A 53,940-nucleotide genomic window follows, 5' to 3' on the forward strand; every position below is an offset into this window, starting at 1 on the left:
GAAAGAGCTTGCCATGTTGTCAGCTACGCGCTGCAATTCGGCTTAACTTGAGCGTTAGGCCGCTAGGAAAGTCTCCGGCAGTTCGGAGTTTCAGTTCCATCGTCGGCCTCCGCCACTCCATCGGTGAGGTCCGCGACCTCTTCGCTGGGGTCCGCCAGCCCGTCATTGGAGCATTCCACCGCATCGCTGGCGTTTGCGACCGCGTCGTTGGTGTCGGTGAAGCCAACCGAACGGGGCCAGGTCAACTTCCATGGAAAACCCGGCGTTTTGCGGGATTGACGCCGCCGCATTGACGCCGCCGCGCCTGCGTGCCCCAATGCGGTGGCCGGACGTGGGATCCGGCAGGGTCGGCCAGGCTTTGGGGAGCCTGCGCCACGGACCATCGAACGTCGGGGAGAAACCACATGATCGGGATTCGCTTCGCTTGTCTGCGCAGCCTGTGCTGCGCATCGCTGCTCGCGCTGGCTCTGCCGGCCATGGCGCTACAGGACTCCGGCAACGCCGGGCAGGAGCCGGCCGGAGGGGATGAGGCCCGGGCCACGACCCTGGACGCGGTCACCGTGACCGGCACCCGCATCAAGCGCACCGAGGTGGCGGCGGCGCTGCCGGTCATGGTGCTGCAGAGGGAAGAGATCGATGCGCAGGGCATCACCTCCGCCGAGCAGTTGCTGCAGTTCCTCAACGTCGCCAGCAACAGCGCAGACAGCCTGGCCGCCAATAGCGGCATCGCGCCGCCCGACACCCGCGGCAACAACGGTGTGTCCGGGGCCAACCTGCGCGGGCAGGGCTCGGATGCGACGCTGGTGCTGCTCAACGGGCGCCGCGTCGCCACCCACGGGCTTGCCGGCCAGGTGGTGGACCTGAACTCGATTCCGTTCGCCGCGATCGAGCGCGTCGAGGTGCTGCGCGACGGCGCGTCCGCCGTCTACGGAACCGACGCCATCGGCGGCGTCATCAACTTCATCACCCGCACCGAATTCCAGGGCCTGTCGGTGACCGCCGGCGCCGACGTCACGCAGGAGGGCGGCGGCGACATCTACCGCGCCAGCGTGTTCGGTGGCTTCGGCGACCTCGACAGCGATCGCTGGAACGTGTGGGGCGCGCTGAGCGTCAAGGAGAACAAGATCCTGCGCGGCGTCGACCGTGACTTCGCCAACAGCTTCCAGCCCGATCGCGGCCTGTCGCCGGACACGCGCGGCCCGCCGTTCGCCACCGTGTTCAACCAGACCGGCGGCATCATCATCGGCAGCCTGGTCGATCCTGAGGACGGGGAATCGCGCACCGCGGTCAACCTCCTCGACCTGCCGGGCGGGCCCGGCTGCGAGGCCGGCGGCGACCTGATGGGGCCGTACGACCACCAGATCTGGAGCTCCAGCGGTTCGAAGTACGCGTGCGCGTGGGATTACGGCCGGGCGCGCGTGATCCAGCAGCCGGTCGAGTCGACGCAGGTCATCGGCCGCGCCACGTTCCAGATGGCCGACGAGCATCGGGCCTACCTCGAGTTCATGGGGTCGCGCGTCGAGTCCAGGCGCCAGTTCGAGGCGCAGCAGTTTTCTTCCTCGACGACGGTTTCGGCGTCGTCGCTCGATCCGAGCACCTGGTATCCGCTCAACAGCCTGACGCAGGACACCTACGACATGGTGTACGACGGGCTGGCCGCCTACTTCGGCGAGGACAACCTGGCCTACGGCAATCCCATCGCCTACCGCTGGCGCTGCATCGCGTGCGGCCCGCGCGAGATCGAGACCACGACCAAGGCCACGCGCCTGCTGCTCGGCTTCGAGGGCGTGATCGGCAGCTGGGATTACAGCGCCGGCCTGTCGCGCGCGGTGAGCAGGGCGGAGTCCGTGCTGGCCGGCGGCTATTACTTCACGCCGCAGCTGAAGCAGATCCTCGGCAGCGGCCTGCTCAATCCGTTCCTGCTTGCGGGGCAGGAGCAGAGCGCGGAGGCCCTGGCTGCCCTGCAGGCGGCGTCGGCGAGCGGCGTGCAGCTGTACGGCGGCGAGAGCACCAGCACGATCTTCGATGCGAGCTTCTCCGGCGGCCTGGGCTTCGAACTGCCCGGCGGTGAAGTGCAGGCGGCGGTCGGCGTGGACCTGCGCCGCGAGGAGTACGAGTTCACCGGCCCGGAGGAAGCCGCGCTGGGCAACGCATGGGTCTTCGGCGCGCCGGGCGACTCGCAGAACTACCTGCCCAAGGTCAGCCGTGACGTCAAGGCGGCATTCGCCGAGATCTACCTGCCGGTCTTCGATTCGCTGGAGGTGACCATCGCCGGCCGCCACGACCGCTACGACGGCTTCGGCGGCACGACCAACCCGAAGTATTCGTTCAAGTACCAGCCCGCCGACTGGCTCGCGTTCCGCGGCGCCTACAGCACCGGGTTCAAGGTGCCGTCGTTCGCGCAGCTGTTCCGCGACTCTGCCGAGACGCAGTACACGAACCTGGACCTTGCGGATCCGGCCACTTGCCCTGGCGGCATCTACAACCCGCAGGTCGCCGGCTGCGACGTGCAGATCCAGCCCGACATCCTGATCGGCGGCAACCCCGCGCTCGAGCCGGAGGAATCGAAGCAGAAGAGCTTCGGCGTCGTCATCGCGCCGACGGCGAACTTCAACGTCAGCATCGACTGGTGGGAGATCGAGCGGCTCAACACCATCCGCAGCGGCTTCGACCTGGACGACATGCGGGCCGACTACGACCGGTATGCGGCCAACTTCATCCGCGATGCGAACGGCGACATCCTGCTGATCGACCAGCGATTCATCAATACCGGCGGCAGCCTGACGCGTGGCATCGAGCTGGACGCCAACCTCACCGGTGAGCTGTGGGGCGGCAACTACCACCTCAATCTCAATGGCAGCTATCTCGATACCTACCGGAAGAAGGACTTCAACGCCGAGCCTTATGGCGACAACCTGGTGGGCAAGTACGAGCCCTACCTGAACCTGCCGCTGGAGTGGAAGCACACGCTGAGCTTCGGCTGGAACAAGGGCGCCTTCACCCACACGCTGACCCAGGTGTATCGCGACGGCTACGAGGACTACCTGCCGCCGGGCATGCGCAATGGCACGTACATCCCGCCGGCCTACGACCCGGACGTGGAGGCGTACATCACCTACAACTACAGCCTGGGCTGGGAGGTCTCGGACGCGCTGACGGCGACCTTCGGCATCCGCAACCTGCTCGACACCGATCCGCCGTTCACCCTGCGCTACCTCGACCACGGCGACGGCGCCGCGTGGGAATCGCGTGTTGCCGATCCGCGCGGGCGTTCGTTCACCCTGCAGGTGGAGTACGACTTCTGGTAACGGCCGCCGCGGTTTGCGGCCACGCAAGAACAGGATCAGAGGGCACTTTCGCGGCCCCTTGTTGGGGTTGCTGACCCCATCGATGGCCTCCCGGACCCCATCGTTGGGGTTGCCGACCCCGTCGATGGCCTTCCGGACCCCATCGTTTGGGTTGCTGACCCCATCGATGACCTCCTGGACCCCATCGTTTGGGGTCGGCGACCCCGTCGATGGCCTCCCGGACCCCATCGTTGGGGTTGCAGGCCCCGTCGATGACCTTCCGGACCCCATCGCTTAGGGTTGCTGACCCCGTCGATGGCCGTCCGGACTCCACCGTTGAGGTTGCTGACCCCATCGATGGCCTTCCCGACCTCATCGATGACCTCTGCAACCCCATCTGCGACGTCGCGGAGGTCATCAAGGCAAGGGGTCAGAGTGGGGTGACCCTTCATCGTTGCCACTGGCACAGGTGCAACAGCACACCCGAGGGGTCGTGCACGAACGTGACGAGCGCGCCGTAGGGCTGCGGCTTCGGCGGTTGCACGCGCGCGTCCGGGAACGCGCCATCCCGCAGCACGGAAGCGACATGCTGGTGCCACGCCTGCGCGTCGGTGACGGTCAGGTGGAGCATGCTGTTTTCCGCCACTTGCTGGATGTAGTAGTCCTGGATGTAGAAATGCTGCCCGTCCGCCACCCGTACCAGTGCGAGGCCGGTGTCGACGTCCCTCGTCTCCCAGCCCAGCGAGGCGTAGAACCGTTTTGACGAGGCATAGTCCCTGGCCGGGATGAAGGCGCGCAGGTCGGAGGCGCTCAGGTCGGACATGGGTGCTCCCGGTGCTTGCAAGGCGGGGTGCCAAGGATGGATCGGCCCGGCTACGTTGCCAAGCCATTCCCGATGGGTGGGATGTCGCGTTGCCGGCAAGGCCCTGGTCCGGGGGCGAAGCTGGCCGACCCATCGCCACGCAGGCGGTTGAACGGGTTTGCGTTCGGGAAAACATGGGGCCAGAGTGCATTCCCGGGACGAACGGCTGCGGACGGAAATGGGCGCCTTCCCGACCCTCGACGACGCCGTCGCCGCCTTCAACCCGACCGAGCGACGCAAGGGGAAGACGATCATCCGCGTTCGCCCGTCGATGCTTCCGCAGGAGATGCCATGAGCAACGCGCCGCAGTCCGAGTTCCTTGTCCTGTCCCGCGGACGATGGGACGAAGACCTGTCCGAGGACGAGATCCAGGCCGCGATCGACGACTTCTACGCCTGGCACGCCCGCCTCGTCGACGAGGGGAAGATGCGGACGGGCCAGCGGCTGAAGCGGGATGCCCGGCGGGTGTCGCGCGATGCGGTGACCGACGGGCCGTTCAGCGAGAGCAGGGAGGTGATCGGTGGCTACTGGCACGTGCTCGCGGCCAGCCTCGACGAGGCCGCGGCGATCATGACGCAGAACCCGACGTTGGCCTGCGGGCTGGAGTTCGAGATCCGGCAGATCGAACCCGAGCGCGCCGACGCCCGGGTGGTGAGCAACGAGACGCCCGTCGCGCGCCTGCGTCCCGATCGGTGACCTTCGAATCCTTGTTCCGCATCGGCGCGCGCCCGGAAGGGGACACCCCATGGCCAAGTACCTGATCTCCTTTCCCAGCGCGGCGATGGTCGTGCCCGACGGCGAGTGGGAAGCGGTGGTCCGCGACTCGCACGCGGTGATCGAAGAGGCGAAGGTTGCAGGCGTCTACGTTTTCGGAGGCGGCATCGACGAAGACGTGCCGCCCGCGCTTGTCTCGGCCGACGGCGCGGTCACCGAGGGCGGCTATTCGTGGGCACCCTCGCTCGACGGCGGTTTCACCGTGCTTGAACTGCCGTCGCGCGAAGAGGCGGTCGCGTGGGCCGCGCGCATCGCGAAAGCCTGTCGCTGCGACCAGGAGTTGAGGGTCTTCGGGTTCGACCCGCAGTCCTGAGGGCGGAGGAGCAGGGGGGCGGCGCGCTGTTTTCCCACCGAGGGCTGCAGGAGCTTGATCGCCGGGGCGCCTGGGCATCCGTATTTCCAGAGGGCCGTCGGGGGCGTAGCCTCGACCTACGGTGCGGTCCCTATTCAGGAAAGGGGAAGTCTGCTACAATATGCGGCGTAACTTGTTGTAATTGCAGAAAAAAGGAGGTTGGAAAACAAGATCATGGTCATGTCCCTGTTTCGTCGCAAGCCCCGGGGCAAGTCCCTTCGCAAGACCCGCGTTTCCACGGCCGACCTCGCGTCCGGCCTGTTCCAGGGCGCCCATCCGGCGCCTGTCCCGCTCCGCCACCAGACGCCCCGGCACCGTCGGCGCAGCACCGGCTACACGCCTGGCCGTTCGCGGCTGCCGATCTTTCGCGTGACCTGATCGGGTGCGCGGGGCGCTCGCGGTTTCGTTGAGTGTGCCGCGGCGGTGGGGGAACCCATCCCCACCCAAACCCGTCCGGCCCGGCGCAGCGCGCCGGGCGTTCGTTCGGCCTGCGCGGCAGTGCCGCGCAAGCAGGCCGCCCTCACCCCCTTGAAGGGGAGGGCTTCAAGGCAGGGGCGGCAGTCGCTGGTTCACCAATCGGTGGGCGCGTAGTCCTTCAGGAACTGTCCCCACACGTGCTCGCCGGTGTTGAACCCGTGGATGATCGGGTCGACGATGCGTGCGGCGCCGTCGACGATGTCCAGCGGCGGGTGGAAGCGTTCCTCGATGACCTTGCGCGCGGCGATCTCGGCCGGGTCCTCGTCGGTCACCCAGCCGGTGTCGACGCTGTTCATGTGGATGCCGTCGCCGTGGTAATCGGCGGCGGCGGTGCGCGTCATCATGTTGAGCGCGGCCTTGGCCATGTTGGTGTGCGGGTGCCGGGTGGTCTTGAAGTTGCGGTAGAACTGGCCTTCGACCGCCGACACGTTGACGACGTGTTTGTCGCGGGTCGGCGCCTCGCCGTCGGGCGTGCGCAGCATCAGCGGCTTGAGCCGTGCGTTGATGATGAAGGGCGCGACCGCGTTGACCAGCTGCGTCTCCAGCAGTTCCACCGACGGCACTTCGTCCATCTGCAGGCGCCATGAGTTGCGCCCGCGCAGGTCGACCTGCTGCAGGTCCTGGTCGAGCCGGCCTTCGGGGAACAGGTGCGCCTGGCCGAGCAGTTCGTCGGCCAGCAGCGGCAGCTGCGAGAGTTCCGCCGCGCGGGTGAGCCCGGCCGCGTCGGTGATGGCGTGCGCGTGGGCCTGCAGCGCGCGTGCATCGTCCTGCGGCAGCAGGTCGGGGCTGCGCAGGCCTTCGTAGTTGCCAAGCAGCTTGCGCACTTCATCGGGCATGTCGCGCACGGCGGCGGTTTCGCCTTCCATCATGTGCGCGTAGAACGCGGGCGGGCGGCGCACGGTCTGGCAGGCGTTGTTGATGATGAAGTCCAGGCGCGGGCGCGTGGCCAGCAGCTGCGCGCAGAACGCCTCCACGCTGGGCGTGTGCCGCAGGTCCAGGCCGAACACTTCCAGCCGGTGGCTCCACTCGCCGAAATCAGGTTCGGCGGCGTAGCGCGCGGCGGAATCGCGGGGGAAGCGCGTGGTGACGATCAGTTCGGCGCCGGCGCGCAGCAGCTTCAGGCCGGCCTGGTAGCCGATCTTGACGCGGCCGCCGGTCAGCAGCGCGACGCGGCCGCGCAGGTCGGCGGTCTCGGTGCGCTTGAAGAAGTTCAGCTCGGCGCAGGCGGGGCACAGCTGGTCGTAGAAGTGGTGGACCTGCGTGTACTTGCGCTTGCAGACGTAGCAGTGCAGCAGTTCCGGCGATTCGTTGTGCGAGACAGGGTCCGACGCCCGGTTGTGCGGGTCGTGTTGCCCGGGCGCCTGCGGCGGGAAATAGTTCGGCGTGGAAAACACCGGCTTGCGGCGCAGGGTGCGGATGCCGGTCTGGTCGAGCAGTTGCTCGGTCTTGCGCATTTTTTCCTGCGCGCGCTCGCGGGCCTGGGCCTTGGCCCGGCGTCGGCGGGCGCGCGGCTCCGGGTGGTGGACCAGCGCGACGGCCTGCAGCAGGCGCGTACGTTCGTCGGAGGGGAGTTCCGCCAGCACGCTGCGGTCGGCGACGATCGCCTCCAGCAGCGCCAGTGCAGCCTGCAATCGATCGGTCTGGCTCAAAGCGCATTCACCCGGAACTTGCGTCCCTTGATCTTGCCGGCGCGCAGGCGTGCCAGCGCGTGTTCGGCCTGCTTGCGCGCGATCGCCACGTAGCTGCGGGTGGCATACACGTCGATCTTTCCGATCGCGTCCTTGTGCAGGCCGGCATCACCGGTCAGCGCGCCGACGATGTCGCCGGGGCGCAGCTTGTCGGTGCGACCGGCGTCGATGCGCAGCGTCGCCATGGCCGCCTGCGGTACGGCCCGCGGTTTGCCGGACAGGGGCGCGACCTGTTCCCAGCGCAGCGGCTGGCCCTGGCGTTCCTCGATCATCTTCGCGCGCGGCAGTTCGCGCGGCGTGCACAGGCTCAGCGCCAGTCCGCTGCGGCCTGCGCGGCCGGTGCGGCCGACGCGGTGCAGGTAGGTGTCGGCGTCGGTCGGCAGTTCGTGGTTGATCACCGCGCCGATGTCGTCGACGTCGAGCCCGCGCGCTGCGACGTCGCTGGCGACCAGCACGCTGCAGCTGCGGTTGGCGAAGCGCACCAGCACTTCGTCGCGGTCGCGCTGTTCCATGTCGCCATGCAGCGCCAGCGCGCTGAAACCGTAGTGGGCGAGCGAGCCGACCAGTTCCGCGACGTCGCGGCGGGTGTTGCAGAACACCACGCACGATTCGGGCTGATGGCGCATCAGCAGCGCGGCGATCGTGGGCGCCCGGCGGCTGGATTCGACTTCGAAGAACAGCTGCTCGATGGTCGCCGGCTCGCTGCCGCTGCCGACGCTTACTTCGACCGCCTCGCGCAGCATCGCGTTGCCCAGCGAACGGATCGCTTCGGGGAAGGTGGCGGAGAACAACAGCGTCTGCCGGTCCTTCGGGAGTTTCCTGACGATGTCGCGGATCTGGTCCTCGAAGCCCATGTCCAGCATGCGGTCGGCCTCGTCCAGCACGAGGGTGCGGACGGCGGACAGTTGCAGCGATTTCTTCGCGGCGAGTTCCTGGATACGGCCCGGGGTGCCGACGACCACGTGCGGCGCGTGCTCCAGCGATGCCAGCTGCGGGCCGAGCGGGATGCCGCCGCACAACACCGAGAGCTTGAGGTTGGGGATGCCGGTGGCGAGCTTGCGCAGCTGCTTGCCGACCTGGTCGGCCAGTTCGCGGGTGGGACACAGCACCAGCGCCTGGGTGCGGACGGTCTCGGCGTCGATCGCCTGCAGCACGCCCAGGCCGAAGGCGGCGGTCTTGCCGCTGCCGGTGGGGGCCTGCGCGATCACGTCGCGGCGCTCGAGGACGGCGGGCAGTCCCTGCGCCTGGATCGGGGTCAACTCCGAGTAGCCCAGGGCTTCAAGGCCGGGCATCAGGGCGGGGGAGAGCGGGAGGTCGGAGAAGCGGGTCGCGGATGTCATCCCGCCATGATCGCAGGGTTGGTTGTCGCTGGCTTGCCTCCTTCCTCTTCCTGGCTTGTCTCCTTCCCCTTCAAGGGGAAGGCCGGGATGGGGATGGGTTGCGGTGGAAATGGTCGTTGCGGTGAGAAACCCCATCCCCACCCAAACCCTCCCCTTGAAGGGGAGGGCTTCACGACTGGGCGTGGCGTTGACGGTGGCGTTCATGCTCGCGGCGCTGGCCTGCGCGCTGGCGATCATGTGCCAGCTCGCTTCCACCATCCCCTTCGCCGGCAGCGCCTGACTGACGGCAAGCCGGGGTGTTCGCTCCGCCCGGCGCTACGCGCGGCTTGCGACGCCGGGCAGCCCGGCCCCGCTGCGCGCGGGCAGGGCGTAGACCTCCATCAGCCGCGGCAGCAGCGCGTCCATGCCCCAGGCGGCGGCATCGCGCGGGCCCGCGGCGGCGAGCGTGGCGCGCAGCGCCGGGCTGTCCAGCACGCGTGCCACCCGTGCGGCGAAGGCGTCGACCTCCTCCGTGCTGACCAGGGCACTGTGAGCGCCGCGCAGCACGGTGGCCGTGCCCATCACGGCGGTCGAGACGATCGGCACGCCCAACGCCATGGCTTCGATCAGCACCAGGCCCTGGGTCTCGGTGGGGCTGGCGAACACGAAGGCGTCCGCTGCGCGATAGCAGTCGAGCAGGGCGGTGCGGCGGTCGAGGTTGCCGACGAAGCGCACGTTCGCCTGCAGGCCCGCCTGCGCCACTTTCGCGCGCAGCCGCGCAGCGTCCGGGCCTTCGCCGGCGATCACCAGCAGCAGCGTCGGGAACCGGTCCAGCAATCGCTGCGCGACATCGATCAGGAACGGGATGTTCTTCTCGACCGCCAGCCGGCTGACGGTGACGAGCATCGGCTGCCCGGGCGGGATGCCGTGCGCTGCGCGGAAGCGCGCGCCGTCGCCGCCGGCGAACTCATCCAGGTCCACGCCGGTGGGCAGCACGGTGGAGGGCGTATGTACGCCGTAGCCCCGCAGCACCTGCGTCATCTCGTCGGTCGGCACGATCAGGTGGTCGACTTCGTGGCACAGCTTGCGCGACAGCGCGCGCGCGGCCAGGCGCAGCAGCGGCGAGGGCAGCCACGGCAGGTAGTGCGCCACGTATTCCTCGAAATACGTGTGGTAGGTCTCCACCACCGGCATGCCGAGCGCACGCCCGAGTTTCACGCCGAGCCGGTGCGCGCGGAACGGCGTGTGCACGTGCACCACGTCCCAATGCTGCGTGGCGAGTTGCCTGAAGGCGCCACGCAGCCCGGCGCTGGTGAACAGCCGGTCCTCGGGGTCGAAGAAGATCCTGCGCGCGGGCAGGCGCAGCACGCGGAAGCCGTCGCCGAACTCGCCGTCGCGTTCGCGCTGCGCATCGGCTTCGCCATAGTCGGGCGCCACCAGCGTGACCCGGTGGCCGAGCCGCACGAGGTTGCGGGCGAACACGCGGATCGAGGTGGAGACCCCGTTGACCCGCGGGAAGTACACGTCCGACACCAGCAGGATGTCCATGCCGGCACGGTATGTCGGTTTGATGACGGTCATGCGACAGGGGCCGGGCCCGTCGCGGCACGTGATCCCGGCTTGATCCAGGTCAGGGATGCAGTCCCGGGTGCGGGCGCAAACTTGCGCCATCGAAGAATGCTTCGGCCCTGATCAAACCGTCCACGAACCATCCGGGAGCCTGTCATGAAGCACATCAACTTCCACGTCCTGTGCCTGGCCACGTTCATCGTCGCGGCGATCGCGCTCGGCTTCGCCGTCTCGCACGCCGGCACGGTGGATGCCGCCCCGGTCGAATCGGGGCCGTCGTCGATGCTGACGCCGTTCTGAGCAGCGCTGCTCCGGGCAGCGCCGGCTGGTCGAGCCAGGCGCGGTTCCAGTCCCGCACGCAGGCTGCCCGCGGTGGTGGCCTGGCGCCTCCCGTCGGCTCCATCGCTGGGCTAAGCTCGCCTCCGCATCGATCCGATGCCCGATAGCGGTTTGGGGAGAAGTCCATGAACGCACCTGCCATCAAGCGTCCGGCCTGGTTCTGGATCGTGGCCGCGCTTGCGCTGTTGTGGAACCTGATGGGCCTGGCGATGGCCTGGATGCAGTACTCGATGACGCCCGACCAGCTGGCGCAGCTGTCCGAGGCGCAGCGCACCATCCACGCGGCCATGCCCGGCTGGCTGTGGGTGGTCGATTTCGTGGCAGTGATCGCGGGCGTGCTGGGCTCGATCCTGCTGCTGATGGGCAGGCGGTTTGCCTTGCCGATGTTCTGGGTCTCGCTGGTCGCGGTGGTGGTGCTGTTCGGCTACTGCCTGTTCCCCGGCCGCATGATCGAACTGCTGGGCGCCGCGCAGGCGCTGCCGATGCCCGTCCTGGTCACGGCGATCGCGGTGTTGCTGGTGTGGTTTGCGCGCAAGGCGGCTGCGCGCGGCTGGATCGGCTAGCGAAAGTCGCCGGGTCGCGGAAACCCTCCCCTCCGAGGGGAGGGCTTCAATGCGGCGGCCGATGTCCCGCGTGGCCTGGCCTAGCTGCGTCAGGCCACCAGTTCGACCACGGGCGCGAAGCCGCCGTAGATCAGGCGCGCGCCGTCGAACGGCATCGGGTTCTTCGCCGGATCCACGCGTGGGTCCGGATCGTCGCCCATCATCTTCTTCATGCCGGCGTCGCGGGTGGCCTTGTCGGGCCACTCGATCCACGAGAACACCACCGTCTCGTCGTCCTTCGCCTGCACGGCCTTGCGGAAGTCGGTCTGCTTGCCGACGGGCACGTCGTCACCCCAGCACTCCAGCACGCGGGTCGCGCCGTACTCGATGAAGACCGAGTCGCCGGTCTTCGCGTGCTCGATGAACTTCTGCCGGTTGGCGGTGGGCACGGCAATCACGAAACCATCGATGTAGCTCATGGCATTGCTCCTGTTCGGTGGGGGGAGGTGGGTGGCAACTCACGCGCCGTCCGGGATTTCCGGTTCGACCAGCCTGCCGAGCTGCAGCAGCGATTCCTGCCAGCCGAGATAGCACTGCTCGACGGGAATGACGTCCGGGATGCCTTCCTGGACCACGTGCAGGTCGGTGCCGCAGGACACCTCGGTGAGGGTGACGGTGACGCTCATCTCGCCGGGCAGGTTGGGGTCGTCGAAGCGATCGTTGTAGCGGATGCGCTGGTTGGGCACGAGTTCGACGTAGGTGCCGCCGAACGAGTGGCTGTGGCCGGTGGAGAAGTTGGTGAACGACATCCGGTAGGTGCCGCCGACTTTCGCCTCCAGGTGCTCGACCTTGCCGATGAAGCCGTAGGGCGGCAGCCACCTGGCCTTCGCGTCGGCGTCGAGGAAGGCGCGGTAGATGCGTTCGGCCGGGGCGCGCAGGACGCGGTGCAGTTCGACGGTGCCGGGCATGGGGATCTCCTTGGTTTGGGGGCTTGCAGGGGACGACGAACGGGCGGGCGCGGATTCGACAACCGTCGCGGCAAACGTGGTTTCAGCGCTCCACGAACGCCTTCAGGCGGTCAAGTGCGTCGTCCCACTGGCCGGACACCAGCGCGAGGTACTCCTGCAGGCCGGTGATGGCCTTCGGATTCAGCGCGAACAGGCTCTCGCGGCCCTCGCGCCGGCTGCGGACGACGCCTGCGTCCTCCAGCACCCGCAGGTGCTTGCTGATCGCCTGGCGGCTGAGGGCGCTGTCGCGGCCGAGCTCGGTGATCGATCGCTGCGCGCGGTCGCCGAGCTTGCCGACCAGCGCCAGGCGGGTCGGGTCGCCGAGCGCGGCGAACACGACCGCGGCGCCCGGCGCGCGCCGCGACCAGCGGGACCGCGCGCTGCGCCGCCGCGCCTCGCTCGACCGCGCGTCACTCGACATGGCGCTTGATGTTCTGCACCTGTTCGGCCCAGCCGCCGTCGTTCATGCGGAAGGCCTCGTCGCGGCGGTGCGCGGGGATGCGGTCGAAACCGGATTCAGTCACGGTCAGCAGGGTGCCGTCGCCGTGCGGTTCGAGGCGGAACTCGACCAGGGTCGGTGGTTCGCCGGAGTAGTCCACCCCCGGCTCGATCGCGTACGGGTGCCAGCTGAACGAGAACAGCCGTTCGGGGGCCATGTCCCGGACCACGGCGCGCCACTGGATGTGCTCGTAGCCGGGATAGGTGATGTGGCCGCGGGATTCCTCGCCGGGGGCGAAGGGGGCCTCGATCGCGACCCGGAACCATTCGCCGAATTCGCGGTGGTCGGTGAGCGCGCGCCAGACGCGGGAGACCGGCGCGGCCAGTTCGATGCGTTTCTCGATCCTGTCGTTCATGTGCCACCTCGTGGTTGCGTATTCGCGATGCTGCGCGCATGCGGGTTAAAACGCAACAGGAAGGTTGCGTATTTGAAGCGTGGCGCTTCATCGCCCGTGCATGCGGTGGGGACTAGGCTTCACGAATCATGAATGCGCGGGAGACCTCCATGGCGCGCCTGTCCCCATTGCTTATCGCGTGCGCGCTGGCGCTGGCAGCGGGGCCTGCGTGGTCGCAGCAGATCGGCCAGCCCGAGCCCCGCGGCGTGCAGCCCGCGGCGCAACCGGTGCAGCGACAAGCCGTTCCCTCCGATTCCGGCCAGCGACCCCGGTCGGCCAGCCCGGTCCCGAGCGAGGGGCCGGCGAAGCTCCTGCCACCGGAGCCGCCGCAGGCGCGCACCGTGCCCGACCCGGCACCGACCCGCGTGTTCGATGCGGGCGGGCGGCCGCTGGACGGCATGCTGCGGGTGGGGCCGGAGCGTGCCCTCGATCCGGCGACGGGGCGGTATTACCGGACGACATCGGCCGGCAAGCTCGTGGAGCCGCCGCCCGCGGGCAGGTGATTGCAGGAGTCGGGCCGTCCTGGCGCGTAGCGGATGGCGGGCCATGGCAACCGTCACGAAACCGGCAAGCGTGCGGCCCCCTTGGTTACGACAAGGCAACAGGCGGCGGTCTGGCGTCGGCAGGCGCCGGTCGCCTGCTTTGCTAGGCTGCGTGCAGTTTCCCGCCGTGCACGGAAGATGCCTCCAGCCGCCACGCCCCGTCACCTCTACATCTGCCTGGTCGCCTGCGTCCTGCTGCTTGCCGGCTGCGCGACGCGGCAGCCGATGGAGCCGCGACGCACGCCCGACGAGGTGCGCGCGGAGATCGTGCAGCGGATGCCGGCCGGTACGCGCGACCGCGAAGGCTGGGCGCGCGACATCCAGGTGGCGTTTTCGTCGCAGGGCATCGCGCCGACTTCGGAAAACCTGTGCGCGGTGCTGGCGGTGACCGAGCAGGAGTCGACGTTCACGGCCGACCCGCGGGTACCGGGGCTGGCCCGGATCGCGCGCCAGGAGATCGACCGGCGCGCGGCGTCGATGCACGTGCCGAAGTTCGTGGTGAACGCGGCGCTTCGCATCCGTTCGCCCGACGGCCGCAGCTATGCCGAACGGATCGAGGCCGTGCGCACCGAGCGCGAGCTGAGTGCGGTGTTCGAGGATTTCATCGACATGGTGCCGGCGGGCAAGCGCCTGTTCGGCGGCCTCAACCCGGTCGAGACGGGCGGGCCGATGCAGGTCCGCATCGACTTCGCCGAGGCGCACGCGCGCGACTACCCGTACACGGTGGACGGCTCGATCCGCCACGAAGTGTTCAGCCGCCGCGGCGGCATGTACTTCGGCACGATGCACCTGCTCGGCTACCCCGGCAGCTACACCGAGCCACTGTACCGCTTCGCCGATTTCAACGCCGGCTGGCAGGCGAGCCGCAACGCGGCGTTCCAGGCGGCGGTCAGCCGTGCCTCCGGCATCGAGCTCGCGCTCGACGGCGACCTGCTGCGGCCGGGCGCATCGCTCGACGAACCGGGCGCGACCGAGCGCGCGGTGCGCGCGCTGCGGCTGGACATGAGCGACGCGGCGATCCGGCGCGCGCTGGAGAAGGGCGACGAGCAGGAGTTCGAGGAGACCGACCTGTACGCGCGCGTCTTTGCCCTGGCGGAAGCCGCCGCGGGCAAGCCGCTGCCGCGCGCCGTGCTGCCGGGCATCCGGCTGGAGAGTCCGAAGATCACGCGCAAGCTGACCACCGCGTGGTTCGCCAACCGCGTCAACGACCGCTGGAAGCGCTGCATGGCGCGGCGCTGAAAGGAGGAACGTGATGCGGACGGAGAAGGAAAAGATGCTCGCCGGCGAGCTGTACGACGCCAGCGACGCGCAGATCCAGGCCGACCAGGCCGCGGCGCACGCGTGGCTGGCTCGCTACAACGCCTCGCTCGGCCAGCCGCCGGCGGCGCGGCATGCGCTGCTGCGCGAATGCTTCGGCGCGGTGGGCGTTGGCGTCGACGTGCGGCCGCCTTTCCATTGCGACTACGGCACCAACATCCGCCTGGGCGACGGCGTGTTCCTCAACTTCAACTGCGTGATCCTCGACGTGTGCGAGGTGGTGATCGGCGACCGCACCCAGATCGCGCCAGGCGTGCAGATCCTCGCCGCCGACCACCCGCGCGACCCGGCGGCGCGCGCCACGGGGCTGGAGTTCGGACGCCCGGTGCGGATCGGCCGCAATGTCTGGATCGGCGCCGGCGCGCTGGTCCTGCCCGGGGTGACGATCGGCGACGATGCCCTGGTCGGTGCGGGCAGCGTGGTCACGCGCGACGTGCCGGCCGGGGCGACGGTGGTGGGCAATCCCGCGCGCGTGCTGGCGCCGGGACCGGGCTGACCGCGCGCACTCGACGCGCCACGGCAACACAGCGTCCGGTTGCGATCGCGTGCCGGTTGCCACACCTTTGGCTGATCCCCCCGCAGGAGCACGACGTGGCCGACCTTTCCGCATTCCCGATCGCAAGCCGCTGGCCGGCGAAGCACCCCGACCGCATCCAGCTGTATTCGCTCAACACCCCCAACGGGGTGAAGGCCTCGATCATGCTCGAGGAAACCGGGCTGCCCTACGAGGCGCACCTGGTCGACATCATGGAAAACGAGAGCCACCTGCCGGAGTTCCTGGCGCTCAACCCCAACGGCAAGATCCCGGCGATCATCGACCCCGACGGCCCGGGCGGGAAGCCGCTGGGGTTGTTCGAGTCCGGCGCGATCCTGCTGTACCTGGCCGACAAGACCGGCAAGTTCATCCCCGCCGACGCCGCCGCGCGCTGGGAGACGATCCAGTGGGTGTTCTTCCAGATGGCGTCGATCGGGCCGATGTTCGGGCAGCTGGGATTCTTCAACAAGTTCGCCGGCAAGGAGTACGAGGACAAGCGGCCGCTGCAGCGCTACGTCAATGAATCGAAGCGGCTGCTGGGCGTGCTCGACGGGCGGCTCGAGGGCCGGACGTGGATCATGGGCGACGAGTACACCATTGCCGACATCGCCACGCTGGGTTGGGTGGACAACCTGATCGGCTTCTACGAGGCGCGCGAGCTGGTCGGGTTCGACGGTTTCGGCAACGTAGCGGCCTGGCTCGAACGCGGACTGGCGCGGCCGGCGGTGCAGCGGGGCTTGAAGATTCCTTCGCGTGGCTAATGCCGGCTGCATTCCCGGCTTGCGACGCGCGTAGGTCGGGGTTACACCCCCGACGTGCTCTTCTGTTGGTGGCCGAGGGCCATTCGGCGCGGAGATCAAGAGCCGTCTGACGCGTAGGCCCGACCTACGCGAGGAGCCAGCCGAAGGCCCGGCGCAGTTCGGCGGCGCCGTCGCGTTCGTACCAGCGGCCGTGGGCCAGCACGATGCGTTCGGGTTCCCAGGCCAGCATGCGTTCGACCGCCGCCTTGAGCTGCGGGCGCTGGCGCACGAAGGTGCGGCGCATGTCGCGTGGCATCGAGCCGTGCGGGTCCTGCACGCCGCCCAGCCGGGTGAGCCAGCGCATCCACCAACTGCCGAGCTTGCCGGGTTCGAAGTTTTCGATGAAGTCGGTCAGCACCAGCGTGCGACTGGCGTGGTGGAAGAACTCGACCTCGGTCATGAAGCTGCCGGCGACCGGCAGCGTCGAGATCGCGCCATCCCACGGGTAGCCGCTTTCGGCGTCCAGCGGATGCGCGTCGAAGTCGATGTGCGCGCCGGCCTGCTCGCGGATACGCGGCGCCAGCCAGACGCCGGCACCGGGGTAGGCGCGCTTCCACTCCGGGATCCACCAGTAGTGGATGCGGTTGGGGCCGATGATCCAGCGCGGCGTGCCGAGCGCGGTGATTTCCTCGCGCAAGCCGTCAGTCAGCGGTGTCGGCGAGTGCACGAACAGGTCGCCGTCGCCCAGGCGCAGCAGCGTCATGCGGGTGGGGAAGGGCATCTTCGGCCACGGCATGCCGAAGCGGATGATCGGGCCGTCGACGATCCACGCGTCGGTGGAGATCGGCTTGAGCGTGTTCAGCGGCGGATAGCAGGCAGCCGGCTCTCGAGGCATCGGTACGTCGCGTTTCGGGGTTACGCAATTGTCGCGCCGTGTCGATGCGATGTCCCGGACGGCCGTCGCGTGATGCGCCTGGCGACGGGACGGAGCGTTCATCGCGCATTGTGGCGTCGGCGGGGCTGGGCCATAGACTAGGACGTCGAGTAACCCGCAGAGTCCCCACCTCGTGATCCCCGCCCGGTTCCGCTCCCCGTCGCTGCTGTCCTGCCTGGCGGTCGCCTGCCTGCTGCCCGTGGCCTGCCGGCAGCAGGCGCCAGTGCCCGTGGAGCCGCCGCCGAAAACAGTGGTGGCCAGCGGCAGCGAAGACGCCGGTGCGGTCAGCAGCGACGCGAAGCCGGCCGTGCCGACTCAGGCCGAGGTGCTCAAGGGGACCGATTGGCCGACACTGCGGCTGGTATCGGGCGATGCGTGGATCGATTGCGACGTGGCGGGCGCGCCGCCGCCGGGCACGGTCGCGATCATGCCCGTACTCCTGCCGCAAGCCGCCGTTGCGCCGTCGCCGGGCGGGGATGCCGCCGCCGTCGCGCTGGGCGTGTCCGATGCCGTTGCCACGCCCGTGTCGCCGCCGGCGCCCGCACCGGCGCCGGTGGCAGATGAAGCATCCGACGAAGCAGGGCCCGGTGACGCTGCGTCCGGTGGCACGGAACAGGATGTCGCCGACAGCGGGATTGCCGACGGCCCCTTCGACACGCCGCGGCCGCTGGTCGACCTCGGATTCGAGGACGTCCAGGCCGCGATGGCGCCCTGCCGCGAGCGAGGCTCGATGCGCCTGCGTTACGAGGGCAAGATCAGCGGCGACTTCACCGCGCTGGTCCAGCGCACCGCGGCAATGGCCGACCGCATGGACATCCCCACGCGCATCCTCGACATCGACTCGACCGGCGGCCGCGTCGAGGATGCGATGCCCGCCGGCGACGCGATCGCCGGCTCGCGCTGGACGATCCGCGTGCGCGCCGATTCGATCTGCCACAGCGCCTGCGTGCTGGTGCTCGCCGCCGGTGACGATCGCGAGATCGCCGGCAAGGTCGGCATTCACCGCATGGTGCGGGTGGGCTCGCAGGCCACCACGCGCGCCGAGCTGAGCCAGGAACTGCGCGAGGTCTACGGCGAGATCAAGGAATACCTGGAGCGCAACGGCGCGTCGGTGGCCGTCGCCGACCTGATGATGACCGTGCCCAACCGCAGCCTGCGCCTGCTCGACGACAGCGAGCTGCGCGAGTACGGCCTGTCCGGCGCCAACGCGGTGCAGGACGACCTGGACCGCATCATCCTGGCGCGCAAGTGCGGCGACGAATTCGTCAAGCGCAGGGACGCCTTCCTGCGTGCCTACGCAAGGCAGTGCCGGGTCGACGGCGGACAGGACGCGATCGATGCCTGCGCGCTGTCGCTCGGTGCCGAGTACGGATTCCCGGACGAGCACTGCGCCGCCGACGGCCCGCTCGCGAAGCTGCGCCGCGCGGGCGGGATCTCAGCGTCCGCCGCCGCCACCGCCACCGCCGCCGCCGCCGGAGAAGCCGCCGCCCCCACCACCGGAGGAACTGCCGGGCGGGGAGGCTGACGAGGCGATCTGCGAGCTGAGGCTGTTGCCGATGGCCCGGGTCATGCTGCCGAGGTCGCCGACCTGCCCGCCGCGGTACCAGGTGATCGCGGCGGTCGTGGCCGCGGCGGCCGCCGCGCCGACGGCGAGGGTGAAATGCTTCGTCCAGGCGTCCTCGACGTCCAGCGCCACCGCGTAGGGCAGCAGCCGTTCGTAGCGTTCGGCGTCGAGCATCGGCGGTTCGCCCGGGCCCTGCATGCCGGCCAGTTCGTCGCGCTCGGCCACGGCCAGGTAGCGGCGGAAGCCCTCGGTCGCGTCGAGCAACCTGCGGCCCTCGGGCGTCGGCGCCTTGACCACGATGCCGAACGTGATCACGGTCGCCAGCATCGCCAGCGCGATCGGCAGCACCAGCACGATCCCCGAGCCGAGCCACGCCACGCCGATGCCGATCGCCAGGGCCAGCGTCACCGCCATGATCAGCATCGCGACCAGGATGCTGCCGCCGTGGCGCTTGAACATGCGCGGCTTGAAGCGTTTTTCCAGCTGCAGCGAATGCAGCATGCGCGCATTGGCCACGGTCGCCGCGTTGGCGTTGTCGAGTTCCAGCTCGCGACCGTCCTTGAACAGCGCATCGAGCAGCCTGCGCGGGCCGGGGATGCCGTCCGATTCCATCCCGCGACCGCCCTTGACCAGCAGTTCCAGGATCTCGCGCGGGGTGGATGTCGTGCCCGGCGTGGAGCTCGCGCCCGGCGCGGCCAGGTATTCCAGGCGCCACGTCTCCGCCGACGCATCCCCTTCCTTGTGGATGCGCACCTTGCCGTCGACGGCGCTTGCCAGCAGGTCCGAAGAGAAGCAGCGGTCGTCGTAGGCCATCCGCCTGACGAAGCGCAGGTCGGCAGGCGAGTAGTCGCCTGGTGGTTCGTAGCGCACCACCACCACGCCCGGTGGCGGGTCGCGACCGACGCGGTGCCAGCGCGCGATGCAGAACACCAGCAGCACCACCAGCCCGCACAGCGCGATGAGCGCCGCGCTGTTGTCGCGCAGCAGCCACCACGCCTTTTGCGTGGTGGTGGGTGCGTCGACGATGCCCTTGGGGAAGGACAGCACCACGGTCGTGCCTTCGCCGCGGGCCAGCGGGCGCGACAGCGTCCAGCGGGCCACGCCCGGGCTCGGGACGGTGCCTTCGAAGCCCCGTTCGGCGGAGCCGTAGCCGCCGAGGTAGCTCAAGGTATCCAGCTGCGTCGCCGGGACCGCCTGCGGCAGGCGCACCTCGACGCTGCCGCGTTCGATGGGGAAGTTCCAGCCGGTGCCGATGGCATTGAAGTACAGCTCGTCGTGGTCGTCGAAGAAGCCGAGCTGGCGGTCGGTGCGGTAGCGCAGCGTGTAGGTGTACTCGGCGGGCACCTTCAGGAAATCGTCGTTGCCGGTGTTGACGCGCACGCCGTTGCCATGGCGTTCGGTGAACCAGGGCTCGGGCTGGCCGTCGCGCTGCAGGTCCAGTACCTCGAAATCGACCACCATGCGGTTGCCGAACCGGTCGCGGTAGCGGGTGGGGAAGTCGCGGTAGATGCCGCGGCGGATGGCGCTGCCCTCGGCGCGCACGCGGATGTCCTCGGTGATGTCGAGGCTGCCGTCGGCGTGCACCTCGATCACGCTGTCGTAGGACACGATGCGTTCGTTCGCCTGTGCCTGCGGCGCGCCGAGAAGCGCCAGCACCACCAGCGCGGCGGGAGCGGCCGCAGCCGCGATGGCGCGCGCGGAGGCCACGGCCGCTTCCATCATTGCGCGGATCACCGTGACAGCTCCACGTTCACCGCGGCGCGCTTGTCGTCGTCGGCCTGGAAGAATTCGGCGGCGGTGAAGCCGAAGCTGCGCGCCACCAGCAGGTCGGGCACGCGCTGCACCGCGTCGTTGTAGTCGCGCACGGCGCCGTTGTAGAAACGGCGCGCGTACTGCAGGTGTTCCTCGACTTCGACCAGGTCGCGCTGCAGCTGCGAAAAGTTTTCGCTGGCCCTGAGGTCGGGGTAGGCCTCCTGCAGCGCGACCAGCCTTCCCAGTGCGTGTTCCAGCTCGCCTTCCAGTTCTCCGAGCCGGCCGGGGGCGCGTTCGGCCGTCGCCCGCGCGCGCAGGGTGGTGACCGCTTCGAGCACGGCAGCCTCGTGGCCGGCATAGCCCTTGACCGCAGCGACCAGCGACGGCACCAGGTCGTGGCGGCGGGTCAGCTGCACGTCGATGTCCGCCCAGGCCGTGCGCACCTGGTTGCGCAGCCGGACCAGGCGGTTGAACAGCGTCACCGCCCAGGCGAGCAGGGCGGCGACGAGGATGGCCGGCAGCAGGTAGGTCGTCATGCGGCGGTCCGTTCGCGGTGATGCCGGTACTTTATCGGCTTTCGGGGAAACGGCCGCAGGGGGAGGAGCGAAGGGCCCGCGGCGGCTGCCGCTCCTGCAAGAGCGGGTGCGGCATCCTCAGCCGGCGGCGACCTCGATCCGGACATCACCGACCTCGACCCGCTGCCCCGCGCGGATCTTGCAGGTCTTGCGCAACTCGACTGCACCGTCCACGCACACCGCGCCGCTGGCGACCAGCGCCTTGCCGGCGCCGCCGCTGTCGCAGACCCCTGCCAGCTTGAGCAACTGGTTGAGTTCGATGAAGTCGCGGTCGAGAGTGAAGTCGATGACGGTCATGAGGTCGGTGTGTCGTGTCCCGGAACGCCGGTCGCCGGCTGGGGATAGGATGCCATCCGCTCGAGGAGTCGCTCGAACCGGGGATTGGATCGCAGGATTGCCAGGTCCGAGTCGTGTTCGAGCCATTGCCGGTCGTACCAGCCGTTGTCGCAGGAACTTTCGAGCAGGTCGAGCGCGCGCTCCGTGTCGCCGAGCACGGCATACGTGCAGCCGACGTTGTACAGGGTCTGGGGGTCGTTCTCCCGTGCACGCAAGGCGGCTTCTGCCCATTCGATCGCCTGCTCCCGCCGCCCCAGCGCGGCAAGCATCGCCGAGCCCATGTACAGCGACCGGTGGTCGTCCGGGTTGAGCGCCACGTGGCGCTCGATCAGGTCGAGGGCCGCGGTGTCCGCTTCCCGCGCAAGTTCGTCTCGCCCCGATGATCGATACGCCATGCCGAGGTAGCTGGGCGCCTGGTAGTCCGTCGGGTTGGTCTCGCGTGCGCGCAGGAGCAGCCGCGCTGCCTTGTCGTACTTGCCATCGGCCAGGCATGCGCGGCCGTAGAACAGGTAGATCTCGAACAGGTTCGGATTGATCAGCATCGCGGTCTCGAACGGTGCGGCGGCATCGTCGAGGCGACCGGCGGCGTAGAGGGCCATGCCCAGCGACAGATGCGCCTCGGCGGCATCGGGGTCGAGTTCGATCGCCTTGCGGCTGGCTACTTCGGCCTGGTGCAGGTTCTCCCGCGCGGGTTCGGCATAGCGGTAGAGCAGCGCGTAGCTGTCGCCCAGGCCGGCGTAGGCCAGCGCATAGCGCGCGTCGATCCCGATCGCCCGCTCGAACATGTTGATGGCATTGAGGAAACCGATTTTCGTCATCGCGTGCAGGTACTTCCGGCCCCTGAGGTAGAAGTCGTAGGCCCGTGCATCGGCGGTGGCGACGTTCTGCAGCGCCCGGCGCTCCTTCGGGCTGAGCGCAACCTTGAGTGCGTCGGTGATGCTGCGGGCGATGTCGTCCTGGATGGCGAACACGTCCTTCATCTCGCGATCGTAGGTTTCCGACCACAGGTGCGAGTCGCCGTCGGCTTCGATCAGCTGCGCGGTGATGCGCACATGGTCGCCGGCGCGGCGCACGCTGCCCTCCAGCACGTAGTCCACGTCGAGTTCCGTGGCGACCGCGCGGATGCCGGCTTCCTTGCCCTTGAACACGAACGACGAGGTGCGCGAGGCCACCTTGAGCTGCGGGAGCTTGGTCAGCAGGTTGAGGATTTCCTCGGCAATGCCGTCACTGAAGTATTCGTTCTCGGCGTCGCCGCTCATGTTGACGAACGGCAGCACGGCGATGGTGCGGCGGTCTTCCGCCGGTGGCGCCTGCACCTCAAGCGACGGCACGGCCATGGGCACGGGCGCGCTGGCGGGATCGGGCGCCTTCGGTGCGTCGACCGCCGAGGCGATCGCCCGGTTCTGCGGCGTCGGGGAGCGCGCACTCGCAGTGTCCTTCGGTCCGAGGTCGAACATCCAGCCCATGATCACCGCGATCGGGAAGCCGAGCACCACCAGCGCGATCACGAACGTGACGGTCCAGTCGGGAAGGTTCAGCCCCGGCAGCATCGTCGAGGCGACCTCGATGACGACCCAGCCAACCACGGCATAGAGGATCCCCACGCGGATCACGCGCCGGCGGTGGAGTTCCGCGAAGAAACCCGTGGCCATCGAAGTCCTTTCCGGCCGTTCCATCAGCGGATGCTCGCCAGCAGCGCCTTGAAGCGCGGATCGTCGTGCAGCGGGTCGAGGTCGCTGTCGTTCTCCATCCAGGCACGGTCGCCCCAGCCCATCTGCACCGCCTTCTCGAGCAGCTCGATGGCGCGGGTCCTGTTGCCCTGCTCGGCGTAGAAGCAGGCGATGTTGTAGAGCACGATCGGCTCGTCCTGGTCCTGCCGCAACGCGCGCTCGGCCAACTCGACGGCTTTCGCGTGTTCGCCCACCCGCCAGAGGTTCTGCGCGCCGAAGTAGAGCGCGCGAGTGTCGTGGGGATTGAGCTTCAGGTGCCGCTCGACCGTTCCCAGGGCGCCGAGACGCACCTTCATCTCATCCTGTTTCCTGCCCAGCGAGGCGTAGGTCTGGGCAAGGAACAACGGTACCTGGAAGTCCGCCGGGTTGACTTCGGAAGCGCGGATGTACATCGACGCGGCCTTGGCGAAATCGCCCTGGGACGAACATGCCAGGCCGTAGTAGTACCAGGCCTCGAACAGGTTGGGATCGAGCGCGATCGCGCTCTCGAACTCTGCTTCGGCGGCGGCGTAATCCTCGCCGATGAACAGCGCCATGCCGCGCGACGCGTGCGCTTCGGCGGAGTCGCGGTCGAGTGCCACCGCCTGCTCGCTGGCGCGTCCGGCCTTGCGGGCGTTCTCAGGGGACGCCTCGACGTAGCGATAGAGGTGCGAGTACGCATCGGCCATGCCCGCGTAGGCCAATGCGAACATCGAATCCACTGCGATGGCCTGCTCGAACATGCGGATCGCGTGCTCGTAGTCGCGGCGCGCCATCGAGTACATGTAGTTGCGTCCGCGCAGGTAATAGTCGTAGGCCTCCGGATCGGAGGTGGCGACGAACTGCATCGCCCGACGCTCCTGCGGCGTGAGCGTGACCTGCAGCGCTTTGACGATGCTGTGCGCGATGTCGTCCTGGATCGCGAAGACGTCCTTCATCTCGCGGTCGTAGGTCTCCGACCACAGGTGGGAGTCGGAACCGGCGTCGATCAGCTGCGCGGTGATGCGCACGTGGTTGCCCGCGCGGCGCACGCTGCCCTCGAGCACGGTGCCGACCCCGAGTTCGCGCGCCACGGCCGGGATGCTGCTCTCCTTGCCCTTGAAGTTGAACGCCGAAGTCCGCGAGGCGACCTTCAGCTGCGGCAGCTTGCTCAACAGGTTGAGGATTTCCTCGGAGATGCCGTCGCTGAAGTACTCGTTGGCCGGGTCGTCGCTCATGTTGACGAACGGCAGAACGGCGATGGTGCGGCGGTCGCTGGCCTGGCTTTCCGGTGGCGCGGACGGTTCGGACGGGGCGGGCCGTCCGGGCGGCGTCCCCGGTTCGGCCGGCGCAGGCGCTTCCGTCGACGGTGCAGGGGCGAGAGCCGGGACGGGCACGGCGTTCGTGCGCGCCACGCCGCCGGGGCCGAGGTCGAACATCCAGCCCATGACCACCGCGATCGGGAAGCCGAGCGCGACCAGCACGATCACCAGGGTCACCGACCAGGGCGGCAGGTTCAGCGCCGGCAGCACCACCGAGGCGACCTCGATGACGATCCAGCCCGCCACGGCGTACAGCAGGAGCACGCGGATCACGCGCCTGCGCTTGAGGTCCGCGAAGAAGCCTCCCCCGGCTTCCGACTCCGATCCGCCTCCCATGTCGAGCCCTCGTGTGGCAAAGGCCGCGGGCCGGTCGTTCGCCCGTTCAGGCGAACGATACTCCCCCCGCAGGTTTGCCGGGGTCCACGTGGAATCCGGGGGTTTCCGGCCATGCCGCGGCTTGGCGTAGACTTGCCCGACATCCAGAACCTGCATCGAGGAACCCGCATGAACCATCGTTTCCTGCTGTCCGCCGTCCTCCTGGCCTTCATCGGCACCGCCGCGGCGCAGCAACAGGCGCAGCCGCCGCAGCCGGCGCAGCAGCAGGCTCGTCCGGCCCAGCAGCAACTGACGCCGCAGCAGCAGGCGCAGCTGGCCAAGCAGAACAGCGACATGAGCAAGGCCGCGCTGCAGGTCATGCAGATGGTCGACGCCAACCAGATCGGCGAGATCTGGGACAACGCCTCGGCGACCATGAAGCGGCTGGTCACCCGCGACGATTTCGTCAAGCAGATCACCATCGACCGCAACAAGCTGGGCGCGATGTCCTCGCGCGGCAATCCGGCGGTGAGCCGCTCGCAGTTCCCGGCCGGGGCGCAGGTGCCGGAGGGCTTCTACCTCAACGTCGCCGTGCCCACCACGTTCGCCAAGTCGCAGGAGCCGGTGCGCGAACTGGTGTCGTTCCGCCTGGACGAAGACAAGGTCTGGCGCGTGTCGGGCTACAGCCTGCGCGGGCCGAGCAACGGCAAGTGAAGCAAGGCGAAGCAGGGGGCCGGGAAACCGGCCCCTTTTTTGTGCGCGCGGGTTTTCTGTAGGAGCGACTTCAGCCGCGAACTCTTTGCGAACGCCGGCCGTCATGCCGAAAGCTCGCGGCTGAAGCCGCTCCCACAAGGGCAGGGTCGGATTAATCGCGTTCGAAGCTGGCGATCTCGTCGAGCGTTGCCTGCGCGCGCCTGAGCAGCGAGCCGGTGCTGTTGTCGTCGATGTAGTCGCCTACGCGCCGGCGCAGGGCGCGCGGCGACCAGAACATCAGCCACAGCGTAAAGAGCAGGCCGGCGACGCCCGCGGCGAGGAATCCGCCGACCGTCGCCGGCGAATGCGCCCACAGGTCGAAGCCGATCAGGTATTCGAGCATGACCAGGGTCACCGGGATCCACAGGATCCACTGCGCCAGGCCGAACCATCGCTTCGTGCGGATGCGCCACTGCCGCAGCAGCGCCAGGTACTTCTGGATCGTGACGATCTGTGCGGCGTAGTCGGTGCGCACCAGCAGCAGCATCTCCATCACCCCGGTGATGATCATGGCGACGCCGTAGGCGTGCAGGACGATGCCGGACAGCAGCAGCGCCGGTTCGCGCATGTGCGAACTCCAGAAGCTGGCGCAGAAGACCGTCACCGCCAGGCCGACGGCGATTTGCCCGACGGCGAGCGCCTGCAGCCAGCGCAGGCCAGCCTTCGCCTTGCGCATCCGGGTTTCGGTGAGCAGTTCGAGGTTGATCCGCTTCTGCTGCTGCAGCTGGCGATCCAGCGATTGCCAGGCCTGCTTGAGTTCGTCGAGTTCCATGGTCGAATCCATCGTCATTCGTTTCCGGGGGCCGCCACGTGGTCGCGGATGCGCTGCCTGAGGCGGCTGATCTTGGTGGTGACGTTGCTTTCCGAGATGCCCAGCACTTCGGCCATCTCGCGGGTGCTGCGCTCGTCGAGGTAGAGCAGCAACAGTGCGCGGTTGAGCGGTTCGAGCGTGGCGATGAAGCGATGCAGCATGCGCAGCTGTGCGGCGGTCTCGTGGTCGACGCTGTTGTCGTCGGCCATGTCGTGGATGGCCTCGTCCAGCGGCACGGCGTGCCGGCGCCGGTGGCCGTCGCTGCGCAGGAAGGAGATCGCCACGTTCAGCGCGATGCGGTACATCCAGGTCGAGAACCGGCGCGCCGGGTCGTAGTTCGGCCAGGCGCGCCACAGCTGCACGGCGATCTCCTGGGCCAGGTCGTCGCGGTCCTCCGCCGAGCGTGCGTAGGCGCCGGCGACCTTGAACACGATGCCGCGGTGCTGCTGCAGCAGTTCACCGAAGGCCTGGCGGTCGTCCGCTGTCGTGGTGGCGCCGGCTTGCATCCTTGGTCCTGGTCCGTGGGCGATCGCGCCCGTCATGGACATGGTTCGCGGCGCGGGCCGTCTTGTCACGCCGTCGAAGGAATGGCCCCGCGGCGGCACGATTGTGCGCTACTCGATGATGCCCTTGGATTCCGCGGTCGCCAGGACCTCGGGGTGCCCGATCCGCCGCCTTGGCCCGAACAGGGGGTACGCCAGGACCGCGCCGAGGATGATCACCACGCCGAGGTAGAACTTCGGCGACAGCTCGTGCTGCTCGCCGAGCAGCACGATTGCCAGGAGGATCGCGTAGACCGGTTCCAGGTTGACCGCCAGCTGCGCGGCGAAGGCGCTCATGTGGCGCAGCGCCACCAGCGACAGGGCGAAGGGGAACAAGGTGCAGGCCAGCGCCAGCACGAGCAGGAAGCCCATATCGTGCGCGTCGGGCAGCGTGAACAGCGAGCCGGAGAACGCGGGGAACATCAGCGGCATCGCCGGCGCGAGCACGGTGAGCAGCAGCGTGCCCGCACCGAGCTCCAGCGCGGTGATCGCCAGCGGCTCGCCGCGTTCGACGAAGCGCTTGTTGAGCGAGCCGAAGATCGCCACCAGCAGTGCCGACAGCGTGCCGACCGCGATCCCCAGGTGCATGTCGTCGGGCACGCCGCCAACGACCAGTGCCACGCCCGGCAGCACGGCGATGCCGAGCAGCACGTCGCGCCACGAGAAGCGCCGCCCGGCCAGCCACGGCTCCAGCAGCGCGGTCATCGGCGTGCCCAGCGCGATGCAGGTGGCGCCGACCGAGGCGTTGGACAGCTTGATCGCGCCATAGAACGTCAGCCAGTGCAGCGCCACCAGCGCGCCGATGCCGGCATAGGCCAGCAGCAATCGCGGCGACATCGAGCGCAGCCCGCGCCAGACTTTCGGCAGCAGCGCCAGGGTGGCGGTGACCAGCAGCATCCGCCACCACACCAGCGGCAGCGCGGGCAGGGTGATGAGCTTGCCGAGGATGGCGGTGAAGCCCCACAACACGACGCAGAGGTGGATCTGCCACTGAGCCTTGGCGGTCGGGGTCATGGGGAAGGCGGGGCAGGGAGGCTGCGCGCATTATCGCCTCCGGGGTGGTTGTGGGAGCGGCGGAAGCCGCGAGCTTTTTACTCCCTCCCCTGCGAAGGCAGGGGAGGGTTGGGGAGGGGTGTCTTTCGGATCAGCTCGAACCGTGACCACCCCCTCCCAGCCTCCCCCTGCCTTCGCAGGGGGAGGGGCCGAAACAACAGCTCGCGGCGAAGCCGCTCCTACAAAAACGGGGTGGTGACAAAACGGGGGCGGTCAGGCGCCCAGTTCGTGTAGCAGTGCCACTGCGGCGGCCGGGTTGCGTTCCTTCGCAGCACTGATGAAGTAGAGGAAGACGTCGCGCTTTGCCGCAGGTGCCGGGGCCGGTTCGATCCGCGGCAGGTCGTCGGGATCGCCGCCGGCCGCCCATGTCCGCGCGCGGCCGGCCCACTGCTGGAGTTCCGCGGCCGGATAGCCGGTGGCAACTTCCGCGCGCGAGCGCATCAGCCGCGCGTAGACGAAATCCGCGGTGACGTCGGCGAACGAGGGATGCTCGGTCGAGTCCGTGAACACCGTCGCCATGCCGTGCTGTCGTGCCAGCGCCAGGTAGCGCGCATCGACGAAGCCGGGGTCGCGCACGTCGAGCACATGCCGCAGCCGGCGTCCGCCTGCCTTTTCCGGCAGCAGTTCGAGGAACGCCGCGAAGTCATCCGCGTCGATCTTCGTGCCGCGGTCGAACTGCCACACCAGCGGTCCGAGCCGGTCGCCCAGTTCGACGATGCCGCCGATGAAGTCCTCGACCTGCGCGCGCGTCTTCGCCAGCGTGCGCGAGGCCATGATCCGCTTCGGCGCCTTGGCCGAGAACACGAAGCCCTCCGGCGTCTGGTCGCGCCACTTCGCGTACGCCGCCGGTTTCTGCGTGCCGTAGTAGGTGCCGTTGATCTCGATCGCGCTGACGTGGCGGCTTGCGTATTCCAGTTCGCGCCGCTGCACCAGGCCGGACGGGTAGAAGTTGCTGCGCCAGGGCGCGAACGTCCAGCCGCCGATGCCGGCGCGGATGCCGTCGATGGCCTTCGGCGGGTGCGCGGTGAACAGCTCGTCAGCCATGGTCCTTCCATGGGTCGTAGCTGCCGAACCACCACAGGTGGCCCTCGATGTCGCGGCAGGAATAGCCGCGCCCGCCGTAGTCCTGGTCGGCGATGTCCATGACGATGGTCGCGCCGGCGGCCCTGGCCCGCGCGTAGTGCGCGTCGGTGTCGACGACGATCACGCACGGACTCTGGGTGTCGCGCATGCCGATCTCGTCGGGCTGCGCGATCTGCCGGCCCCACTCGCTGGCGTTGTCGGCCGAGCCGAGCATGATCATGCCGTTGCCGAAGGTGAGCTGTGCGTGGTGCACGGTGTCGCCGTCGGCGTACACAGCCTGCTTTTCGAAGCCGAAGGCGCGGCACAGCCAGTCGATCGCCGCGTGGGCGTCGCGGTAGCGCAGGCAGGGGATGATGGTGGCGGTGGTGTCGGCGGCCAGGGACATCGTGGGCGTCCTGTGGTTCGGCGGAGCCCCGAATCTACGACTTTCGGCCGCGCGCGTCCCGTGCCGGGCGTGCGGTTCCGACGCGCGGCGGCGTCTGACTACAATGCAGCGGTCATTCCATCTGGGGAAACGCATGCCTTCCGCCTCGACGCTCCTGCGCAGCGCCTGTCTCGTCGTGTCCATCGCGCTGTCCTGCGGCGCCGCCGTTGCCGCGCCACCCGCAGCCGCGCCGGTTGCCGCCGTCGATGCGGGCGGCAGCTTGCCGGAGGCGCTGCAGGACCTGGACGCCTACGTCGAGCGCGTGCGCGAGCAGTTCGACGTGCCCGGCATCGCGGTGGCCGTCGTCAAGGACGGGCAGGTCGTGCTCGAACGCGGCTACGGCGTGCGCAAGCTCGGAGAGCCGGCGAAGGTGGATGCGCATACGCAGTTCGCCATCGCCTCCAATACCAAGGCCTTCACCGCCGCGTCGATCTCGATCCTCGCCGACGAGGGCAAGCTCGAGCTCGACGACCGCGTGATCGACCACCTGCCGTGGTTCCGCATGTCCGATGCCTACATCACCCGCGAGATGCGCATCCGCGACCTGCTCGCGCACCGCAGCGGCCTCGGACTGGGCGCCGGCGACCTGCTGTTCTGGCCGACCACCACCTACACCGCGCGCGAGGTCGCCGAGCGCCTGCGCGACGTGCCGATCAGCGGCGGTTTCCGCGAGCGCTACGCCTACGACAACATCCTGTTCGGCGTCGCCCAGCAGGTGATCGAAGCCGCGAGCGGGATGTCGTACGAACAGTTCCTGCGCACCCGCATCTTCGGGCCGCTCGGCATGGCCGAGACCCGCTTCAACGCCGATTACCTGAAGCCCGGTGACAACTTCGCCACCGGTCACGCGAAGTTCGACTTCAAGGACCTCAAGCCGGTCGCGCCGCTGACCTGGTCGAACGTGGCCGGCGCCGGCGGCATCTATTCGAGCGTGCACGACCTGTCGAAGTGGATGCGCGTGCAGCTCGACGGCGGCGTGATCTCGGGTGAAGGCGACGACGCGAAGCGGCTGTTCAGCGAAAAGCGGCAGAAGGAAATGTGGTCGGTGCTGACGCCGATCCCGATCTCCGAGCCGTCGGTGCCTGAGCTTGCCGCGACCAAGCCCAACTTCCGCGGCTACGGCGAGGGCTGGGTGCTGACCGACTATCGTGGCAGCAAGCTCGTCTACCACACCGGCGGCTGGCCGGGCATGGTCTCGCGCCTGACCCTGGTGCCGGAAAAGGAACTGGGCGTGGTGGTGCTGACCAGTGCCGAGGTCGGCTCGGCGTTCAATGCGATCACCATGCGCGTGCTCGACGCCTACCTGGACGCGCCGGAGACCGACTGGGTGGCCGCGTATGCCGTCGCGATGGCGAAGTCGCAGGAGAAGGCCGACGAGAGCTGGAACAAGCACCTGGCCGCGCGCGATGCGGATTCGAAACCGTCGCTGCCGCTGGACGGCTACGCCGGGACCTACCGCGACCCGTGGTACGGCGACGTCGTCATCAGCCGCAGCGGCAAGGGCCTGCAGATCCAGTTCTCGAAGACCGCGCAGCTGCTCGGCGACCTGGAGCACTGGCAGCACGACACTTTCATCGTGCGCTGGCGCGACCGTGGGTTGAACGCGGACGCGTTCCTGACGTTCTCGCTCGATCCGGACGGGAAGATCGTCCAGGCGCTGATGGTGCCGGTCTCGCCGCGCACCGATTTCAGCTTCGACTTCCAGGACCTGCGCCTGGCGCCGGTGGAGAAGCCGTAAACGCGGCTGGAGCCGCAGGTCGGGGCTACAGCCCCGACGCCCGCAAACGAAGCGTCGGGGGCGTAGCCCCGACCTGCGGTTCCTGGTGTTGCAGGGTGGTTACTCGATCGGCTGGTCCAGCATCAGCTGGCGCACGAAGCGCACGGGCGGGGCGCCGTAGGACAGCACCTGGTCGTTGTAGGCCTTGAGGTCGAACTTGTCCCCCAGCTTCGCCTCCACCGCCTTGCGCGTGTCGAAGTGTTCCTGCACGCCGACGAAGTACGTCGGCAGCTGGGCCGAGGTCAGCTGCGCGCGCACCCACTTGCCGGCGGCTTCGCGCTCCTGCTGGAAGGTGTCGTGGGTCATCAGGTGCATCGCCTGTTCGCGGCTCCAGCCGTCGACGTGCACGCCCTGGTCGAGGATCGCGTTGGCGACGCTGCGCAGGTAGAACTTCAGCTGCACCAGGCGGAACAGCGGGTCGCCGTCGAGGTAGCCGGCGTCGGTCATCATCTTCTCGGTGTAGACCGCCCAGCCTTCCGCGAACGGGCCCGAGCGCAGCACCGCGCGCAGCGTGGACGGGAACTGCGCCGAGTGCGCGCCTTCCAGGTAGTGGCCGGGCATCGCCTCGTGGATCGCCAGCAGGTCGATCATGCGCGAGTTGTATTCGCGCAGGAACGACGTTGCCTGCTCGTCGCTCCAGTCGTCGGGGATCGGCGAGATCGCGAAGTAGGTGTCCAGGCCCTTGTCGAGCGGGCCGGGCGAGTCGCAGTAGGCCACGGCCACGCCGCGCTGGAATTCCGGCATCAGGATGATCTTGACCGGATCGTCGGGCACCGTGACCAGGTCCTTCTCCTTCACGAACGCGGTGGCGTCGGCCAGCGCCTGCTTGGCGGCGTCGACCACCTCGCTGCGCGCGGGGCGGTCGGCGTAGGCGAGCTCCAGCGCGGCTTCGATCGCGGCCTGGCGCTGGCCATCGCTCGGCGCGTCGGGCATCTCGGGCGCATCGGCCTTGTCCGCGAGCACGGTGCGGGCGATGCCGTACATCTCGTCGCGCACGCGCTTGAGTTCGGCTTCCGCGCGCTGCTTGATCTCCGCGCGCGACAGCGCCGAGTTGAGCGAGAACTTCAGCTTCTGGTCGTACAGTTCGGCGCCGATGCGGAAGTCGCCCTTCGCGTTCGGCACCAGGGTGTCGTCGAGCCATTCCTGCTGCTCGGCAACGGTCTTGCGCAGCGTGGCGACGGCATCGTCGAGCTGCTTGCGGTCGTCGCCTTCGAGCTGGCCGGCGTTGGGCGTGATGAACTCGTCGACCAGCGCCAGCAGGCCGGCGTTCTGCTTCGCCACCGTCTCGGCGTGGATCTTCGGCACGCGCGCCGGGTCGAGGTTCTCGCGCATCTGCGCGAACAGCGCCGGGATCTTCTGCATGCGCGCGGTGGCGGACTTCAGGCGCTCGGTCATCGGCGCGAAGTCGCGCGCCATCAGTCCGTAGATCGCGCCGCCGGCCAGGCCGTTGTAGGCCTGCGGATCCCAGGCCCAGGACTGCAGCGTCTCGACGTTCCAGATGTCGCCTTCGACCTGGTTGCGCAGGATCAGCGCGTCGACCTGGTTCTTGCGCGAGAGCGCGGCGGTGTCGATCGCGTCGAGCTTGGCGAGGATCGCCTTGTTGAAATCGATGGTGGCCTTGCGGCCTTCGGCGCCAAGGTCGTCGATCCGGTCGTCATGGCTGTGGTCGCCGACCTGGGTCGCGTAGACCGGGTTGAGCCGCAGCCAGCCGTCGAGCCATTCCTTCGAGAGCGCGGCGAAGGCGGCATCCGCCTCGGCGTCGGGCGCGGTGGCCGCGTCCTGCTGCGCGCCGTCGGCGGCGGGCGTGGACGGCGCCTGTGGCTGGCAGGCGGCGAGGGCGAGGGTGAGCAGGGCGACAGCGGGCAGGGTCTTGCGCATGGCGGTTCCGGTCGTGCGTGGGAAGGGGCCGATTCTGTCACGAAGCCGCCGCGGTGCCATGTGGCGTTCGTCCGTGGTGGCGCGGAGCCGGTTCACGGCGCTAAGGTGCAGGCCCCTGATCAGGAGTCCAGCCATGACCCATCACGGAAGCTGCCACTGCGGCGCCATCGCCTTCGACCTCGAGGGCGAGGTGAGCGACGCGATCGACTGCAACTGCTCGATGTGCCGCCGCCGCGGTGGCCTGCTCGCGTTCTTCCCGCGCGAAGCGCTGACGCTGACCACGCCGGAGTCGAACTACGGCACCTATCGCTTCAACAAGGAGCACCTCGCGCACCACTTCTGCCCGACCTGCGGCATCGCCCCCTTCAGCGAAGGCGCAGATCCGCGCACCGGGGCGAAGATGGTCGCGGTCAACGTGCGCTGCCTGCCGGACGTGGACCTGTCCGCCCTGAAAGTCTCGCAAGTGGACGGCGCGAGTTTCTGACCCGCTCCTGCAGGGTCATGCCGTTTCCGGTGCGGGCATCGTGTTCCGCGCCTCCTCGCGCAGCCACTCGATGAACGCCGCCGCCGGTGCGCGCGGGCGGCGGTGCGCGGGGTGCACGGCATAGTAGGCGAAGCGGGTCTTGAGCACCGGGCCGGGCAGGCGCAGCAGTTCGCCGCGCTGCAGCCAGGGCGCGGCGATGTGCTGCCGCGCCAGGCCGATGCCGAGGCCCACCGAAGCCGCGCGCATGACGTCGGTGCTGTCGTTGAACATGTGCATGTCCGGCAGCCGCTGCCCGTGCAGGCCCGCGGCGCGGAACCAGTCCGGCCAGCCCTGCAGCGCGAGGTCGGAGAGCAGCGGGAACGCCAGCAGGTCGCCGGGGGCGGTGATGACGTCGATGCCAGGCAGCGAGGGCGCGGCAACCGGGAACAACGCGTCGTCCATCAGGTGACGGGCCCTGAGCCCGGGCCAGTGGCCGGGGCCGTGGCGGATGGCAAGGTCCGGGCCGCCGTCGTCGAAGCGCGCAAGCGCGGTGCCGGTGTCGAGGCTGATGCGGATGTCCGGGTGCACGGACAGGAAGCCCGGCAGTCGCGGCAGCAGCCAGCAATGGGCGAGCGAGTGCAGGGTATTGATGCGCAGGCGCTGGCGGTCGTCGCTGCGTCCGAGCGACTGTGCGACCGCTTCGAGCTCCGAGACGGCAGCCGAGGCGGCGTCGGCCAGCAGTCGGCCCTCGCCGGTCAGCGTCACGCCGCGCGCGTGGCGCTGGAACAGGGCCACCCCGAGGCTCGCTTCGAGCTTGCGCACGTGATGGCTGACCGCGCTGGCGGTCAGGTGCAGCTCGTCCGCGGCGTGGGCGAAGTTCTGATGCCGGGCCGCCGCGGCGAACACGCCGAGCGACGGCAACAGGGCGGAGCGCAGGTTCATCCGGGGCTTCCTTGAGACACAAGTCTGATTTGTGGCTCGGACACAAAGTATGCGCTTGTGGGGCCTCTGTCAGCCCGGACAATGCAGGCCAGTCCCCCACAGGATTCACGGCATGACCAGCATCGACTGCACCCCGGCCGCTACAGCCGGCCTGCGACAGGCGACCACGCGCGACTGGATGACCCCGCTCGAACTGACCGTGTTGGGCGCGATCTGGGGCGCATCGTTCCTGTTCATGCGGGTTGCGGCGAACGACTTCGGCGCCGTGCCGCTGGTGGAGATGCGCCTCGGGCTCGGCGCGCTGGTGCTGCTGCCGTTCCTGTGGCGGTCGCGCACGCATTTCCCGCGTTCGCTGTGGCCGAAGCTGGCGCTGATCGGTGCGATCAACTCGGCGGTGCCGTTCATCCTGTTCGCATGGGCCGCGCAGCGCGCGCCGGCCGGCATCGGCGCGATCGCCAACGCGATGACGGTGCTGTTCACAGCGCTGGTCGGCTTCCTGTTCTTCGGCGAGAAGATCGGGACGCGGCGCTCGCTGGCGCTGCTGGCCGGGTTCGCCGGCGTGGTGGTGCTGGCCAGCAGCAAGATCGCGGGCGCGAGCATCGGCTGGGCGGTGGTGGCCGGGGCCACGGCCTCGTTCCTGTACGGCATCGGCATCAACCTGGTGCGGCGGCACCTGACCGGCCTGCCGCCGGCGGCGGTGGCTGCGGCGACGCTCGGCACGTCCGCGCTGCTGGTGCTGCCGTTCGCCGTCGCGTCCTGGCCGGAGCATGCGATCCCGATGCAGTCCTGGTTCTCGGCGTCGATGCTGGGCGTGCTGTGCACCGGCATCGCGTTCGTCATGTACTACCGCCTGATTGCGCGCATCGGTGCCAGCCGCGCCTCGACCGTGACCTACCTGGTGCCGCTGTTCGGCGTGGCCTGGGCGTGGATGCTGCTCGATGAACCGCTGACGCTGGCCATGGGCATCGCCGGCGCGATGATCCTGGGCAGCGTGGCGATCAGCCAGCGGGGCGCGCGATGACCGGCATCACCGGCGACATGCATGCGCTGCTCGCCGCGGACGCGCCGGCGATCGAGGTAGGCTCTGGCTGCGTGCGCCGCGACCTGCCGGCCGCACGCGGCATGCGCGCGTGGATCGTCGAGATGGCGCCCGGCAGCGAATGGCCGCGCGTCGACGAGCACCCGACGGGCGAGGACGTGTACGTGCTCGAAGGCGAGATGATCGAGGGCGACCGGCGCTTCCCGGCCGGAAGTTGGCTGCACTTCCTGCCCGGTTCCTCGCACCGGCCGCGCACCGAGACGGGGCTGCGGCTGCTGGGTTTCAATCCACTGGAGCCGGGCGATGGTTGAAGCCGAACGCCTTGCGCTTCTCGATGCCGCACGCGCACCTGTGGGAGCGGCTTAAGCCGCGAGCTTTTGATCTCGCCGGCACTTCCCCGGAAAGCTCGCGGCTGAAGCCGCTCCCACAAGGGCAGGGGACCGGACTGGTACCTTGGGCTCTCCTTCTCAGGAGCCGGATCGTGAACTTCATCTGCGTCACCTGCGGGACCCAGTTCGTCGATGGCACGCGCGAGCCGGACCGTTGTCCGGTCTGCGAGGACGAGCGCCAGTACGTCGGCCGCGGCGGGCAGCAGTGGACCACGCTCGAAGCGCTGCGCGACACGCATCGCAACCGCGTCGAACCGGAGGCCGAAGGCCTGCTCGGCATCGGCACCGAGCCAGGCTTCGCGATCGGCCAGCGCGCGCTGCTGGTGCGTTCGCCGGGCGGCAACCTGCTGTGGGACTGCATCGCGCTGGTCGATGAGGACACCGTGGCGCGCGTGCGCGAAGCCGGCGGCATCCGCGCGATTGCGATCTCGCACCCGCACTACTACTCGGGCATGGTCGAATGGAGTCGCGCGTTCGGCGACGTGCCGATCCTGCTGCATGCCGCCGACCGCGAGTGGGTGATGCGTGCCGCGCCTGCGATCGAATACTGGGACGGCGAAACGCGCGAACTGTGGGACGGCATGGCGCTCATCCGTTGCGGCGGTCACTTCGCCGGCGGCGCGATCGCGCACGTGCCGCACCTGCATGACGGTCGCGGCGCGCTGCTGACTGGCGACGTGATCCAGGTGGCGATGGACAACCGCCACGCCGGCTTCATGCGCAGCTTCCCGAACTACATCCCGCTGTCGGCGCGCGCGGTGCGAGGGATTGCGGCGGCCGTCGAGCCGTACCGGTTCGATGCGATCCACGGCGCCTGGTGGGGGCGCAGCATCGCCACAGATGCGCGCGCTGCGCTGCGTCGTTCGGTGGAACGCTACGTCGGGGCGCTCGAAGGCGCGTACGACGGCCGATGACCCGCATCGCAGGGACGGCAACCTGCCACCAAACGCGACCTCACTCGTCTTCGTCGTCCTCGAACTCCACCAGCGCTTCGAGGTCGAACGCCAGCGCGTCGACCGCGTCGCGCACCTTGCGGCCGGTGGACTCGTTGGGCACGCCGATCTCGATCTCGTGCATCTGCGGACCCTCCACGTCGCTCAGTCCCGCCGAGCTCGAGTCGGCGTCGTCCATGTGCGTCATCAGGTCGCCGATTTCCTCGACGTGTTCGATGCCGTCCAAGCTCTGCAGCAGGTTCATCACCGCGCGGGCGGCGTCGTCGCTGCCGGTCAGGCGGATGCGGAGCAGGGCCATCTTCGATCCTTGCACGTGTGGGGTGCAGGCAGGCTAGTCGGGAAAAAGCTAAACGCGCGTGACGGATCTGTCAGGGTGCGTCGGCCGCCGGTGGCTCGCGCGTGGGGATGGTGATGTTGCACAGGTCGATGTGGCCGGCGGGGCGCTTGTACCAGTCGTCGCGGCGGTTGCGACGCGACTCGACCACCGCGTCGAACAGCGGGGTGTCGGTGCGCAGCACCTGCAGCTTCGGGCGCTCCGCCTCGGGCACGTCGGTGGCCAGGCGGATCGCCTCGATCGGCACGCGCTGCGCGGCGTCCTCGTAGAAGCCCAGCGGGCCGGTGCCGCGCGGGAGCACGCTCAGCAGTTCCATGCCGTCGACCACGCGCCCGACCAGGGTGATGTTGCGGTCGAGCTGGCGCGGCGACTGGCCGTCGACCACGTAGAGCTCGGTGCCGTCGCTCGAGTCCGCGGCCATGCCGCGCCCGGCGCCGACCGCGCCGTAGCAATGCGCCATCCAGGCCTTGCCCCCGGCGGGGTCGCGCGCTGCGGGGAAGCCGGCGGCGAAGCCGACCTGCGGCGCCCAGCCGTCCTTGTCCGGCAGCGCGTGGAAGTCGAGGCCGGCGGCAGGGCGCTCGAACTCGGCCGGCAGCTGCGTCTTCGCGCTGCCCAGCGACTTGCGCGGCTGGCCTTCCTCGGCCGGGTCGCCCCACTGCACGACGAAGTTGTCCTGCGAGCGGTTGATGCTCATGCCGTCCCAGTAGCCCTCGTGGGCGAGGGTGCGGATGTTGCCCACGTGCTCCGGCGCGAAGTCCGGCGCCAGTTCGACCACCACCCGGCCGCTGGCCAGTTCGAGGTAGAGCGTGTCGGCCGGGTCGAGCGTGCGCCAGTCCGATGGTTGCGAGGCGTCCAGCAGCTCCTGCGTGGTCTTCGGCTTCGGTGTTTCATCGGCGGCGACGGCGAGCGACGGTGAAAGGGCGGCGGCAACCAGCAGGGCAAGCAGGGCAGGGCGCATTCGTGGATCTCGTGCGGATGGCGGTCGTTCGAGTGTAGCCGCGCCCTGCGGCAGCTGCCTTTGACTCCCTCCCCTGCGACGGCAGGGGGTGAGGCGGCGCGTTTGCGAACCATTGGTTCGCGTGCCAACGAACGCCCGCCAGCTGTGCTGGCGGGCCGGACGGGTTGGGGAGGGGCGCCGTTGGCATCGCAGCGAACCGTGGACACCCCCTCCCAGCCTCCCCCTGCCTGCGCAGGGGGAGGGGCCAAGACAAAGGCTCGCGGCTGAAGCCGCTCACACCAGAGGCGACGGACTTCGCCATTACTAGCGGCACATTCGCTATAGCGAACTTCGCACTAGTATCGGATCCGAACCACAGGAGCGCCGCCATGGGCGAGCCCGATCCCGACATCGCCGGCCAGCTGCGCAAGTTCCAGAAGGAGCTCAGCGGCGGCACCGTGGCGCTGGTGCTGCTGGCCGTGCTGCGGGCCGCGGGGGAGCCGATGTACGGCTACCAGATCGCCAAGCGGCTGGAGCGCTTCGGTGACGGCGTGCTCAGCGGCAAGCAGAGCGCGCTGTATCCGGTGCTGCGCAACCTCGGTTCGTCCGGGCTGCTGGACAGCCATGTCGAGCCGTCGATGTCCGGCCCGCCGCGGCGCTACTACCGGATCACCGCCGCCGGCCGCGCCGTCCTGCACGAATGGAGCGCCGCCTGGCGCGCCACCCGCGATTCCGTCGATGCCGTCCTCAGGGGACTCGAACCATGACCACCGTGCTGCCGACCACCATTCCCGAATATCTCGACCAGCTGCGCCGCGCGCTGGCCGGCGCCGACCCGGCGCTGGTGCAGGACGCGCTGTACGACGCGGAGGAATACCTGCGCTCGGAAATGGCGGCCAACCTCGACCAGTCCGAAGCCGAAGTGATCGCCGCGGTCGCGTCGAGCTATGGCGCGCCGGAGGAAGTCGCCGACATCTACCGCGACACCGAAGTGAAGGTGCAGACCGCGCTGCGCGCGCCGCCGCCGCGTCCGCGCAAGTCGATGTTGGGGCGCTTCTTCGGCGTTGCCGCCGATCCGCGCGCCTATGCGGCGCTGTTCTACATGGTGCTGAGCCTGGCCACCGGCATCTTCTACTTCATCTGGGTGGTGGCGGGCACGTCGCTGTCGGCGGGCCTGTCGGTGTTGATCATCGGCATTCCGTTCCTGATCCTGTTCCTGGGCTCGATCCGGATGCTGTCGCTGCTGGAAGGACGCATCGTCGAGACGATGCTGGGCGAGCGCATGCCGCGCAGGCCGCTGTATGGCGATCGCGGAAAGCCGCTGCTGGAACGGATCAAGGACATGTTCCTCGACCCGCGCACCTGGAGCACGGTGCTGTACTTCCTCGCCATGCTGCCGCTGGGGATCCTGTACTTCGCGCTGGCGGTGAGCTTCGTGAGCGTGTCGCTGTCGCTGGTGCTCTCGCCGCTGGCATTGCTTCCCGGCGTACACCTGAACGTGTGGATGTTCGGGGTCGACATCCCGGCGCAGGCCCCGTGGCTGCTGCCGCTGCTGAGCGTGGTCGGCGTGCTGCTGCTGTTCGTGACCCTGCACATGGCACGCGGCATCGGCCGGCTGCACGGGTTGTTCGCCAAGAACCTGTTGGTGAAGTCGGCGCAGTACTCCTGACCTATCCAGAGATCGCGTCCTTTCTTCCTTGACGTGCCATTCCGGAGATACCTGATGAAGGCGTACATGTTGATCGTGGTACTCCTGATCTGGTCGGCGACCGCATCGGCGCAACAATTCGAGCTTCCACGGCGGGATGGCGGAGCGGCGCCGGAGGTGGCCATCATCGGCCTTTTCGACAAGGTGATTGCATCCCGCGAATCGGGTGAGGTGGGATTTCCCGACGGCAGTTTCGCTCACCTGCAGATCGCGGCCGGGCGCCATGCTGATGCGGTGGGGACGATCCATGCCGTCATGCGTAAGTTGGTCGATGCCGGAAATGCACGACGCGCGGATCGCTGGACGCCGTATCTGGTGTATGCGCAGGCGAGGACGATCGAATCCGGTAGCGGAGTTCCATTCGATGTTGCCTATGGACAGGCCTTCCGGGAGCGCTTCGGCAACACCGACGACTTGGCGGCCAATCGTGCACAGCACTGGTTCACGGCCGACCTCGATCGTGCCCGTTCGGATCTCGACGGGGGGTTGAAGGAGCACGTGGACAGCAGATCCGTTTCGTTGCCTGATGCGCTCGAACTGGCGCGGCAGTACGCATTCGTCGAGGTCTATGAAGCGGCGATGCGGCTTGGTCCAGAACTGATCGCGGAGGATGAACGGGCACGCTATCTCGTCGAAGAGAACCATGTCTTCACGACGGCGCAGGGTGCGACGCTGTCCGCGGTAGTGGTGCGCGCGCGAAAGCAGCCGAAGCGCAAGCCTGTAGCGTTGCTTTTCACCATCTACACGGATCTCGGGCAGCATCTGAAACAGGCCATGCAGGCCGCTGCGCGTGGCTACGTGGGCGTGGTCGTTGATGCGCGCGGAAAGCGGCTGAGCATGGATCGGATCGTGCCGTACGAGCACGAGGCTGACGACGCGAATGCCGCGGTCGATTGGGCCAGCCGGCAACCGTGGAGCAACGGGGAGGTTGGCATGTACGGCGGGAGCTATTCGGGCTTCGCCGCATGGGCCGCGGCGAAGCGTGGCCATCCCGCATTGAAGACCATCGTTCCCTACGTCGCGGCCATTCCAGGGCAGGGCCTGCCGATGGAGAACAATGTTTTCCTCAGCGCCAACTACGGCTGGGCGTTCTTCGTTGCGAACAACCGGCTTCTCGATAACGACACTTACTCGCAGCGCGAACGCTGGAACACGCTGGATGAAAAGTGGTTCAAGAGCGGCCGGCCGTACCGCGAGATCGACCAGGTGGATGGCACGCCGAATCCACTGCTGCAGCGCTGGCTGCTTCATCCCGCCTACGATGCCTATTGGCAGGCGATGGTGCCGTACAAGGAGGACTTCTCACGGATCGACATCCCGGTGCTGTCGATTACCGGCTATTACGACGATGGCCAGATTTCCGCATTGCACTATTTCAAGGAACATTACCGCTACAAACCGGACGCGGAACATTACCTGCTGATCGGGCCGTACGACCATTTCGGCGCGCAGGCCCCGTTCAAACCCCCCGTCCTGAATGGCTACAGGATCGACCCGGTCGCGCAGTTCGACACCGTGGATGTCACCTTCCAGTGGCTGGATTACGTAATGCGCGGCGGTGCAAGGCCTGAATTACTGAAGGATCGCGTGAACTACGAGGTGATGGGGGCAAACGAATGGCGGCATGCGCCATCGCTGGCGGCTGCGGGCGGCGGTTCGGTCGATTTTTATCTATCCGACGCACTCACCGGTGGAAATCGGATGCTTTCGAAGAAGAAGCCGGTCGGTATCGCCGTGCTTACGCAACAGATCGATTTCGCTGACCGTACGACCTTCAGCCATAGCTATTATCCGGCCCCCATCTTCCGCGATTCATTGTCAGTCGAAAGCGGGTTTTCCTTCATCAGCGCGCCATTCGAACATCCTGTCACGATCACCGGGACGTTCTCGGGCGAACTGAAGGCGCGCATCAACAAGCGCGATTTCGATTTCACCGTCGTCCTGTACGAGATGATGGCCGACGGCCGCGTGATGCAGCTTTCGTACTATCTGGGCCGCGCCAGTTTCGCCCGGGACATCGCTACACGCGAGCTGCTCGATCCGGGCGAGTGGACGTCGATTCCGTTCGAGCGAACGCGGATGGTGAGTCGCAGACTGGAAAAGGGCAGTCGCCTGCTGGTGGTGCTGGACGTGGTCAAGGATCCGATGCACCAGGTCAACTACGGCACCGGCGGGGGCGTCAGCGACGAATCGATCGCCGACGCGGCGATTCCGCTGGATATCGAATGGCGAACGGATAGTTACCTGCGCATCCCGCTGTCGATGGAAAAGCCTGACTGACTGCCGCTTCGTTAAGGTGGTGCGTGGCCACACAGCCGAGAGCCCCGCTATCGCGGTGGAAGCCGGGATCCATGTTGCTTGCAAGTCCCTGAAGAAGATGAATTCCGCCTTTTGCCGGGATGACGAACCAAGGATCTGTTCAGAGGTGTCCCAGAAGAGAATGATGATCGGGCGGCGGATGTAACAAGCTGGCAAAGACAGCCTGCCGGCCGTCAACGTGTGGCTCTGAGAGCTTTCCTTGCAACCTTCGGCGGACGCTTCCCTGCTGTCGGTTTCGCGCCGGAAGCCGCATGCGCGGCGATGAAGTCGCGCACCTGCGGGTAGACCTGCTCGCGCCAGCGGCGGCCGCTGAAGATGCCGTAATGGCCGGCGCCCTTGACGGTGAGGTGCTCGCGATCGTCTTCCGCCACGCCAGTGCACAGCTTGTGCGCGGCGCGGGTCTGGCCTTCGCCGGAGATGTCGTCGAGTTCGCCTTCGATGGTCATCAGCGCGGTGTCGCGGATCGCCGACGGCTTGACGCGTTCGCCGCCGACGTCCCACAGGCCGCGCGGCAGCAGGTGTTCCTGGAACGCGATGCGCACGGTGTCGAGGTAGTAACGCGCCGGCATGTCGAGCACGGCGTTGTACTCGTCATAGAAGCGGCGGTGGGATTCGGCGTCCTCGAGGTCGCCCTTGAGCAGGTCCCGGTAGAAATCCCAGTGCGATTCGAAGTGGCGCTCCGGATTCATCGCCATGAAGCCGGCGTGCTGCAGGAAGCCCGGGTACACGAGGCGGCCGCTGCCCGGATAGTTCGCCGGCACGGTGTGGATCACGTTCGCCTCGAACCACCACAGCGGTTTTTGCGTGGCGAGGTTGTTGACCGCCGTGGGCGACTCGCGGGTGTCGATCGGGCCGCCCATCATCACCAGCGAGCGCGGGGTCTGCTCGCCGCGTGCGGCCATCAGCGAGACCGCAGCCAGCACCGGCACGGTCGGCTGGCAGACGCTGATCACGTGCAGGTCGTCGGCGCCGATCTTGCGGATGAAATCCTCGATGTAGCCGACGTAGTCGTCGAGCGAGAACGTGCCCGATTCCTTCGGCACCATGCGCGCGTCGATCCAGTCGGTGACGTAGACCTTGTGGTCGGGCAGCAGGGTGCGCACGGTATCGCGCAGCAGGGTGGCGTGGTGGCCCGACAGCGGCGCGACCACCAGCACGGTGGGGTCGGACTTCATGTCCTTGATGTTGGCCACGTCGTCGGTGTAGCGCTTGAAGCGCAGCAGGCGGCAGAACGGCTTCTCGGCGACGACCTTCTCGATCACCGGCACGTCGTGGCCGGCCACCTTGACCGCGTGGATGCCGAAGGCCGGCTTCTCGTAGTCCTTGCCGATGCGGTGCAGCAGCTCGTTGCCGGCGGCGATGCGCGAAGCGCCCGGAATGGATGACAGCCAGCTGTCGCCGGCGGAGAACATGCGCGCGTTCGCATCGGCCCAGTAGGTGAAGGGCGCCATCCAGGCGCGGCCGAGTTCATGCATCTGGTAGAGCAGCATTGGGTCGCCAGTTGTGGTGCTGCGGCGCAGCATAACGGATCGTTGGCCGGGGCGTGAGCGGTATTGCGTTGTGCCGCAGTAATGGCCAGCCCCGACCCTGTCATTGACCACCTGATCGAGCTCTTGGCGCCGCTGGGCGACGCGCAGGCCAAGCGCATGTTCGGCGTGCGGGGCGTCTACCTCGACGGGCTCATGGTGGCCCTGGTGGCGGATGGGCAGGTCTACCTGAAGGCCGACGCGGAGAACCTCCCGGCGTTCGAAGCCACCGGATCGCTGCCGTACGCCTTCCGCAGCAAGCAGCGCACGATCACGAGCAGCTACTGGTCGGTGCCGGCGGAGGCGCTGGATTCGAGCCGGTCGCTGGAGCCATGGATCACCGGCGCGTTGCAGGCAGCGCGCCGCAAGGCGGCCGAACCGCCGCGGATGCCGCGCGCGCCGCGCCTGCCGATCAGCTGACCTCCAGCGCCGTGGCCACGCTCGCCAGCGTCGGCGACAGCCAGCAATGCGAGCCGAGCATGCGCAAGCCCGCGGCTTCGAAGCGCCTGCGGTAGAACGATGCCGGCCGTTGCTTGAACTCGTGTTCGTCGCCTTCGGCCTGGTCCTCGCGGCCGAAGGTCTCGAGGAAGGCGACGCCGCCGCACAGTTCGACCAGGCCGGGCAGGCCGCTGTCGATCTCGCGCGCAGGCAGGTAGTGGAGCACGTCGCTGCACACCAGCAGGTCCACGGGCGGACAGGGGCGCAGGTGTTCGAAGTCTGCGAAGCGCGCGAAGTGCAGGTTGCGGCTGCGGCCGTAGCGCGTGATCGCGTACTCGCTGCTGTCGAAGCCGAGGTACTGCGCTTTGGGCCGCAGTTTCAGCAGCGGCGCGCGCCACGCGCCCTCGCCGCAGCCGACGTCGAGCACGGTGCGCAGCGGGCGCTCGAGGTGGTATTCGGCGGTGGCCACGGCCAGCGCCACCTTGCGCGCCAGCCGCTGGCGGCCGCCGATGTCGCCGCGGTGGTACCAGCGGTCGAAGTATTCGCGGTCGTATTGCTTTTCCATCGCGCAATGATGGCGGCTGTCCGCTGCGTTGGGTAGCGGACGAGCCTGGACTGGCCGCAGTCGCTTCCACGAGGCCGGGAACAGGCATCGCACTGCGCGCGTGGCGGAAGCCGTGCGATCCTAGTGCCAGCAGAGCCAATGGAGCGTCGAGCGTGCAAGCCTATCTCTGGACCAAGACCGCGCACCTGGTGTTCGTGATCGCGTGGATGGCGGCGGTGTTCTACCTGCCGCGGATCCTGGTCAACCTGGCCGAGGCGGGCGGCGATCGCGGCGTCCGCACGCGCCTGGTGCTGATGGGCCGGCGGCTGTACCGCTTCGGCCACGTCATGTTCGGCCTGGCGTTCCTGCTGGGACTGGTGCTGTGGCTGGGTTACCGGGTGATTCCCGACTTCCCGACGATGGTCGGCGCCGGCACCGGCTGGCTGCACGCCAAGCTCGCGCTGGTGGTCTTGCTGCTGGCGTATTTCATCGTTTCCGGCCGCTGGCTCAAGGGCTTGGACAAGGGCCGCGCGCTGCCGTCGTCGAAGGCGCTGCGCTGGTTCAACGAACTGCCGGTGCTGCTGCTCGTGGCGGTGGTGTACCTGGTGCTGGCCAAGCCGTTCTGAGCGATGTGCGCGGCGGGCGCTCCTAGTCCCCGGCGCGTGCGTCGTCGCGGGCGAAGATGCGGTGCACGTCGTGGGTCGCCACCCCGCGCCTGCGGTCGGGCAGGGCGAAGAAGGCCGGGCGATCGAGCGTGTCGAGCATGTCCTGCAGGCCGGCGTCCCAGTGCCGGCGCATGGCGATGCGGCCGAAGGCGTAGTCCTTGTACTGCTCCTCCATCGGCTTGGCCTGGTAGATCAGCTGGATGATGTTGAACACGCTCTCGTCCAGCCAGGGCGCCAGGGTTTCCTGCAAGTGCTCGGGCACCTTCCGGTCGGGCAGGGCCTCGATCAGCTCGGCGAGCGCCGCGCGCAGGCGCTGGGTGCGGGCCACGGTGTCGGTGCCGTGGCGGGTGCGGCTGGAATACTGGATGTCCTTGGCGCGTTCGAGCACGTCCATCATGTTGCGCGGCCGCTCGCCGCGTGCGCTCCACAGGTCGACCTGCAGGGCGAGCGTGTCCTGCCGCGGCCATTCGCCGAGGATGTGTTCGAGCGGGGTGTTGGAGACCAGGCCGCCGTCCCAGTAAGCCTTGTCGCCGATCCGTACCGGCGCGAACGCCGGCGGCAGTGCGCCCGAGGCCATGATGTGTTCGACGCCGATGTGGATGCGGCTGCTGTCGAAGTATTCGAAGTTGCCCGTCTCGACGTTGGTGGCGCCGACGGTCAGCCGGACCTGCTTGTCTTCGTGGATGCGGTCGAAGTCGACCATCCGTTCGAGCGTCGTGCGCAGCGCGCCGGTGTCGTAGAAGCTGGTGGCGCCTGCGCTGCCGTCGTTGAGCAGGAACGGCGACACCGCGCGCGGCGTGAAGAAACCGCGCTGGCCCTGCCACAGCGCGGCAACGGCGCTCAGCGAGCCGGCCCAGGCGTCGACCATCGCGTTGTCGGGCAGCATCGCCGCGGCCGAACGCACGGCCAGCGCCGGCAGCGCGAGCATCTCGGCGGGTTCGCAGATCTCGTCCCAGAAGGCCTGCAAACGATCGACGCGGTCTTCCGGCGCGTTGCCGGCGATGATCGCCGCGTTGATCGCGCCGATCGAAATCCCGGCGAACCAGTTGGGGCGGATGCCGGCCTCGTGCAGGCCCTGGTAGACGCCGCACTGGTAGGCGCCGAGCGCGCCGCCGCCCTGCAGCACCAGCGCGATGGCCGGATAGGGGGCGACGAGGGCCGACAGGGATTTGCGTGAAACCTTGCTCACTGTGTGGGGCGGGTCTCGACCCGCCTTGCTCCATTCGGGATGACCGGGAGTTCCGGTATCGATACGGCGGGTCGCGGCCCGCCCTACTGCATGAACCAGCCGTGGCTGACGACGAGGCTCTGCCCGGTCAGCGCGTTGGTCTCGAACGCGGCCAGCGTGAGCGCGACGTTGGCCACGTCGTCGACGGTGGTGAATTCGCCGTCGACGGTGTCCTTGAGCATCACGTTCTTCACCACCTCGTCCTCGCTGATGCCCAGCTCCTTCGCCTGCTCGGGGATCTGCTTGTCGACCAGCGGTGTGCGCACGAAGCCCGGGCAGATCACGTTGGCGCGGATGCCGTGTTCGCCGCCTTCCTTGGCCACCGTGCGACACAGGCCGAGCAGGCCGTGCTTGGCGGTGACGTAGGGTGCCTTGAGCTTCGAAGCCAGATGCGAGTGCACCGAGCCCATGTAGATGATCGCGCCGCCCTCGCCGCGTGCCTGCATGTCCTTCATGCACTCGCGGGTGGTGAGGAAGGCGCCGTCGAGGTGGATCGCCAGCATCTTCTTCCAGTCGCCGAAGCTGAAGTCGGTGACGCGGTTGACGATCTGGATGCCGGCGTTGGAGACCAACACGTCGACGCGGCCGTAACGGGCGATGGTTTTCGCCACGCCGTCGACCACCTGCTGCTCGTCGGTGACGTCCATGGCCACGGCGAGTGCGTCGCCGCCTGCGTCGCGGATCTCGCGGGCGGCGACTTCCGCGGCGTCGATCTTCAGGTCGGCGATCACCACCTTGGCGCCGTGTGCGGCGTAGACCTCGGCGATGCGCTTGCCGATGCCGCTGGCGGCGCCGGTGACCAGGCAGACCTTGTTGTCGAGTCGGTTCATGGAAGTTTCCTTGCGGTTGTACATGGATCATGGCCCGTGCCGGCGCCGGCGGACACTGCCTTTTCGTCCGATGCCGCGCGTGGCGCGGGCGCCTGGTTCACTTGCCGGGCGCGGAACCGTCGATCGACGGCAGTTCCACGGGCACGCCGTCGGCGTTGCAGTTGCCGGCCTCGCACAGCTGCCCGCGCAGTGCCGGCGTGGCCTGGACGATGACGTGGTAGATCACGTTCTGCTCCAGGGTGCCGCGGAAGGCGGCGCTGCCGGGGCCGCGCGCCCAGATGCCGACGTCCTCGCCGCCGTGGGTCTCCGATCCCAGCGGCACCATGGCTTGCTGACGGTAGTCGGGATCGGTGGTGTCGACATCGGTGAGGTCGGGGCGGCCGACGGCGGGCTGGACACCGGACTGGTCGGCGCTGGCATCGGGATAGCCGGGGCCGTTGGCGTAGCTGAGCGTGGTGTACGGCAGGCCGAGGGCGTCCAGCGCCGGGCCTTCGCCATCCTCGCGGACCTTGCCCAGGATCGGGTTGCCGCGCCGCGGATAGCCGGCGAAGTTGAGCACGTGCGAATGGTCGGCGGTGACCACGATCAGGGTGTCGTCGGCGGACGTCATGTCGACGGCCGCCTGCACCGCGCGCGACAGGGAAGCGGTTTCGTCCAGCGCCCGGTAGGCATTGCCCTCGTGGTTGGCGTGGTCGATGCGCGCGCCCTCGACCAGCAGCACATAGCCGCCGGGATTGCGCGACAGCGACTCGATCGCGAAGCGGGTCATGGCTTCCAGGTCCGGCTCGCCTTCAGGCCCGCGGTCGCGGTCGTGTTCGTACTGCATGTGGCTCAGCTCGAACAGGCCGAGCACGGGGGACTTCCCGCGCGCCGCGTCGAACTGCCGGGTGTCGTGGACGAACACGCCCCCGGGATTGAGCACCTGCCATTCGGCAACCAGGTTGCGGCCGTCCTTGCGCTTGCCGCGGACGCCGGGCATCACTTCCTCGTCGGGCAGGAACTCGCGGGCGCCACCGGCAAGCACGACCTGCGGTGCGCCATGCCCGCGCGCGAAATCGATGAACTGGCTGGCGATGTCGCTGCAGCCGGCCTCGCGCGCGGCCGCGGGCAGCGAGGCATCGCTCTCCCAGTTGCGATTCGGCACGTGGGCGTAGGTGGCCGCCGGCGTGGCGTGGGTGAGGCGCGCGGTGGTGACGATGCCGGTCCCCATGCCGGCGTCGGCCGCCAGCGCCAGCCAGCTCTGCAGGCGGTGGCCGAGCGCCTGCGCGCAGTCGTTGTGCCCTCCCGCGCTGACGCCGATCGCGCCGATGTGGGTCTTCACCCCGGTGGCGATGGCGGTCATGGTCCCGGCCGAGTCCGGCGTCTGCGCGTCGGTGTTGTAGGTCTTGGAGAAGGCGGTGGTCGGGAAATGCTCCCAGGACAGCAGGTTCTCCTCGCCCGGATGGCCTTCGCGCTGGCCGGCGAAGATCCGCGCCGCGGCCACGGTGGTCAGGCTCATGCCGTCGCCGAGGAACACGATCACGTTCTTCGCCTGGCCCTGCATCGCGCCGTTGGCCGCCGCGCGCGCGGCGCCGCTGCGATACCACCAGGCCGCGGTTTCGCCCTGCGGGTGGGCAACGGACGGCACTTCGACCACGGCGACCGCGGCGGCAGCGGGCGTCGCTTCGCGTACGTTGCCGCTGCAGGCGGCGAGCAGGGTGGCAAGGCAGGTGATTGTCAGCGCGCGCATTCGGGATTCCGGCAAGGGCGAAGGCGGCATTATGACGCGTCATCGTGACGGGTCTGGTCGCCGGATCCTGCGCAAGGGGATCGCGCCGTCAGCGGGGGCACGGCTGGCCGCCGTGCGGCGGCAGGCGCGATGTCGTTGCCGACCGATTCATGCACAGGCCGGTCGATCGCCGGAAAAGCGGCTCCGGCATGGCCTGACTGGGGTCGACCCTAGATGTCGGGCAGGTGCCTGCGCTTCTACGATATGGCGCATCCGAAAACCGCAGGGTGCTTCCGATGTCCGATGTAGAACAGATCGCGTCCAACGTCCTCGACAAGGGCGTCCGAACCCTCTGGACCGATGATTACGAAGCGCGGATGGACTACTTCGCGCAGGAGCTGGAAAAGCTCGACCCTGCCGCGCGCGCGGCGCTGTTCGACGAGATCCTGGAGCAGGATTCGGGCGCGCCGATGTCATGGCTGACGACCGACCGGCTGGACACGCTGGTGTCCGAGGGGCGGATCACCGAGCAGGAGCGTGGCGCGGTGATGGAGGCGTTCGGCGAGTCCTACGTGAATGGCGACATCGAACTGGTCGATGCGCTGCAGTTCACCAACCTGTTCGGCAGCGGCGCCGTCGGGCCCATGGGGCTGTCGCCGTCGGCCGACCAGCTCGAGTCGTTGATGCAGACGCTGACCGACAGCAACAGCGGCTATTCCTCCGAGTTCATCGAGAAGTTCGCCACCGACGTCCTGGCCGAGCGCGTGCTGGTCGACCCACCGATGTTCACCCCGGACGAGCAGGGCGCCTACGCGGGCGTGCTGCTCAATGCGCTGTCCCAGTCGGGCGGCAGCACGGCCGTCCACAACGTGATGTCGCAGCTCTCGTCGGAACAGCAGTCCGCGCTGCGCGATGCCGTTGGCGCGGAAGGCATTGCCTTCGGCAACCCTGGCCTGGACGGTGCGGACGTGCGCGACCCGATGGCGATCCTCACCGAGGCCGTTTCCCGCCACGGCACCTCCGCCGAGGTCCTGGACCTGGTGAACTACGTCAACCAGCACTCCAGCGGCAACATCCTCGAGAACCAGTTCTTCGACGGGGACAACAAGCCCTACGACCAGCGCGCCGAGGCGCTGGGCGAACTGTTCGAAACCCATTCGGGCACCATCCTGCAGGACCTGACGGTGGCCAATCCGACCCAGACCAGCGGGTCCACCAACGATCGCGCCACCGTGGTCGGCGACAACCTGGCCGCGCTGTCCAACCTGGTGCGCCTGACCGGCCTGAACCCGGACAACAGCCACTCGGCCGCGATCATGTCCGCAATCGGCGATTTCGCCAGCGAGAACATCCGTGTCGGCAACATGGCCGAAAACACCGACGCCAACGGCGATGGCAAGATCGACGAAGCCGACATCCAGGCCATCGACACCGGCAACGGCCGGGCCGCCATGATCGGCGCGGTGCTGCAGGATGCGGTGAGTTCTGGCTACGTCGACCTTCGCGCCGACCAGGCCGCGCGCGATGCGTTCATGGGCGTCGTGATCGACGTAGCCGTGTCGGCGATCCCGGTCGGCGGCGATTTCGCGGCCAAGGCGATCACCGACAGGGTGTCCAGCGCGCTTGGTGGCCTGAGCGAGGAGGTGCGCAACACCATCGCCGATTCGCTGGCCGCGATCCCGAAGGAGCTGCTCACCAATGCCCAGGGCGAGCTGACCGACCAGGCCAAGGCGGCGATCATCGATGCCCTGCCGGAGGACTACCAGTACCTGGAAGGCATCAAGGAAGACTCCAACGGCTTCATCGAGAACACGATCATCGGCAGCTCGGTGCGCGACTACCAGATCACCGAGTCGATGTCCGACTATCGCGATTACATCGACAATTCCAAGGGCGGGTGAGCTCCACGTCCTGGCAGCAAGAGCCCCCGCATGCGGGGGCTTTTTTTGGTTCTTCACCCATCTTGAGGGGACGCACGACCGACCGGTCGCTCATGCGGGCTCCGGTGGGACGCCGTGTCCTGTCGGCCGGGAACCGCTTCTCCCTCGGCAGGACATCCATGTCCTGACGAGGGCGCGCGCCATCCATGGCGCGCTTGTCGCGGCCCCCGCCCGTCAGGACACGGCTCACCCTGGCGTAGGCATCGACATTCCGGTCGGGACGCCGCTGCTCCCGAAGCCCGCGCACAGCTTTTCGAGTCGGGGCTGAAGAAAGCTGCGGGCATTTGCAACGTGATTGCGGTCCGTCAATCGACGCCCTCACGTGCGCGAATAGCGCCAAGACTGCATGCGGCCGTCGCGGTACGGCATCACGCCGTGGAAGGGGCGCGGGTCGTCGTCGAACACCAGCGGCAGGAATTCGCGGTCGCCCTCCCACATCGGCAACTCGTGGAGGCGGTCGATGTCGACCCACTCCAGCGTGCCTTCCGGATTGCGCTGCAGCGGCGTGCCGGTGAACGCGGTCACCACGAACACGAATCCGAGCCAGTCCTCGCCGTGCTTGCCGAAGCCTGGCCAGCTGATCGTGCCGCGCAGCGACAGTGCGGTGCAATCGATCCCGGCTTCCTCGGCGATCTCGCGGCGCATGCCGGCGAGCACGTCCTCGTCCGGTTCGATCTTGCCGCCCAGGCCGTTGTACTTGCCCAGGTGGTGGTCGTCGGCGCGCGTGTTGCGGTGGAGCATCAGCACTTGCCTGCCATCGGGCGAGAGCACGTAGCCGAGGGTGGCGACGATCGGGGTGTACGGCATCAGTTGTCGTCGCCGCGCTGCTTCGCCAGTTCCGCGTCGAATGCGCGCTCGGACTTGTCGGCATATTCGCGGCAGGTCAGTGGCGCGCCGTTGTCCTCGCGCCTGCCGGCGCCGACATGCGGGGTCAGGAGCAGGTCGCAGGGCAGGGCGCGGACCACGTCGAAGCTGTGGCGGAAATCGTCGACCAGGCGCGGGATGCGCGGGTTGTCGATCAGCTGGTAACCGGGCGTGCTGAGGCTGTCGACGTAGGCGATGCGCAGCGGCTGGCCGTCGCGGGTATCGGTCCACGTCCAGGCCATGCTGCCGGGCGTATGGCCGGGCATGAAGTGGACGGTGAGGCGCAGGCCTCCCAGCTTGACCACTTCGCCATCGTGGACGATGCGGTCGGCATGCGCCGGCGGGTAGAGGATTTCGTCGCCGAAGTGGATGTCGTCGCTGCCGCCAGCCGCGAGCAGCAGCGCGGACTCGGCGTTGCTCACCAGCGTCGCGCCGGTCGCGCGCCTGACCGCCGCCAGCGGGCCGACGTGGTCGCCGTGGGCCTGGCTGTGCAGGATCAGCTTCAGGTCGTCGGGTTCGACGCCGAGTCCACGCATCTGCGCCAGCAGCATGTCGGCCGCCTGCGGCATGCCGCCGTCGATGAGCACTGCACCCGCGTCGGTCTTCAGCAGCAGCGCGTGGATGCCTTCGGTGCCGATGCGCCAGGTGCGGTCGGCGACCTGCCGCGGCGCGACCGGCCGGAGCCAGGTTTCGTTGACGGTGTAGGCCTTGAGCTGGGGAAGGGCGGGTTCGGCGGCCGTCGCGGAGGCAGCGAGCAGCAGCGAGCAGGCGAGGACGGAAATGCGCAGGGCGGTCATGGACGGCTGGCGGATGCGGGCGGAACAGTTTCGGCGATCGCCGGCCTTGCGGCCAGACCCGTCGTGCGCGCGGTTCCAGTTTCTCCGGGCTACAGCTCCGCGCGCGGGATCGCCAGCCGCCACGCGCACAGCGCGAGCGGGATCGGCAGCAGCATCGCGACGACCGGCATCCAGTCCGGCTGCGGAACAAGCGCGGCGCAAACGAGGACCAGCACCGTGACCGGCGCGCCGATCATCAGTGCGGCGCCGCCACGGTGCGGGCGGGCGACGAAGGCCGCCAGCCATCCCCCGAGCAGCGCCGAGACGCCGAAGCCGGCGACGATGCAGGCCATCGCGCCCGGGGGCGCGTGTTCGAGCCAACCGGCGGCATCGCCCAGCGTGCGCATCGCGCCGCCGTCGGGCAGCGGATGCAGGGCCAGCGCGGCATGGCCGCTGCCGGCCAGGACGAGTGCGGCGGCGATCGCGCCGAGTACGACGCCCAGGACAGTACGAACCATCACGACCTCCTTGTGCTGATGTCGCGCAAGCATGGGCGCGCGTTCCCGTCGCTGCAAGCTGTTCGCCGCACATTTGTGACCGGCGCCTGCGCGGCATGCACAATGCGGGCAGGGACATTCTTCCGATGCCGGTCGACACGGAGCATGGCATGAGCGGGCAGCAGCGCGAACTCGAATTCCGGTTCCTCGCCGAACCCACCGACGTCAACTACGGCGGCAAGGTCCACGGCGGGGTGGTGATGAAGTGGATCGACCAGGTCGGCTATGCCGCGGCCGTGGGCTGGAGCGGGCGCTACAGCGTCACCGTGGCGGTGGGCGGCATCCGTTTCGTCGCGCCGGTGAGGATCAGCGACCTGGTCACGGTCTCGGCCAAGCTGGTCTACACCGGCACCACCTCGATGCACTTCGCCGTGGACGTGCATGCGCGCGACCCGATGGGCGGCGACGAGCGCCTGTGCACGCACTGCGTGATCGTGTTCGTCGCCCTGGACGAGGCCGAGGGCAATCCGGTCGCGGTGCCGACCTGGGTGCCGCGGACCGACGACGACCGGCGACTGTCCGAATACGCCACCCAGGTGATGGCGCTGAGCAAGGGCATCGAGCAGACCGTGGCGCGCTATCGCGACGCGTAGCCGGTTCGTGCGCCCGGAAACGGCGAAGGCCGCTTGCGCGGCCTCCGATGGACTTGCCTGCGGCCCGGTCAGCTGCCGGTGACGCGCCGGGCCTGCATGAACTTGCGGCTCCAGTAGCCATCGACCAGGCTCGACAC

General features: G+C 68.5%; 56 protein-coding genes (1 of these 56 only partly in view). 24 read left to right on the forward strand and 32 right to left on the reverse strand.

The genetic code is table 11. From position 1 onward, the window contains the following. The first annotated feature begins 404 nt into the window (after positions 1 to 404). Positions 405 to 3,308 carry a TonB-dependent receptor domain-containing protein gene (locus ACFONC_RS14575; RefSeq protein WP_386745287.1) on the forward strand — a complete coding sequence of 968 codons (2,904 nt, stop codon included), beginning with the start codon at positions 405 to 407 and terminating at the stop codon, positions 3,306 to 3,308. A gap of 427 nt (positions 3,309 to 3,735) precedes the next feature. Here ACFONC_RS14575 and ACFONC_RS14580 read toward each other — a convergent pair whose 3' ends face one another. Further along, positions 3,736 to 4,110, reverse strand: coding sequence for a glyoxalase (locus ACFONC_RS14580; protein WP_386745288.1), 375 nt, complete (start codon positions 4,108 to 4,110; stop codon positions 3,736 to 3,738). Between the two features lie 330 nt (positions 4,111 to 4,440). Between ACFONC_RS14580 and ACFONC_RS14585 the strand changes: the two genes are divergently transcribed. The 3 genes from ACFONC_RS14585 (at position 4,441) to ACFONC_RS14595 (ending at position 5,653) form a co-directional block, all read left to right on the forward strand. Then, positions 4,441 to 4,845 carry a YciI family protein gene (locus ACFONC_RS14585; protein WP_386745290.1) on the forward strand — a complete coding sequence of 135 codons (405 nt, stop codon included), beginning with the start codon at positions 4,441 to 4,443 and terminating at the stop codon, positions 4,843 to 4,845. Between the two features lie 49 nt (positions 4,846 to 4,894). After that, the gene (locus tag ACFONC_RS14590; protein WP_386745292.1) at positions 4,895 to 5,236 is read left to right on the forward strand and encodes a YciI family protein; all 342 of its coding nucleotides are present in this window, start codon (positions 4,895 to 4,897) and stop codon (positions 5,234 to 5,236) included. A 198-nt stretch (positions 5,237 to 5,434) separates the two neighbouring features. Continuing rightward, positions 5,435 to 5,653, forward strand: coding sequence for a hypothetical protein (locus tag ACFONC_RS14595; protein WP_386745294.1), 219 nt, complete (start codon positions 5,435 to 5,437; stop codon positions 5,651 to 5,653). Between the two features lie 191 nt (positions 5,654 to 5,844). Here ACFONC_RS14595 and ACFONC_RS14600 read toward each other — a convergent pair whose 3' ends face one another. From ACFONC_RS14600 to ACFONC_RS14610, 3 genes are all read right to left on the reverse strand, one after another. Continuing rightward, positions 5,845 to 7,401: an SDR family NAD(P)-dependent oxidoreductase gene (locus tag ACFONC_RS14600; RefSeq protein WP_386745296.1), complete on the reverse strand. Its 1,557-nt coding sequence runs from the start codon at positions 7,399 to 7,401 to the stop codon at positions 5,845 to 5,847. Next, positions 7,398 to 8,780, reverse strand: a complete 1,383-nt coding sequence (gene dbpA / locus ACFONC_RS14605) for an ATP-dependent RNA helicase DbpA (RefSeq protein ID WP_386745298.1) — start codon at positions 8,778 to 8,780, stop codon at positions 7,398 to 7,400. Before dbpA ends, ACFONC_RS14600 begins: the two co-directional genes overlap by 4 nt. Positions 8,781 to 9,095: 315 nt before the next feature. Then, positions 9,096 to 10,340 carry a glycosyltransferase gene (locus ACFONC_RS14610; protein ID WP_386745300.1) on the reverse strand — a complete coding sequence of 415 codons (1,245 nt, stop codon included), beginning with the start codon at positions 10,338 to 10,340 and terminating at the stop codon, positions 9,096 to 9,098. A 144-nt stretch (positions 10,341 to 10,484) separates the two neighbouring features. On the opposite strand from ACFONC_RS14610, the gene ACFONC_RS14615 reads away from it, so the two are divergent. Both ACFONC_RS14615 and ACFONC_RS14620 read left to right on the forward strand, forming a co-directional pair. Beyond that, a complete protein-coding gene (locus ACFONC_RS14615) occupies positions 10,485 to 10,628 on the forward strand; it encodes a hypothetical protein (protein WP_386745302.1) in 144 nt (47 codons plus the stop codon). Positions 10,629 to 10,792: 164 nt separating this feature from the next. Continuing rightward, on the forward strand, positions 10,793 to 11,230 hold the full coding sequence (locus ACFONC_RS14620) for a hypothetical protein (protein ID WP_386745303.1): 438 nt from the start codon (positions 10,793 to 10,795) through the stop codon (positions 11,228 to 11,230). 89 nt (positions 11,231 to 11,319) lie between these two features. Here the strand turns inward: ACFONC_RS14620 and ACFONC_RS14625 are convergent, their stop codons facing one another. From ACFONC_RS14625 to ACFONC_RS14640, 4 genes are all read right to left on the reverse strand, one after another. Beyond that, positions 11,320 to 11,688 carry a DUF1428 domain-containing protein gene (locus tag ACFONC_RS14625; RefSeq protein ID WP_386745304.1) on the reverse strand — a complete coding sequence of 123 codons (369 nt, stop codon included), beginning with the start codon at positions 11,686 to 11,688 and terminating at the stop codon, positions 11,320 to 11,322. Positions 11,689 to 11,727: 39 nt separating this feature from the next. Beyond that, on the reverse strand, positions 11,728 to 12,177 hold the full coding sequence (locus tag ACFONC_RS14630; protein ID WP_386745306.1) for an SRPBCC family protein: 450 nt from the start codon (positions 12,175 to 12,177) through the stop codon (positions 11,728 to 11,730). 82 nt (positions 12,178 to 12,259) lie between these two features. Beyond that, positions 12,260 to 12,637, reverse strand: coding sequence for an ArsR/SmtB family transcription factor (locus ACFONC_RS14635; RefSeq protein WP_386745308.1), 378 nt, complete (start codon positions 12,635 to 12,637; stop codon positions 12,260 to 12,262). Further along, positions 12,627 to 13,070, reverse strand: coding sequence for an SRPBCC family protein (locus ACFONC_RS14640; RefSeq protein ID WP_386745310.1), 444 nt, complete (start codon positions 13,068 to 13,070; stop codon positions 12,627 to 12,629). Before ACFONC_RS14640 ends, ACFONC_RS14635 begins: the two co-directional genes overlap by 11 nt. 149 nt (positions 13,071 to 13,219) lie before the next feature. Here ACFONC_RS14640 and ACFONC_RS14645 point away from each other — a divergent pair, with 149 nt between their 5' ends. From ACFONC_RS14645 to ACFONC_RS14660, 4 genes are all read left to right on the forward strand, one after another. Then, positions 13,220 to 13,612, forward strand: coding sequence for a hypothetical protein (locus tag ACFONC_RS14645; protein WP_386745311.1), 393 nt, complete (start codon positions 13,220 to 13,222; stop codon positions 13,610 to 13,612). Between the two features lie 177 nt (positions 13,613 to 13,789). Then, the gene (locus ACFONC_RS14650; protein WP_386745313.1) at positions 13,790 to 14,890 is read left to right on the forward strand and encodes a DUF1615 domain-containing protein; all 1,101 of its coding nucleotides are present in this window, start codon (positions 13,790 to 13,792) and stop codon (positions 14,888 to 14,890) included. Between the two features lie 13 nt (positions 14,891 to 14,903). Then, positions 14,904 to 15,464 carry a sugar O-acetyltransferase gene (locus ACFONC_RS14655; RefSeq protein ID WP_386745314.1) on the forward strand — a complete coding sequence of 187 codons (561 nt, stop codon included), beginning with the start codon at positions 14,904 to 14,906 and terminating at the stop codon, positions 15,462 to 15,464. Positions 15,465 to 15,559: 95 nt separating this feature from the next. Further along, positions 15,560 to 16,264: a glutathione S-transferase N-terminal domain-containing protein gene (locus tag ACFONC_RS14660; protein ID WP_386745315.1), complete on the forward strand. Its 705-nt coding sequence runs from the start codon at positions 15,560 to 15,562 to the stop codon at positions 16,262 to 16,264. Positions 16,265 to 16,388: 124 nt separating this feature from the next. Here ACFONC_RS14660 and ACFONC_RS14665 read toward each other — a convergent pair whose 3' ends face one another. Then, a complete protein-coding gene (locus tag ACFONC_RS14665) occupies positions 16,389 to 17,138 on the reverse strand; it encodes a DUF4336 domain-containing protein (protein WP_386745317.1) in 750 nt (249 codons plus the stop codon). 172 nt (positions 17,139 to 17,310) lie between these two features. Between ACFONC_RS14665 and ACFONC_RS14670 the strand changes: the two genes are divergently transcribed. Next, positions 17,311 to 18,702 carry a COG3904 family protein gene (locus tag ACFONC_RS14670; RefSeq protein WP_386745319.1) on the forward strand — a complete coding sequence of 464 codons (1,392 nt, stop codon included), beginning with the start codon at positions 17,311 to 17,313 and terminating at the stop codon, positions 18,700 to 18,702. On the opposite strand, the gene ACFONC_RS14675 is transcribed toward ACFONC_RS14670, so the two are convergent. From ACFONC_RS14675 to ACFONC_RS14695, 5 genes are all read right to left on the reverse strand, one after another. Beyond that, complete coding sequence (locus ACFONC_RS14675) at positions 18,613 to 20,475, reverse strand: DUF2207 domain-containing protein (protein WP_386745320.1); 1,863 nt, start codon at positions 20,473 to 20,475, stop codon at positions 18,613 to 18,615. The genes ACFONC_RS14670 and ACFONC_RS14675 overlap by 90 nt on opposite strands. Next, the gene (locus tag ACFONC_RS14680) at positions 20,472 to 21,029 is read right to left on the reverse strand and encodes a LemA family protein (protein ID WP_386745322.1); all 558 of its coding nucleotides are present in this window, start codon (positions 21,027 to 21,029) and stop codon (positions 20,472 to 20,474) included. The genes ACFONC_RS14675 and ACFONC_RS14680 overlap by 4 nt, the downstream gene beginning before the upstream one ends. A 117-nt stretch (positions 21,030 to 21,146) precedes the next feature. Next, positions 21,147 to 21,365 carry an RNA-binding S4 domain-containing protein gene (locus tag ACFONC_RS14685; RefSeq protein ID WP_386745324.1) on the reverse strand — a complete coding sequence of 73 codons (219 nt, stop codon included), beginning with the start codon at positions 21,363 to 21,365 and terminating at the stop codon, positions 21,147 to 21,149. Continuing rightward, the gene (locus ACFONC_RS14690) at positions 21,362 to 23,056 is read right to left on the reverse strand and encodes a TPR end-of-group domain-containing protein (RefSeq protein WP_386745326.1); all 1,695 of its coding nucleotides are present in this window, start codon (positions 23,054 to 23,056) and stop codon (positions 21,362 to 21,364) included. Before ACFONC_RS14690 ends, ACFONC_RS14685 begins: the two co-directional genes overlap by 4 nt. Positions 23,057 to 23,079: 23 nt before the next feature. Further along, positions 23,080 to 24,750: a TPR end-of-group domain-containing protein gene (locus ACFONC_RS14695; protein WP_386745327.1), complete on the reverse strand. Its 1,671-nt coding sequence runs from the start codon at positions 24,748 to 24,750 to the stop codon at positions 23,080 to 23,082. A 183-nt stretch (positions 24,751 to 24,933) separates the two neighbouring features. Between ACFONC_RS14695 and ACFONC_RS14700 the strand changes: the two genes are divergently transcribed. Next, positions 24,934 to 25,443 carry a DUF4019 domain-containing protein gene (locus ACFONC_RS14700; protein ID WP_386745521.1) on the forward strand — a complete coding sequence of 170 codons (510 nt, stop codon included), beginning with the start codon at positions 24,934 to 24,936 and terminating at the stop codon, positions 25,441 to 25,443. 151 nt (positions 25,444 to 25,594) lie between these two features. Here the strand turns inward: ACFONC_RS14700 and ACFONC_RS14705 are convergent, their stop codons facing one another. The 5 genes from ACFONC_RS14705 to ACFONC_RS14725 all read right to left on the reverse strand — a co-directional run bounded on the left by ACFONC_RS14705 (position 25,595) and on the right by ACFONC_RS14725 (position 29,356). Continuing rightward, positions 25,595 to 26,266, reverse strand: a complete 672-nt coding sequence (locus tag ACFONC_RS14705) for a hypothetical protein (RefSeq protein ID WP_386745329.1) — start codon at positions 26,264 to 26,266, stop codon at positions 25,595 to 25,597. Between the two features lie 2 nt (positions 26,267 to 26,268). Then, positions 26,269 to 26,799, reverse strand: a complete 531-nt coding sequence (locus ACFONC_RS14710; protein WP_386745331.1) for an RNA polymerase sigma factor — start codon at positions 26,797 to 26,799, stop codon at positions 26,269 to 26,271. 108 nt (positions 26,800 to 26,907) lie between these two features. Further along, positions 26,908 to 27,849 (reverse strand): DMT family transporter, encoded by a 942-nt coding sequence (locus ACFONC_RS14715; RefSeq protein ID WP_386745332.1) that lies wholly within the window; start codon positions 27,847 to 27,849, stop codon positions 26,908 to 26,910. A 252-nt stretch (positions 27,850 to 28,101) separates the two neighbouring features. Continuing rightward, positions 28,102 to 28,932, reverse strand: a complete 831-nt coding sequence (locus ACFONC_RS14720; protein ID WP_386745334.1) for a DUF72 domain-containing protein — start codon at positions 28,930 to 28,932, stop codon at positions 28,102 to 28,104. After that, positions 28,925 to 29,356 carry a VOC family protein gene (locus ACFONC_RS14725; protein WP_386745336.1) on the reverse strand — a complete coding sequence of 144 codons (432 nt, stop codon included), beginning with the start codon at positions 29,354 to 29,356 and terminating at the stop codon, positions 28,925 to 28,927. The genes ACFONC_RS14720 and ACFONC_RS14725 overlap by 8 nt, the downstream gene beginning before the upstream one ends. Positions 29,357 to 29,489: 133 nt before the next feature. Between ACFONC_RS14725 and ACFONC_RS14730 the strand changes: the two genes are divergently transcribed. Then, positions 29,490 to 31,133 (forward strand): serine hydrolase, encoded by a 1,644-nt coding sequence (locus tag ACFONC_RS14730; RefSeq protein WP_386745337.1) that lies wholly within the window; start codon positions 29,490 to 29,492, stop codon positions 31,131 to 31,133. A gap of 99 nt (positions 31,134 to 31,232) precedes the next feature. Here ACFONC_RS14730 and ACFONC_RS14735 read toward each other — a convergent pair whose 3' ends face one another. Continuing rightward, positions 31,233 to 33,050 (reverse strand): DUF885 domain-containing protein, encoded by a 1,818-nt coding sequence (locus tag ACFONC_RS14735; RefSeq protein ID WP_386745339.1) that lies wholly within the window; start codon positions 33,048 to 33,050, stop codon positions 31,233 to 31,235. 133 nt (positions 33,051 to 33,183) lie between these two features. Between ACFONC_RS14735 and ACFONC_RS14740 the strand changes: the two genes are divergently transcribed. After that, positions 33,184 to 33,534, forward strand: a complete 351-nt coding sequence (locus ACFONC_RS14740; protein WP_386745341.1) for a GFA family protein — start codon at positions 33,184 to 33,186, stop codon at positions 33,532 to 33,534. 15 nt (positions 33,535 to 33,549) lie between these two features. Here ACFONC_RS14740 and ACFONC_RS14745 read toward each other — a convergent pair whose 3' ends face one another. Further along, positions 33,550 to 34,455: a LysR substrate-binding domain-containing protein gene (locus ACFONC_RS14745; protein WP_386745343.1), complete on the reverse strand. Its 906-nt coding sequence runs from the start codon at positions 34,453 to 34,455 to the stop codon at positions 33,550 to 33,552. Positions 34,456 to 34,567: 112 nt separating this feature from the next. Here ACFONC_RS14745 and ACFONC_RS14750 point away from each other — a divergent pair, with 112 nt between their 5' ends. From ACFONC_RS14750 to ACFONC_RS14760, 3 genes are all read left to right on the forward strand, one after another. Beyond that, positions 34,568 to 35,476 (forward strand): DMT family transporter, encoded by a 909-nt coding sequence (locus ACFONC_RS14750; RefSeq protein ID WP_386745345.1) that lies wholly within the window; start codon positions 34,568 to 34,570, stop codon positions 35,474 to 35,476. After that, positions 35,473 to 35,805 carry a cupin domain-containing protein gene (locus ACFONC_RS14755; protein WP_386745347.1) on the forward strand — a complete coding sequence of 111 codons (333 nt, stop codon included), beginning with the start codon at positions 35,473 to 35,475 and terminating at the stop codon, positions 35,803 to 35,805. Before ACFONC_RS14750 ends, ACFONC_RS14755 begins: the two co-directional genes overlap by 4 nt. Before the next feature lie 170 nt (positions 35,806 to 35,975). Next, positions 35,976 to 36,797 (forward strand): MBL fold metallo-hydrolase, encoded by an 822-nt coding sequence (locus tag ACFONC_RS14760; protein WP_386745349.1) that lies wholly within the window; start codon positions 35,976 to 35,978, stop codon positions 36,795 to 36,797. A 40-nt stretch (positions 36,798 to 36,837) separates the two neighbouring features. Here ACFONC_RS14760 and ACFONC_RS14765 read toward each other — a convergent pair whose 3' ends face one another. Next, entirely contained in the window at positions 36,838 to 37,134 is a 297-nt protein-coding gene (locus ACFONC_RS14765; protein ID WP_386745351.1) for a hypothetical protein, read from the reverse strand. 70 nt (positions 37,135 to 37,204) lie between these two features. After that, the gene (locus tag ACFONC_RS14770) at positions 37,205 to 38,128 is read right to left on the reverse strand and encodes a peptidylprolyl isomerase (protein WP_386745353.1); all 924 of its coding nucleotides are present in this window, start codon (positions 38,126 to 38,128) and stop codon (positions 37,205 to 37,207) included. A gap of 368 nt (positions 38,129 to 38,496) precedes the next feature. Here ACFONC_RS14770 and ACFONC_RS14775 point away from each other — a divergent pair, with 368 nt between their 5' ends. Genes ACFONC_RS14775 through ACFONC_RS14785 form a run of 3 tightly spaced genes read left to right on the forward strand, consistent with a single transcriptional unit; the run spans position 38,497 to position 42,095 of the window. Next, positions 38,497 to 38,874 carry a PadR family transcriptional regulator gene (locus ACFONC_RS14775; RefSeq protein ID WP_386745354.1) on the forward strand — a complete coding sequence of 126 codons (378 nt, stop codon included), beginning with the start codon at positions 38,497 to 38,499 and terminating at the stop codon, positions 38,872 to 38,874. Then, complete coding sequence (locus ACFONC_RS14780) at positions 38,871 to 39,776, forward strand: sensor domain-containing protein (RefSeq protein ID WP_386745355.1); 906 nt, start codon at positions 38,871 to 38,873, stop codon at positions 39,774 to 39,776. The genes ACFONC_RS14775 and ACFONC_RS14780 overlap by 4 nt, the downstream gene beginning before the upstream one ends. 54 nt (positions 39,777 to 39,830) lie before the next feature. Then, positions 39,831 to 42,095 (forward strand): CocE/NonD family hydrolase, encoded by a 2,265-nt coding sequence (locus ACFONC_RS14785; RefSeq protein WP_386745357.1) that lies wholly within the window; start codon positions 39,831 to 39,833, stop codon positions 42,093 to 42,095. A 212-nt stretch (positions 42,096 to 42,307) separates the two neighbouring features. Here the strand turns inward: ACFONC_RS14785 and ACFONC_RS14790 are convergent, their stop codons facing one another. Then, complete coding sequence (locus tag ACFONC_RS14790) at positions 42,308 to 43,621, reverse strand: polyhydroxyalkanoate depolymerase (protein ID WP_386745523.1); 1,314 nt, start codon at positions 43,619 to 43,621, stop codon at positions 42,308 to 42,310. A gap of 84 nt (positions 43,622 to 43,705) precedes the next feature. Between ACFONC_RS14790 and ACFONC_RS14795 the strand changes: the two genes are divergently transcribed. Continuing rightward, on the forward strand, positions 43,706 to 44,080 hold the full coding sequence (locus ACFONC_RS14795) for a TfoX/Sxy family protein (RefSeq protein ID WP_386745358.1): 375 nt from the start codon (positions 43,706 to 43,708) through the stop codon (positions 44,078 to 44,080). On the opposite strand, the gene ACFONC_RS14800 is transcribed toward ACFONC_RS14795, so the two are convergent. Beyond that, positions 44,073 to 44,663, reverse strand: coding sequence for a class I SAM-dependent methyltransferase (locus ACFONC_RS14800; RefSeq protein ID WP_386745360.1), 591 nt, complete (start codon positions 44,661 to 44,663; stop codon positions 44,073 to 44,075). The two genes, ACFONC_RS14795 and ACFONC_RS14800, sit on opposite strands and share 8 nt — an antisense overlap. 152 nt (positions 44,664 to 44,815) lie before the next feature. Here ACFONC_RS14800 and ACFONC_RS14805 point away from each other — a divergent pair, with 152 nt between their 5' ends. Beyond that, positions 44,816 to 45,268 carry a CopD family protein gene (locus ACFONC_RS14805; protein WP_386745362.1) on the forward strand — a complete coding sequence of 151 codons (453 nt, stop codon included), beginning with the start codon at positions 44,816 to 44,818 and terminating at the stop codon, positions 45,266 to 45,268. Between the two features lie 22 nt (positions 45,269 to 45,290). Here the strand turns inward: ACFONC_RS14805 and ACFONC_RS14810 are convergent, their stop codons facing one another. The 3 genes from ACFONC_RS14810 to ACFONC_RS14820 form a co-directional block, all read right to left on the reverse strand. After that, the gene (locus tag ACFONC_RS14810; RefSeq protein WP_386745364.1) at positions 45,291 to 46,496 is read right to left on the reverse strand and encodes a patatin-like phospholipase family protein; all 1,206 of its coding nucleotides are present in this window, start codon (positions 46,494 to 46,496) and stop codon (positions 45,291 to 45,293) included. Positions 46,497 to 46,579: 83 nt separating this feature from the next. After that, positions 46,580 to 47,365, reverse strand: a complete 786-nt coding sequence (locus ACFONC_RS14815) for a 3-hydroxybutyrate dehydrogenase (protein ID WP_386745366.1) — start codon at positions 47,363 to 47,365, stop codon at positions 46,580 to 46,582. A gap of 97 nt (positions 47,366 to 47,462) precedes the next feature. Further along, a complete protein-coding gene (locus ACFONC_RS14820) occupies positions 47,463 to 49,094 on the reverse strand; it encodes an alkaline phosphatase (RefSeq protein ID WP_386745368.1) in 1,632 nt (543 codons plus the stop codon). A gap of 275 nt (positions 49,095 to 49,369) precedes the next feature. Here ACFONC_RS14820 and ACFONC_RS14825 point away from each other — a divergent pair, with 275 nt between their 5' ends. Continuing rightward, complete coding sequence (locus tag ACFONC_RS14825; RefSeq protein WP_386745369.1) at positions 49,370 to 50,974, forward strand: hypothetical protein; 1,605 nt, start codon at positions 49,370 to 49,372, stop codon at positions 50,972 to 50,974. A 357-nt stretch (positions 50,975 to 51,331) separates the two neighbouring features. Here the strand turns inward: ACFONC_RS14825 and ACFONC_RS14830 are convergent, their stop codons facing one another. From ACFONC_RS14830 to ACFONC_RS14840, 3 genes are all read right to left on the reverse strand, one after another. Next, positions 51,332 to 51,820, reverse strand: a complete 489-nt coding sequence (locus ACFONC_RS14830; RefSeq protein ID WP_386745371.1) for an NUDIX hydrolase — start codon at positions 51,818 to 51,820, stop codon at positions 51,332 to 51,334. Beyond that, entirely contained in the window at positions 51,820 to 52,665 is an 846-nt protein-coding gene (gene bla, locus ACFONC_RS14835; RefSeq protein WP_386745524.1) for a subclass B3 metallo-beta-lactamase, read from the reverse strand. Before bla ends, ACFONC_RS14830 begins: the two co-directional genes overlap by 1 nt. 98 nt (positions 52,666 to 52,763) lie before the next feature. Further along, the gene (locus ACFONC_RS14840; RefSeq protein ID WP_386745373.1) at positions 52,764 to 53,171 is read right to left on the reverse strand and encodes a hypothetical protein; all 408 of its coding nucleotides are present in this window, start codon (positions 53,169 to 53,171) and stop codon (positions 52,764 to 52,766) included. A 149-nt stretch (positions 53,172 to 53,320) separates the two neighbouring features. Between ACFONC_RS14840 and ACFONC_RS14845 the strand changes: the two genes are divergently transcribed. Further along, positions 53,321 to 53,803 (forward strand): acyl-CoA thioesterase, encoded by a 483-nt coding sequence (locus tag ACFONC_RS14845; RefSeq protein ID WP_386745375.1) that lies wholly within the window; start codon positions 53,321 to 53,323, stop codon positions 53,801 to 53,803. 68 nt (positions 53,804 to 53,871) lie between these two features. Here the strand turns inward: ACFONC_RS14845 and ACFONC_RS14850 are convergent, their stop codons facing one another. Further along, positions 53,872 to 53,940 carry the final stretch of a C40 family peptidase gene (locus tag ACFONC_RS14850; protein WP_386745376.1) on the reverse strand. It continues 594 nt past the right edge of the window, so the window shows 69 of its 663 coding nt (coding positions 595-663); its start codon lies beyond the right edge, outside the window; the stop codon is at positions 53,872 to 53,874.

Source organism: Luteimonas soli (assembly GCF_042648865.1).
Classification (GTDB): Bacteria; Pseudomonadota; Gammaproteobacteria; order Xanthomonadales; family Xanthomonadaceae; genus Luteimonas; species Luteimonas soli.

Excerpts from the sequence above, each read along its gene's own strand:
- ACFONC_RS14575 (WP_386745287.1), top strand. The coding sequence starts at position 405 with ATGATCGGGATTCGCTTCGCTTGTCTGCGCAGCCTGTGCTGCGCATCG.
- ACFONC_RS14580 (WP_386745288.1), bottom strand. The coding sequence starts at position 4,110 with ATGTCCGACCTGAGCGCCTCCGACCTGCGCGCCTTCATCCCGGCCAGG.
- ACFONC_RS14585 (WP_386745290.1), top strand. The coding sequence starts at position 4,441 with ATGAGCAACGCGCCGCAGTCCGAGTTCCTTGTCCTGTCCCGCGGACGA.
- ACFONC_RS14590 (WP_386745292.1), top strand. The coding sequence starts at position 4,895 with ATGGCCAAGTACCTGATCTCCTTTCCCAGCGCGGCGATGGTCGTGCCC.
- dbpA (WP_386745298.1), bottom strand. The coding sequence starts at position 8,780 with ATGACATCCGCGACCCGCTTCTCCGACCTCCCGCTCTCCCCCGCCCTG.
- ACFONC_RS14610 (WP_386745300.1), bottom strand. The coding sequence starts at position 10,340 with ATGACCGTCATCAAACCGACATACCGTGCCGGCATGGACATCCTGCTG.
- ACFONC_RS14615 (WP_386745302.1), top strand. The coding sequence starts at position 10,485 with ATGAAGCACATCAACTTCCACGTCCTGTGCCTGGCCACGTTCATCGTC.
- ACFONC_RS14620 (WP_386745303.1), top strand. The coding sequence starts at position 10,793 with ATGAACGCACCTGCCATCAAGCGTCCGGCCTGGTTCTGGATCGTGGCC.
- ACFONC_RS14625 (WP_386745304.1), bottom strand. The coding sequence starts at position 11,688 with ATGAGCTACATCGATGGTTTCGTGATTGCCGTGCCCACCGCCAACCGG.
- ACFONC_RS14630 (WP_386745306.1), bottom strand. The coding sequence starts at position 12,177 with ATGCCCGGCACCGTCGAACTGCACCGCGTCCTGCGCGCCCCGGCCGAA.
- ACFONC_RS14635 (WP_386745308.1), bottom strand. The coding sequence starts at position 12,637 with ATGTCGAGTGACGCGCGGTCGAGCGAGGCGCGGCGGCGCAGCGCGCGG.
- ACFONC_RS14640 (WP_386745310.1), bottom strand. The coding sequence starts at position 13,070 with ATGAACGACAGGATCGAGAAACGCATCGAACTGGCCGCGCCGGTCTCC.
- ACFONC_RS14645 (WP_386745311.1), top strand. The coding sequence starts at position 13,220 with ATGGCGCGCCTGTCCCCATTGCTTATCGCGTGCGCGCTGGCGCTGGCA.
- ACFONC_RS14650 (WP_386745313.1), top strand. The coding sequence starts at position 13,790 with ATGCCTCCAGCCGCCACGCCCCGTCACCTCTACATCTGCCTGGTCGCC.
- ACFONC_RS14655 (WP_386745314.1), top strand. The coding sequence starts at position 14,904 with ATGCGGACGGAGAAGGAAAAGATGCTCGCCGGCGAGCTGTACGACGCC.
- ACFONC_RS14665 (WP_386745317.1), bottom strand. The coding sequence starts at position 17,138 with ATGCCTCGAGAGCCGGCTGCCTGCTATCCGCCGCTGAACACGCTCAAG.
- ACFONC_RS14680 (WP_386745322.1), bottom strand. The coding sequence starts at position 21,029 with ATGACGACCTACCTGCTGCCGGCCATCCTCGTCGCCGCCCTGCTCGCC.
- ACFONC_RS14685 (WP_386745324.1), bottom strand. The coding sequence starts at position 21,365 with ATGACCGTCATCGACTTCACTCTCGACCGCGACTTCATCGAACTCAAC.
- ACFONC_RS14690 (WP_386745326.1), bottom strand. The coding sequence starts at position 23,056 with ATGGCCACGGGTTTCTTCGCGGAACTCCACCGCCGGCGCGTGATCCGC.
- ACFONC_RS14695 (WP_386745327.1), bottom strand. The coding sequence starts at position 24,750 with ATGGGAGGCGGATCGGAGTCGGAAGCCGGGGGAGGCTTCTTCGCGGAC.
- ACFONC_RS14705 (WP_386745329.1), bottom strand. The coding sequence starts at position 26,266 with ATGGATTCGACCATGGAACTCGACGAACTCAAGCAGGCCTGGCAATCG.
- ACFONC_RS14710 (WP_386745331.1), bottom strand. The coding sequence starts at position 26,799 with ATGCAAGCCGGCGCCACCACGACAGCGGACGACCGCCAGGCCTTCGGT.
- ACFONC_RS14715 (WP_386745332.1), bottom strand. The coding sequence starts at position 27,849 with ATGACCCCGACCGCCAAGGCTCAGTGGCAGATCCACCTCTGCGTCGTG.
- ACFONC_RS14720 (WP_386745334.1), bottom strand. The coding sequence starts at position 28,932 with ATGGCTGACGAGCTGTTCACCGCGCACCCGCCGAAGGCCATCGACGGC.
- ACFONC_RS14725 (WP_386745336.1), bottom strand. The coding sequence starts at position 29,356 with ATGTCCCTGGCCGCCGACACCACCGCCACCATCATCCCCTGCCTGCGC.
- ACFONC_RS14730 (WP_386745337.1), top strand. The coding sequence starts at position 29,490 with ATGCCTTCCGCCTCGACGCTCCTGCGCAGCGCCTGTCTCGTCGTGTCC.
- ACFONC_RS14735 (WP_386745339.1), bottom strand. The coding sequence starts at position 33,050 with ATGCGCAAGACCCTGCCCGCTGTCGCCCTGCTCACCCTCGCCCTCGCC.
- ACFONC_RS14740 (WP_386745341.1), top strand. The coding sequence starts at position 33,184 with ATGACCCATCACGGAAGCTGCCACTGCGGCGCCATCGCCTTCGACCTC.
- ACFONC_RS14745 (WP_386745343.1), bottom strand. The coding sequence starts at position 34,455 with ATGAACCTGCGCTCCGCCCTGTTGCCGTCGCTCGGCGTGTTCGCCGCG.
- ACFONC_RS14750 (WP_386745345.1), top strand. The coding sequence starts at position 34,568 with ATGACCAGCATCGACTGCACCCCGGCCGCTACAGCCGGCCTGCGACAG.
- ACFONC_RS14755 (WP_386745347.1), top strand. The coding sequence starts at position 35,473 with ATGACCGGCATCACCGGCGACATGCATGCGCTGCTCGCCGCGGACGCG.
- ACFONC_RS14765 (WP_386745351.1), bottom strand. The coding sequence starts at position 37,134 with ATGGCCCTGCTCCGCATCCGCCTGACCGGCAGCGACGACGCCGCCCGC.
- ACFONC_RS14770 (WP_386745353.1), bottom strand. The coding sequence starts at position 38,128 with ATGCGCCCTGCCCTGCTTGCCCTGCTGGTTGCCGCCGCCCTTTCACCG.
- ACFONC_RS14775 (WP_386745354.1), top strand. The coding sequence starts at position 38,497 with ATGGGCGAGCCCGATCCCGACATCGCCGGCCAGCTGCGCAAGTTCCAG.
- ACFONC_RS14780 (WP_386745355.1), top strand. The coding sequence starts at position 38,871 with ATGACCACCGTGCTGCCGACCACCATTCCCGAATATCTCGACCAGCTG.
- ACFONC_RS14785 (WP_386745357.1), top strand. The coding sequence starts at position 39,831 with ATGAAGGCGTACATGTTGATCGTGGTACTCCTGATCTGGTCGGCGACC.
- ACFONC_RS14795 (WP_386745358.1), top strand. The coding sequence starts at position 43,706 with ATGGCCAGCCCCGACCCTGTCATTGACCACCTGATCGAGCTCTTGGCG.
- ACFONC_RS14800 (WP_386745360.1), bottom strand. The coding sequence starts at position 44,663 with ATGGAAAAGCAATACGACCGCGAATACTTCGACCGCTGGTACCACCGC.
- ACFONC_RS14815 (WP_386745366.1), bottom strand. The coding sequence starts at position 47,365 with ATGAACCGACTCGACAACAAGGTCTGCCTGGTCACCGGCGCCGCCAGC.
- ACFONC_RS14820 (WP_386745368.1), bottom strand. The coding sequence starts at position 49,094 with ATGCGCGCGCTGACAATCACCTGCCTTGCCACCCTGCTCGCCGCCTGC.
- ACFONC_RS14825 (WP_386745369.1), top strand. The coding sequence starts at position 49,370 with ATGTCCGATGTAGAACAGATCGCGTCCAACGTCCTCGACAAGGGCGTC.
- ACFONC_RS14830 (WP_386745371.1), bottom strand. The coding sequence starts at position 51,820 with ATGCCGTACACCCCGATCGTCGCCACCCTCGGCTACGTGCTCTCGCCC.
- ACFONC_RS14840 (WP_386745373.1), bottom strand. The coding sequence starts at position 53,171 with ATGGTTCGTACTGTCCTGGGCGTCGTACTCGGCGCGATCGCCGCCGCA.
- ACFONC_RS14845 (WP_386745375.1), top strand. The coding sequence starts at position 53,321 with ATGAGCGGGCAGCAGCGCGAACTCGAATTCCGGTTCCTCGCCGAACCC.